The sequence below is a fragment of the Spirillospora sp. NPDC049024 genome, from assembly GCF_040649235.1.
Lineage (GTDB): Bacteria > Actinomycetota > Actinomycetes > Streptosporangiales > Streptosporangiaceae > Spirillospora.
Genome location: NZ_JBEZFD010000024.1, coordinates 1 through 56,454 on the forward strand (window position 1 = coordinate 1; position 56,454 = coordinate 56,454).

Sequence of the window (56,454 nt, forward strand, 5' to 3'; positions counted from 1 at the left end):
CACCGCCTGCGCACCCCCACCGGCCTGGACGGCGACCCCATCCCCGTCGACCTCGCCGCCAACGCCGCCAGCCTCGGCGCCGACGTCATCCGCGCCGACGACGCCGACGGTTTCAGGAAGGCGCTCCGCCAGGCGATCGCCTCACCCCGGACGACGGTCGTCCACGTGGAGACCGATCCCCTGGCCGCGGCGCCCGACAGCGAGGCCTGGTGGGACGTCCCGGTCGCCGAGGTCTCGGCGCTGGAGCAGACCCGGCAGGCGCGCGCCCGCTACGAAGACGACAAGAAGGCCCAGCGCCGTTACCTGTGAAAGGAACCCGATGCGTTCTATCCAGCACTGGATCGGTGGTGTCCCGGTGGGCGGGAGCACCACGGCGGCCGTGCACGACCCGGCGACGGGCAGGAAGTCCGGCGAGGTCGTCCTCGGGCGCCGCGCCGAGGTGGACGCGGCGGTGGGAGCCGCGGCGCGAGCGTTCGAGACGTGGTCCGAGGTGTCGCTCAGCCGGCGCGCGCGGATCATGTTCAAGCTGCGCGACCTGCTGGAGCGGCACGAGGACGAGCTGGCCCGCCTGGTCACCGCCGAGCACGGCAAGGTCCTGGACGACGCGCGCGGAGAGGTCGTGCGGGGGCGCGAGGTCGTCGAGTTCGCGTGCGGGATCGCGCAGGTGCTCAAGGGCGAGTTCTCCGACCAGGTGTCGTCCGGAGTGGACGCGTTCTCCTTCCGGCAGCCGCTCGGCGTGTGCGCGGGAGTCGTCCCGTTCAACTTCCCGGTGATGGTCCCGCTGTGGATGCACCCGATCGCCATCGCGTGCGGCAACACGTTCGTGCTGAAGCCGAGCGAGCGCGTGCCCTCCGCGTCCAACCTGGTCGCCGAGCTGTACGCGCAGGCGGGGCTGCCGGACGGGGTGTTCAACGTGCTGCACGGCGACCACGTCACCGCCGACGCCCTGATCACGCACCCCGGCGTGGCGGCGGTGTCGTTCGTCGGATCCACGCCCGTGGCGCGGCACGTCCACGAGGCGGCGAGCGCCGCGGGCAAGCGGGTGCAGGCCCTCGGCGGCGCGAAGAACCACGCGGTCGTCCTGCCCGACGCAGACCTCGACCTCGCCGCCGACCAGATCACGGCGGCGGCGTACGGATCGGCGGGGCAGCGCTGCATGGCCGTCTCCGTGGCGGTCGCCGTCGGCGCCGCCGGGGATCCGCTGGTCGAGCGGCTCGCCGAGCGGGCCCGCGCGATCAGGGTGGGGCCGGGCGCCGACCCGGCGAGCGAGATGGGCCCGCTGATCACCGAGGCGGCGCGGGAGCGCGTCACCGGGCACGTCGAGGAGGCGGAGCGGGCCGGTGCGAAGCTCGTCGTGGACGGGCGCGGCCTGGACGGCCCCGGGTACTTCGTCGGCCCGTGCCTGCTCGACGGCGCCGCCACCGGCATGGCGGCCTACCAGGAGGAGATCTTCGGGCCGGTCCTGCTGGTGCTGCGCGCCGAGACGCTCGACGGGGCGATCGCGCTGATCAACGCCAACCCCTACGGCAACGGGACGGCGGTCTTCACCTCGTCGGGGGAGGCGGCGCGGCGGTTCCAGCGCGCCGTGCACGTCGGGATGATCGGGGTGAACGTCCCCATCCCGGTGCCGATGGCGTTCTACTCCTTCGGCGGCTGGAAGGCGTCCCTGTTCGGGGACACCCACGTCCACGGGGCCGAAGGGGTGCGCTTCTACACGCGCGCCAAGGCCGTCACCTCCCGCTGGCCCGCCCCCGTCGCGACCGACGGGGCGTCCTCAATGGCCTTCCCCACCGCGCGGTGAGAAGCCGCGCACGGTGGTGAGCGCCTCGTCGAGGGACACGACGTCGGCGTACTTGGCGCCGAGGTCCAGCAGGTTGGCCTCGTGGAGGCGGCGGTCCCGGTCGCCGCAGGCCTCGTCCACCACCAGCGGCCGGAACCCGTGCTGCAACGCGTCGGTCGCGGTGGCGCGGATGCAGCCGCTGGTGGTGAGCCCGCAGACCAGCACGGTGTCGATGCCGGACGCGGTCAGGGTGGCCGCCAGCGACGTGCCGTGGAACGCGCTGGCGTACTGCTTGGTGACCACGGTCTCGCCGGGACGGGGGGCCGCCCCCTCGGCGAAGTCGCCGAGGGGGCTCCCTTCCTCGAACACGCGCAGCGCGGGCACCTTGAGCCGGAACAGCCCGCCGTCCGCGCCGCCCGGCCGGTACTCCACCCGGGTGAACAGCACCGGCAGCCCGGCCGCCCGCCCCGCGCCGATCAGGGTCACGGCGGCGGCCGCCGCGTCCTCGACCGGGGCGCGCAGCGGCGACCCGTCCACCAGGTAGGCGCGGACGAGGTCCACCACCAGCACCGCGGGCGACCGGCCGCAGCCGAGGCCGCGGCCGAAGCCCGAGGCGCGGTAGTCGGCGGCGAGGTCGCTCACCGGCGGTCGCCCAATGCGGCGGCGGACCGGACGTCGACCGGCGGGCGCGGGGCGGGAAGTCCCGTCTCCTCCTCGCAGCGGGCGAGGATCTGCTCCAGCGGCGGGCCCATGTCGAACACGGGGATCTCGGTCCGCTCGGCGGCCATCCTCGCCCGCAGCGCCTCGGTGGCCTCCTCGTCGAGGACGCCCTCGGCGGTGCAGACCACGCCGTAGCCGCCGCGGGCGCCGTCCGCGGTGACCAGGCCGCGCTTCACCTCCAGCGCGACGAGCTCGGCGGAGCGGGCCAGGGGGTCGCCCCATCCGCCGCCGCCCCAGGTCACGAAGTGCAGGACGTCGCCGGGCCGGACCGGAACGTCGTGGATCTTGCTGGGCAGCACCTCGCGGGTGCCGTCGGCCCGGTCGATCCACTTGCGGCCCCGCGCGCCCGGACGTCCCCCGTTCACGCCCCACGGGTAGGTGAGCCAGCGGTCGTCGTGGATCGCGATCGTGCCGGGCTCCTCGAAGCAGTACGCGACGTCGACCCCGTTGCCGCCCCGGTGCAGGCCCGCGCCGCCGGAGTCGGCGATCGTCTCCCACCGTTCGATGCGCAGCGGGTAGTACGACTCCAGGTACTCGCAGGGGATGTTGACGAACGAGGGCCACAGCGAGTGCCCGTCCGGGCCGTCCCCGACGGGGCGGCCCGGCACGCCGCCGAACCCGATCGAGTACAGCTGGAACCACTCGCCCTCACGCGGCCCCGAGGCGTAGTGCCCCGAGTACATGAAGTGCGGCGAGGACGAGAAGCCGGCCGCGTTGAGGATCTCCGGGTTGGTCTGGCCGAGCAGCCCGCCGAACAGGTCGAACACCCGGCCGATGCCGTGGTTGCGGGCGTTCAGCGCGGCGGGGTGGCGCGGCTTCCAGAACGAGTCCTCGGGGATCGTCACGTCGATCAGCGGGTAGAAGCCGTCGTTCCAGAGGATCTGCGGGTCCGCGACGGTGATCACGTAGATGCCGAAGAACATCCGGACGAGGTTCTCGTTGATGAAGTAGTTCACCGGCCCGACGGCCTGCGGGGCCGCGTGCGAGAAGTCCAGATGGATCTTCTCGCCGGTCCGGGTCAGCGAGATCTTCAGCTCGTACGGGCCGTACCCGCAGCCGTCGTCGCAGATGTAGTCGGCGAACTCCAGCGTCCGGCCCTCCTCGAAGAGGGTGGCCAGCAGCACCTTCATCGCCTGGTAGTTGCGGTCGAGCAGGGCGTCCAGCGCGGACAGGTAGGTCTCGACGCCGAACCGCGCGCACAGCTCGGAGACCCGCCGGGCCGCCGTGGTGCACGCGGCGACCAGGCCGTTCAGGTCGGCGCGGTTCCAGTCGGGCATGCGCACCTGGTTGAGGATGATGCGCAGCGCCGACTCGTTCAGCACGCCGCCCTCGTACAGCTTGAACGGCGGGACGACCACGCCCTCCTCGTAGATGGTGCGGGCGTCGGCGGGCATCGAGCTGGGCGTCTTGCCGCCCACGTCCGACATGTGGCCGAACATCGAGGACCAGCCGACCAGCCGGCCCTCGTGGAAGATCGGCACCACCAGCAGCCAGTCGTTGGCGTGGCTGATCGCCGCGCCGCACGCGTACGGGTCGGACGTCATCAGGATGTCGCCCTCGCCGATCGTCCCGTCGAAGTTCTCCAGGAAGTCGGGGACCGAGAGGCCGAACTGGCCGACGACCATCTTCCCCGCCGGATCGGCGATCAGCGGGAACTCGTCGTGCTGCTCGCGGATGCCCGGCGACAGCGCGGTGCGGAACAGCACCTCGTCCATCTCGTGCCGGGCGTTGCGCAGCGCGTTCTCGATGATGTCCAGGGTCACCGGGTCGACGTCGACCCGTCCGACCGGCGCGGTCTCGGTCTGCAGGATCTCGGCCATCAGCCCTCCTCGTTCAGCGGACGGATCAGCAGGCTGCCGCTGGGGTGCACGGTCGCGGCGTGCCCGGCCAGCACGAGCGTGGTGGAGTCCATCTCGACCACCACGGCCGGCCCGGCCACGACGTCACCGGAGAGCAGCTTGGAACGGTCGTAGATGCGGGCGGACGTCGTCGCGCCGTCCATCCACACCTCGGTCTCGCGGACCAGGGCGGCGGACGGGTCGCCCGTCCCCTCCGGCAGGACGCGCCAGGCGACCTCCGGGCGCGGCCCGCTCACCGTGACCCGCAGGTTGATCACCTCGCGCTCGTTGCCGAGCAGGAAGGAGAACAGCCGCTCGTGCTCGGCGTCGAAGGCGGCGCCGAGCTCGGCCAGCAGGTCGCCGTCGACGGTCGCGCGGTCCACCTCGACCGGGATCTCGAAGCCCTGCCCGTGGTAGCGCAGGTCGATCTGGTACGTCGCGGTCTGGCTCTCGCGCGGCACGCCCTCCGCCTCCAGCCGCGCGGCGGCGGCGTCGGCCAGCTCGGCGAGCGCGGTGCGCAGCTCGTCGTCGTCGAGGGTGGAGAAGCGGCGCACCATCGTGCGGGCGCTCTCGTCGCGCGGGCAGGTGGTCGCGTCCCCGTAGGCGCACAGGACGCCCGGCGACGGCGGCACGATCACCGGCCAGGAGCCGGTCAGCCGGCCGAGCGCGTTGGCGTGCAGCGGGCCGGCGCCGCCGAACGACATCAGCGCGAAGTCGCGGGGGTCGTAGCCCTGCCGGACGCTGATCAGGCGGAGCGCGCCGAGCATGTTCTCGTTGACGATGTCGATCACGCCGGCCGCCGCCGCCTCGACGCTCGGCAGCCCCATCGCGTCGGCGATGGAGCGCAGCGCCTTGCGGGCGGCCTCGGCGTCCAGCGCGATCTCCCCGCCGGCGAGCCGCGTCGGCAGGTAGCCGAGCACGACGTTGGCGTCGGTGACCGTCGGCTCGGTGCCGCCCGACCCGTAGGCCGCCGGGCCCGGGTCGGCGCCCGCGGACTGGGGGCCGACCCGCAGGGCCTTGGTCAGCTCGGGGACGTGCGCGATCGAGCCTCCTCCGGCGCCGACCGTGCGGACGTCCACGCTGGTGGCGCGGACGGTGAGGTCGCCGACGGTGGTCTCCCGGCCGATCCGGGGACGCCCGCCGAGCACCAGCGCCACGTCGGTGGACGTGCCGCCCATGTCGAAGGTGAGGAAGTCGGGGAACCCGGCCTGCTCGGCGAACCAGACCGCCCCCGTCACCCCGCCGGCCGGGCCGGACAGCAGCAGCGACACCGGGTCCTCGGCCGCCTTGGCGGCCTTGGTCAGCCCGCCGTCGCTGCGCAGCACCGACAGCGGCGCCTCGATCCCGCTCCCGCTCAGGGACCGGTCCAGGTTGCGTACATAGCGGGACACTTCGGGCTGGACGTAGCTGTTCGCCACGGTGGTGACGGTGCGCTCGTACTCCCGCATCTCCGGCAGGACGTGGCTGGACAGCGACACCGGCACTCCGGGCAGCTCCTCGGCGGCCAGCTCCGCCACCCGCCGCTCGTGCTCGTCGCTGGCGTAGGAGTTGATCAGCGAGACCGTCAGCGCCTCGATGCCGGCCCCGCGGAGCCGCCGCAGCTCCGCACGCGCGCGCTCCTCGTCCAGCGGGGCGACGACCGTGCCGTCCGCGGCGATCCGGCCCGGGATCTCCACGGTGTGCTCCAGCCGGGCCAGCGGCTCCGGCTTCGGCCAGATGATCCAGCCGGCGAGGCCGCCGGGGACGAACGACCGGCCGATCTGCAGGACCTGCCGGAACCCCTCGGTGGTCACCAGCCCGACCCGCGCGCCCCGGCCCTGGAGGATCGCGTTGGTCGCCACGGTGGTGCCGTGCAGGACGTGCGCCACCTCGCTCATCTCGATGCCGGCGTCGCGGCACACCTTGCGGATGCCGTTGAGCACGCCCTCCGACTGGTCCGCCGGAGTGGACGCCGTCTTGGCGCGGTGGCTGACGCCGGTCTGCTCGTCGACGAGCAGCACGTCGGTGAACGTGCCGCCCACGTCGACGCCCAGTCGATAACCCATCTGCTCTCCCGGTGCTGCTCAGATGACGCCGCGCTCGGACAGCGCGGCGATCTCGTCTTCTCGGAGGTCCAGGAGGTCGCCGTAGACCTCCCGGTTGTGCTCGCCGAGCTCGGGGCCGGGCCGCCGCACCGACCCCGGGGTCTCGCTGAGCCTGGGGAACGCGTTGTGCATCGGGAGCTCGCCGAAGTCCGGGTGGACCAGGCGCACGATCGCCTCGCGGGCGGCGAAGTGGGGATCGTCGAACATGTCCTTGGCGGTGTAGATCCGGCCGGCCGGGACGCCGCCGCCGTGCAGCCGCTTCAGCAGGTCCCCGGTCTCGATCCGGGCCGACCAGGCCGAGATGATCTCGTCCAGCTCGGCCATGTGCCGGCCCCGGTCGGCGTGCCCGGCGAACCGCGGGTCGGCGCTCAGCTCGGGCCGGCCCATCGTCTTGGCGAGCCGTCCGAACACGGTGTCCTGGTTGGCGGCGATGAGGATCATCTCGCCCGAAGCGGTCGGGTAGACGTTGCTGGGGGAGACGTTGGGCAGCACCGAACCGGTCCGCTCGCGCTGGTACCCGGCGACCGCCCACTCCGGCAGCAGCGACTCCATCATCGCCAGCACCGCCTCGTAGATCGCCGAGTCGACGACCTGGCCGCGTCCGGTGGCGGTCCGGTGGTGGACGGCGACGAGCGCGCCGATCGTGGCGAACACCGCGGCGAGGGAGTCGCCGAGCGAGATCCCGGCGCGGGCGGGCGCGCCGCCGGGATCGCCGGTCACGTAGCGGATGCCGCCCATCGCCTCGCCGATCGACCCGTACCCCGCCCGGGGCGCGTAGGGGCCGGTCTGCCCGAACCCGGACACGCGGACCAGGACCAGGCCGGGGTTCGTCTCGCGGAGCCGGTCGAAGTCCATCCCCCAGCGCTCCAGCGTGCCGGGCCGGAAGTTCTCGACCACGATGTCGGCGCGGTCGATGATCCGCCGGGCGAGGTCCTGGCCCTCGGGGGTGCGCAGGTCGCAGGTCACCGACTTCTTGTTGCGGGCGACCACGGGCCACCACAGGGACTTGCCGTGCGGCTTCTCGCGGCCCCACTGGCGCATCGGGTCGCCGGCGCCGGGCGACTCCAGCTTGATCACCTCGGCGCCGAAGTCGCCGAGCAGCTGGCCGCAGAACGGTCCGGCGAGCAGCTGCCCCATCTCCACGACGCGGAGGTCGGCGAGCGGGCCCCGGGCGTCCGGCGCGGCGCCGTCGTGCGTTGACATCTAGCCGGTCCTCGTTTCCGTGTGGTCGTTCGGGTCGTTCGGGTCGTTCGGGTCGTTCGGGTCGTTCGGGTCGTCGGGGGTGCGGGCGGCGCGCAGCAGCACCGCCTTCGCGGCGAGCACGTGCGCCCGCATCACCGACTCGGCCCACGTCCCGTCGTGGGCGCGCAGGGCCGCGGCCAGCTCGCGGTGGTGCGCGGAACTGCGGGCCAGGTCGGCGGGAGAGTAGCGGTGGAAGGTCCGCATGACGAGCGGGAGCTGCACCACCGCGTTGAGCATGGACACGAGCCGGCCGCTGGCGGCGGCGGCGCGGATGACGTCGTGGAACTCGGCGTTGAGCTCGGCGACGCGGTCCAGGTCCTGGCCGGCGCCCGGCTCGACGGCCTCGTCCATCAGCCGGCACAGCTCGTCCATCCGGTCCACGTCCGAGGCGGTGACGCGGGTGGCGGCGCGCCGTGCGGCGGCGCCCTCCAGCAGCATCCGCAGGTCGTAGATCTCCTCCAGGTCCTCGGGCGTCCAGTCCGGGACCCGCGCGCCGCGGTGCGGCAGCACCTCGACCAGGCCCTCGACCTCCAGCCGCCGCAGCGCCTCCCGGACGGGCGTCCGGCTGGAGCCGGTGGCCTCGGCCAGTTCGGCCTCGCCGAGCCGTGCCCCGGGCGGGTGGACGCCGTCCAGGATGTCGGCGCGCAGCCGTGCGTAGACACGGTCCACGGCACGGACCATCCCGACCCCCTCTGGTTGATTGCATGCAACATAGACACAATGTGTTCCTTGACACAAGAGACTCCGCAGGAGAATCCTGCAGGTGACGTCAGATTGCATACAAAGGATGCTCATGGTCGAACTCATCGAGGTGGCGCCCCGGGACGGGCTGCAGAACGAGTCCGCGATCCTCGCGACCGCCGACAAGGTGCGGCTCATCGAACGCAGCGTCGCGGCGGGGCTGAGGCGGATCGAGGCCGTCAGCTTCGTGAACCCGAAGCGGGTCCCGCAGATGGCCGACGCCGAGGCGGTGATGGAGCGGCTCCCCAGGCCGGACGGTGTCAGCTACGCGGGGCTGGTCCTCAACCGGCGCGGGCTCGACCGCGCGCTGGCCGCCGGCGTGGACGAGGTCAACGTCGTCGTGGTGGCCACCGACGAGTTCAGCCGCCGCAACCAGGGCTGCACCGTCGAGGATGGCGTCGCCGCCTGGGCCGCCGTCGCCGCGGACGCCCGCGCCGCCGGCCTCCGCCGGACCGTGACGATCGCCGCGGCCTTCGGCTGCCCCTTCGAGGGCGAGGTCCCCGCGGACCGCGTGCTCGACCTGGTCCGGCGGGTCGCCGAAAGCGAGCCCGACGAGATCGCCGTGGCCGACACGATCGGTGTCGGCGTCCCGGCCCAGGTCCGCACGCTGCTGGCGGGCGCCGCCGAGGCCGCCCCCGGAGTCCCGCTGCGCTGCCACTTCCACAACACCCGCAACACCGGCTACGCCAACGCCCTCACCGCGCTCGACTGCGGGGTGAGCGCCCTGGACGCCAGCGCCGGCGGCTTCGGCGGCTGCCCGTTCGCCCCCGCCGCCACCGGCAACATCGCGACCGAGGACCTGCTGTACGCGCTGGACCGGTCGGGCGTCGCCACCGGCGTCCGGATGGCCGCGGTCGCCGAGACGGCGGCCTGGCTCGGCGAACGCCTCGGCAAGCCGGTGCCGGCGCTGCTCGGCCGCGCCGGCCCGTTCCCCGCCCAGGGCTGAGTGCCGTTGGAGGCGGAACGTCCTCGAATAAAAAATCTACAATGTAAAGGGCCGGGGCCCTTCAGTCGCGCGACGCGGTCCTGAGGGGGACCGGGAGGCGGTCGCGGAGCTCGTCGACGGTGACCCCGAAGGTCTCGCGGACCGCCGCCCCGTCCGGGCCCACGTCGATGACGGCGACGTCGGTGTAGACCCTGCTGACGCAGCCGACCCCGGTCAGCGGGTAGGTGCAGGCGGGCACCAGCTTGGACCGGCCCTCCTTGTCGAAGAGCGTCATCATCACGAAGACCTGCTTGGCGCCGATGGCCAGGTCCATCGCGCCGCCGACGGCGGGGATGGCGTCGGGGGCGCCGGTGTGCCAGTTGGCGAGGTCGCCGGTGGCCGAGACCTGGAACGCGCCGAGCACGCACACGTCGAGGTGGCCGCCGCGCATCATGGCGAAGGAGTCGGCGTGGTGGAAGTACGACGCTCCGGGGAGCTCGGTCACCGGGACCTTGCCGGCGTTCGTGAGATCGGGGTCGACCTGCTCGCCGACGGCGGCGGGGCCCATGTTGAGCATGCCGTTCTCGGTGTGCAGCACGATGCCCGAGCCGTCGGGGAGATGGTCGGCGACCTTGGTCGGCCTGCCGATGCCGAGGTTGACGTAGGAGCCGGCCGGGATGTCGCGGGCGACGACCTCCGCGAGCTCGTCCGGGGTGAGGGGACCCGTGGTGCGGGGCATGTCAGCGCGCTCCTTGGACGGTGTAGTGCCGTTGCTCGACGCGCACCACGCGGTCGACGTAGATGCCGGGGGTGACGACCGCCTCCGGGTCGAGGGCGCCGACCGGGACCACGTCGGACACCTGCACGATCGTGGTGGTCGCGGCCGCGGCCATGACGGGGCCGAAGTTCCGCGCGGTCTTGCGGTAGACGAGGTTGCCCATCGGATCGGCGCGGTGGGCGCTGATCAGGGCCACGTCGCCCTTGATCGGGTACTCCAGGACGTGGACGCGCCCGTCGATGGTCCGGGTCTCCTTGCCCTCGGCCAGGGAGGTGCCCGCGCCGGTCGGGCAGTAGAAGGCGCCGATGCCCGCGCCCGCCGCGCGCATCCGCTCGGCGAGGTTGCCCTGCGGCACGACCTCCAGCTCGATCTCCCCGGCCCGGTAGAGCCCGTCGAAGACGTGGGAGTCGCGCTGCCGGGGGAAGGAGCAGAGCACCTTCCGCACGCGCCCGGCCTTCAGCAGCGCGGCCAGCCCGACGTCCCCGTTGCCGGCGTTGTTGGACACGATGGTGAGGTCCTTCGCGCCCTGCCGGATCAGCCCGTCGATGAGGTCGAACGGCATTCCCGCGAAGCCGAAGCCGCCGACCAGGACGGTGCTGCCGTCCTCGATCCCGCGGACGGCCTCGTCGACGCTTTCGAGGATCTCGGTCCGGCTCACGCTCCGGCCCCCGTGCTCCCCATGGCGGTGTTCTCCATATCCGTGTTCTCCAGCACGACGGCGAGGCCCTGCCCGACGCCGATGCAGATCGCGGCGACGCCCCAGCGCTCCCGGCGCTCGCGGAGCACCTTCGCGAGCGTGCCGAGGACGCGTGCGCCGCTCGCCCCCAGCGGGTGGCCGATCGCTATCGCGCCGCCCCGGGTGTTGACGATCTCCGGATCGATGCCCCAGGCGTCGACGCAGACGAGCGACTGCACGGCGAAGGCCTCGTTCAGCTCGACCGCGCCGACCCGGTCCCAGCCGATCCCGGCGCGGGCGAGGGCCCGTTCGGCCGCCTCGACCGGGGCGTAGCCGAAGTCCTGCGGATCGAGCGCGAACGCGCCCCGTCCGGCGATGCGGGCGAGGGGATCGAGGCCGATCCGGTCGGCCGCTTCGGCGGAGCCGAGCAGCAGGGCGGCGGCGCCGTCGTTCAGCGGGGAGGCGTTGCCGGCGGTGATGGTGCCGTCCGCGCGGAAGCTCGGCTTGAGGCCGGCCAGCTTCTCCAGCGAGGTGTCCGCGCGGATGCCCTCGTCGCGGCGCAGTTCCCCGGCGGGGACGACGAGGTCGTCGTAGAAGCCCTCGTCCCAGGCGGCCGCCGCCAGCCTGTGGGAGCGCAGGGCGAACGCGTCCTGGCGCTCGCGGCCGACGGCGTACTTCTCCCCGAGCCGCTCGTTGGCCTCGCCGAGCGAGACGGTCCACTCCTCCGGCATGCGCGGGTTCACCAGCCGCCAGCCGAGCGTGGTGGAGACCGCGGCGAGGTCCCCGGCCGGGAAGCCCCTGGCCGGCTTCGGCAGCACCCACGGCGCCCGGGTCATCGACTCGACTCCGCCGGCCACGACGATGTCGGCGTCCCCCGACTCGATCGTCCGGGAGGCGATCATCGCCGCGTCGAGGCTGGAGCCGCACAGCCGGTTCACCGTCGTGCCCGGCACGCTCGTCGGCAGCCCGGCCAGCAGCGCGGCCATCCTGCCGACGTTGCGGTTCTCCTCTCCCGCTCCGTTCGCGTTGCCCCAGACGACCTCGCCGATCGCGGCCGGGTCCAGCCGGGGCGCCCGGTCGAGCAGCGCGGTGATCACGCCCGCCGCGAGGTCGTCCGGCCGTACACCCGCCAGGGCGCCGTTGAACCGTCCGAACGGGGTGCGTACGGCGGAGTAGAGAAAGGAGGTCATGGGTCCGAGGCTAGGTGGCCTCCCTTGATACAGTGAAGTATCAATATTCGCGCTTATTGAAACTTTTTCGATATGGATCTACGCCATCTGCGGTACTTCGTCGCCGTCGCGGAGGAACTCCACTTCGGACGCGCCGCCGAGCGGCTCGCCATGGCCCAGCCGCCGCTGTCGCAGGCGATCCGCCAACTGGAGGCCGACCTCGGCGTGGAACTGCTGCACCGGACGACGCGCCGGGTGGAGCTGACCGACGCGGGCCGCGGCTACCTGGTACGGGCCCGGGGCATCCTCGGCGAGGTGGACGAGGCGGCCCGCGAGGCCCGCCGGGTGGCGGCCGGCGCGGTCGGCCATCTCGCGATCGGCTGCGTCGGCTCGGCGACCTACAGCCTGCTGCCCGCGCTGTCCCGCGGCCTCTCCCTGGAGCTGCCCGGGGTCGACTTCTCCTTCCGCGGCGAGATGCTGGTCCCGGACCAGGCCGCGGCCCTGCGGGCCGGCGCCATCGACCTGGCGCTGCTGCGGCCGCCGATCGGCGATCTCTCGCTCACGGTCCTGCCGCTGCGCCGGGACCGGCTGGTCGTCGCCGTCCCCGGCGACCATCGCCTGGCCGGGCTGCCGCAGCTGGGGGTCGCCGACATGGCGGGCGCCGACCTCATCGTGCATTCCGCGGACCGCCGCTCGGTGATGTACGACGTCGTGCTCGGGCTCTTCCGCGAGGCCGGCGTCGAGCCCAGGATCCGCCACGAGGTCGGCGAGACCTCCACCCTGGTCACCCTCGTCGCGGGCGGCCTCGGCATGGCCGTCGTCCCGGAACCGGTGACGGCACTGGCCCTCGAAGGGGTCGTGTTCCGGCCCCTGGTGCGCCCCGCCATGAGCGTCGACCTCGCGGTCGCCTACCGGACCGACCGCACGGAACCCCATTTGGTGCGCACCGTCTCGGTCATCCGGCGGATCGTGCAGGAGGCCCGGGACGGCGCCCCCGGGGAGGAAGGCAGCGATCCCCCCTCGGAGCCGTTCGGCTGACGCGAACGCCGGGCGGGCCCGAGGCGGGCCCGCCCGGCGTCACGGGCGGTCAGTTCACCGCGTGCCGAGCAGGACGGACGACGGCACCCGCGTCGCCACCGGCGGCAGCTTCGCGCCGTTCCCGGCGGCGCTCACCTGCGTCGCCATCGCGCTCGCGTCCGCCGGCCCTCTCGTGCCGAGCGCCTGTCCGGGGTTCCCCGCGAACGGCTGGACGTCCCCGACGCACACCTTGCCCGCGGGCGGCAGCGCCACGCGGACGAGGTAGCCCTCGACCGCCTTCGTCACGCAGTCCGAGGTTCCGTAGGCGGTGTGGCCCCAGCTGTTGCTGGACAGCAGCCGGCTGTTGGGCAGCATCTTGCTGGACGAGACCGCCTCCTTGTAGTTCGTGGCGGGGTCGTAGTAGTTCCCGACGAACAGGACGGGAGCGCTCGTCCGCCGGTTGAAGGGACCGGTGTAGGCGTCCTCGTCGCGGACCTTCCAGGCGTCGCCGGCGCACTGGACGCTGCCCCAGCCCCACGCGCGCCCGAAGTAGGGCGCCCGCTTGTCCGACGCGGCCGTCTGCGCGGGCCAGCTCCCCGCCTTCTTCGGGTGCAGGCCGTCGGTGCAGGTGACGCCGCTGAACGCCTCAAGGTCGTTGTAGTAGGGGAAGTCCTTGGCCGAGACTTTGGCCGCGGCCTCCTTCCTCCGCTCGACCTCGGCCCGGCGCTCCGCGATGCGCTTGGCGAGGGCCTTGCGCGCCTCGGCCTTCTGCGCCGCCGTCGAGGAGGGCGAGGTCGCCTTCCACAGGTCGGTGGCCATCGCGTCGATGATCTCGTAGCCGCTCGGGTCGTACAGCATGCCGAGCGCGGCGCCGACGAAGTCGGCGTAGGTGATCTTGTCGCCCTCGATGTCGGCCGGCTTGGCCTTCAGCCGCTTGGCGAGCACGTCGAAGTTCTTGACGGGATTCCCGTAGGCCGCGAACGTGCACTTGGCCTTGCCCGCCTTGCCGCAGCGGACGAGGATCTCCTTCAGCGCCTTGTAGGCGCCGTCGGCCGACCGCAGCCGGTCGTCCAGGATCTGGCCCCCGGTCTTGCGGGTGCCGACCCAGGAGACGGGGTCGATGACGCCGTCCACCGCGACGGCGCGCATCCGGTCGGGGAACATGTTCGCGTAGTACTGGCCCATCGCCGTCCCGTAGCTGAAGCCCAGGTAGGACAGCTTCTTGTCACCGACGGCGCGGCGCAGGACGTCCATGTCGCGGGCCGCCTCGGCGGTGGACATCGCGCCCGCCAGCTTCTTCCCGGTCGTGGAGCAGCCCTTGCCGAGCGCCTTCGCCGACTTGATGTAGGCCGCCTCCTGCTTCGCCCCGACGGGGAACGCCACGTCCATCCCGGCCAGGGCGAGCGTCTGGTCCTTGGTGGACCTGAAGCAGGCGACGTTGGAGCTGAACCCGATGCCGCGCGGGTCGAAGCCGACGACGTCGAAGCGGTCGAGGACGTCCTTGCCGAGGAAGTCGGGAGCCTGGTATGCCATGGCGGTGCCCTGGCCGCCGGGGCCGCCCGGGTTCACGAACAGGCTGCCGATCCGCTTCTTGGCGTTCCGCGCCTTCACCCTGAGGACGGCGACCTCGGTGGTCGCGCCCTTCGGGTCGTCGTAGTCCAGGGGCAGCCGGACGGTCGCGCATTCGGCGTAGCCGTAGCACTTGTACCAGGCGGGCTTCGGGGCGGGCACCCGGTCGACGCGCTTCTTCTCGACCGGGCTCGTCGTGTCGCCGGCCCGGACACCGGCGGTCCCCGGCTCGGCCAGAGCGGTGACGCTTAAGGCGGGCACGAGGGCCGCCCCGGCCACGCCGACCGCGAGGATCCTTCGTCTGAGGCGCATGCGCTTCCCTTCAGGGGGTCGGTGCATTCCCGCGCGGGGTGCGGATTGGTCCCCTGATTCTCGGCCGCGGCGCACGCCGCCGGGATCCACCATCGGGCCGGACATCCCCTCCGGAAGATCACTCGGCAGAACGATTGACGCGGTCCCGCCTGCGGACGGGCAGGGGTTCCCCGCAGGGGAGGCGGCCTGGTCCGGCCAGGGAAGGACGTGGTTTCCACGATGTCACCGACCGACTACGCAGCGCATTCTTCGGGGAGCCGAGTCTCGCACCGTCCATGGAGCGGCGGCTGGGAAGGCCGAGGAGGAACCTCGATGGCGAGTGAAGGCATATTCCGGTTCATGACCGTGCGACCGGCGCGCAGGCAGGCGACTCTGACCGGGATGCCGGTCATGGTCGAGACGACCGGGCTGTACCGGCGGCTCGCCGAGGCCGCGGCGGCCGGCGCCGACCGGGAGAGGCTCCGGGAGATGGCCGGCGGCCTTCCCCCGCGGAGCGCGGCCGAGCGCACCGCCGAGCTCGACGTCGCTCCGCTGCGGGCCTGGTTCTACGCCAACCAGGAGCGCTCGCTGGGGGAGGCCGACCTCGCCGGCTGCGTCTCGCGTGCCTACGGGCGGTCCCCGTCCGAGCTGGCCGGCGCGCCGGAGTTCGCCGCGGCCCGCGCCGAGCTGAGCGACCGGCTGCTGACGGCGGCGCTCCTCGGCGATCCCGAGGGGACCGCGGAGCGCGATGTCCTCGACGCCAAGCTGCTGGCGCTGGCCGCCTCGCCGCCGGCGGCGGGACATGAGCCGGCGCCGGAGGCGGAACGTGAATCGCTCGGAGACGTGATGAGCCGCCCGGCGTCCCTGCCGGGCTTCTTCGCGCGCCTCCCCGCGGCTCCGGCGCCCGCACCGGCTCCGCCCGAACCGGCGGCGCGCGACGACGAGGCGACGGCCTGGCTGGACGACCTGGAGCAGGCGCACCGGGAGCTGCTCAGGCTCGTCCGCGACGGCGGGCACCTGGTCTTCTCGTCGGTGACGGCGGCGGCGGCCCCCGGCGCCACCGCTGACGTGCCGGAGGCGGCCGGCGCCGAGCCGAGGCTCTCCGACCCCGCCGCGGCGGGGCTGAGCGAGCGGACGCGGGGCGTTCTGGACCGGCTGGGGCTGCCCGCCGGCGAGCTGCGGCCGTTCCGGGCGATCCCCCTCGTCGAGGCCGAACTGCGGGACGCGGCCGGGCGGGCCGCCGCCGACGTCCGCCCGTCCGGGACCCTGGCGTTCGACGGCGGCGAGATCGACCTGCACCGGTTCCACCGGGCCATGGCCGCCGGGAGCCGGGGGCTCGCCGCCGAGCCGCCCCCCGCGCCCCAGCACTCCGCCGCCGGCCTGGCCGACCTGCTCGTGGTGCGGCAGAAGATCAAGGCGTACGAGCTGGGGGAGTTCGCCCACATCGAGAACGTGATGGCGGGCGAGACCCGGGACCGCTCGACCCGCCGGCTCACCCAGGTGGAGGTGACCACGGAGGACGAGACGGAGACCGAGACCGAGAAGGAGCGGGACCTGCAGTCCACCGAGCGGAGCGAGCTGCAGACCGAGGCGGAGAAGCACGTCAAGAGCCAGCTCGACATCGAGGCCGGGCTGCAGGTGAGCGGCAGCTACGGCCCGGCCGCGTCGTTCTCCTCCAGCGTCAAGGCCGGCAGCTCGGCGTCCACCGAGGAGTCGCAGCGCAAGGCCTCCTCGTTCTCGCAGGAGGTCACCCAGCGGACGGCGGAGAAGGTGCGCGAGCGCGTCCGCAGCCTGGTCCGGCGGCGGACCCTGGAGGAGTTCGAGGAGACCAACCGGCACGCCTTCAGCAACGGCCTCGCCAAGCACGTCCGCGGCGTCTACCGCTGGCTGAACAAGGTCTACGACGCCCAGGTCTTCAACTACGGCCAGCGGTTCATGTTCGACTTCGTGGTGCCCGAGCCGGCGGCGTACTTCCTCTACGGGCTGGTGGAGAACCCGCCGCGGGACAGCGAGCTGGTGAAGCCGCAGGCGCCGACCATGCCCGACGGCCAGCCGCTGCGACCGTCGTTCCTGACCCGCGCCAACTACACCGAGTACGTGGCGAGGTACCGCGTCGTCAACGCGCCCGCTCCGCCGCCGTCGATCCGCACGGCGACCTTCTTCGACAAGCAGGACGGCACCACCACGACCAACTTCGGCCGCGCCGGGAAGATCGAGATCCCGGAGGGGTACGCGGCCAAGAGCGTGACCGTGCAGGCCACCCACCTGTTCGAGGCCGGCAGCCTGCACAACTTCCACATCGTGATCGGCGGCCAGCTCTACGTCTACACCGACATCTTCGGCGCCAAGACCGGGACCGCCGACGGCGAGAAGGAGATCTCCATCTCGATCGTCGTGTCGGCGCTGAGCTGGTCGGTCGGGGTGGACGTGGAGTGCGTCGTCACCCCCGAGGCCGAGTCCCGGTGGCAGCAGTCGGTCTACGACGCCGTCATCGCCGCCTACCAGCAGCAGCTCGCCGAGTACAACGAGCGGGCCGCGCAGCGCGAGCTGCAGCGCAGCACCGACCGGCAGTTCGGCCGCAACCCGCTCGTCAACCGGCGGGTGGAGCGCGACGAGCTGAAGAAGTGGGTCGTCATGATGCTGGCCAAGAAGCCCGACCTCGACCTCGACTCCTTCAAGGCGCCGGTACCCGGCGGTCCGACCGAACCGGTCCTGGACCTCGACAAGGCCAACGCCAACGGGAAGTTCATCCGGTTCCTGGAAAACGCCTTCGAGTGGCAGAACATGCTCTACGTCTGCTACCCCCACCTGTGGGGGCGGCGTGCCCGGTGGATCTCCGCGCTCAACATCACCGACCCGGACGCCGACTTCGCCGCCTTCCTGCGCGCCGGCGCCGCGCGGGTGCAGGTACCGGTCCGCCCCGGCTTCGAGAGGGCGGTCGCCTACTTCGTCTACACCGGGAACATCTGGGACGGCAACGACGTCCCCCGGATCGAGGACGACCTGTACGTGCCGATCATCGACGAGATCACCACCAACCTCGGCAAGCTCGACAACGGCGTGCCCTACCCGGCGGACTCCAAGCCCTGGGAAGTCATCATCCCCACCGACCTGGTGCTGGTCCAGGACGTCTCCGACGTGCCGCCGCTGCGGGACGCCCTGAAGCCCGGCACGCCGGTGTCCCTGGCGGCCGGGCCGGAAAGCGGCCACGCCGGCACGGCAGCCCCTTCCGCGGCCGCCCCGTCGACGGCCGCCCCGTCGACGGCCGCCCCGGCAGAGGCGGGCCGCGAGGCCGTGAGCGGCGGCCGATGACCGCCTACCGGCTGCACGCCGACTTCGACCGCGACGGCCGGCTCACCGCGCGGCAGGGCGAATGGGCCCGCCGGCTGGCGCCCCCGGGGGCGCTCGTCCGCGCCAATCTGGACAACGACTCCCGGCGGCTGCCCGCGGCGGTCACCCCCGGCGGCCCGGTCCCGCTGGACCGCGAGCTGCCCGTGAAGACCGCCGGGGACAACGAGCCGGCCGGCCTCCTCGTGGAGGAGGTCACCGCCGCCCCCGGCCCACTGTTCGTCGTGCTGGCGGGCGCGGACGCCCTCCGCTGCGCGGTGATCGACGCCACCGGCCGCCGGCTCGCCGGGGCGGGGGCGGGGAACCGGGTCCGCTTCCGGCTTCCGGTCGGCCCGTTCCCCCGCAGACTCGCGCTGGAGGCGGTGGACCTGCCGGCCGTCCCGCCGGCCGGCGCGGTGCTCAGCCAGCCGCCTCCCGGGCTTCCGGGCAGCCGGGTGACGGTGCGGCTGGAGCGCGACGACCCGGGCGGCACGGTGGTCGAGGACGAGGTGCTGTTCACCGTGTCCCCGTTCGTCCTGATCGGGAACGCGGGCGCGCTGGAACGCCTCTACATGTGCGAGGTGGCCTCGGACGACCCGGCCCTGCCACTGGACGACAACCGGCCCGCGGTCGCCGAGGTGCGGGCCGCCCTCCAGCAGCTCGGCGTGCCGCTGACGCTCATCCCGATGGAGGCGCACGGCGGCGACAGCTGGATCCAGGACCAGTACCAGCTCGGTTTCACCGAGACCCCGGACGGACCGCTGCGGGTCCTGCTGCACACGCCGCGCACCCGTTCCGACTCCGCCCGGGGGGTCGTCGCGCCCAACCTGAGCTCGATGGTGGTCGGGCACTTCCCGAGCCGGGGCCTAGGGCTCTGCCAGGCGTTCTGGGACCGGGAGCTGACCCTCACCGCCCCGGACGGCTCGACCGGGCGGCTCGGCTTCGTCGGCAGCGACCGCGCCCTGGTGATCATGATCCGGGTGAAGACGCTGCGCCGGCAGCTGTTCGAGTCCATCGCGCGGATCGGCACCGAGGTCGAGCTGAACACGACCGTGGCGCTGTTCGGGGACGCGACCGTCGAGTTCTTCCGCGCCCGCAACGAGCTGCCCGCGCTGGCCGGCCGGTTGAAGCAGGTCGCCAGGGCGGCGGTCGACCGGCCGGACTCGCCCTGGTACCAGCAGCACGAAAAGATCGGGCGACTCGTCCGGAACGCAGAGAAGCAGGTCGAGGAGGTGCGCAAGGAGATCCCGGTCCCGCAGGGCTCGCCGCGGCTCCGGCTGAGGCTGCCCGCCGTGGGCAAGCTGCCGCAGCAGGAGTTCCTGATGTCCGAGGCGGAGGTGGGACGCCTGGAGAAGCGCCTCCAGCAGTGGCACTCCAGCCACAACTTCGGCGGCAACATCGAGGTCGGCCCGCCGCATCCCAAGGCACCGGCCGGCGTGGTCGTCGTCGGGAACCAGACCACGCGGCAGCCGGACGGCTCCACCGCCACCGACATGGACCCCGAGCTGCTGGCGTTCCTGCGCGGCCAGTCGCAGAGCGGGCAGCGGGTGCTGGAGGTCGACACCAGCTGGCTCGACGTCGGGCACGTCGACGAGGTGCTGGCGTTCGTCCCCGACCTGCGCAAGCCGCAGAGCCGGCCCGGCGCGGTGCTGCGGTCCTCGCCGCTGGCCGCGCTGCGGCTGATCGCGGCCGCCCGGAAGGAGTTCATGGCGGGGCTGCCGCCGGGTGAGCTGACGCGGTACGAGAACTGGCTGCCCATCCGCGGCGCGCGGCTCACCTACGAGGGCGCGAACCCGGTCACCCACCTGCTGCGCGGCATGCAGTGGCTGCACCAGCACGAGAAGGGGCAGCTCCTGCCGATCGAGCCGCCGGAGATCTACCTGTCGATGGCGGCGCGGTACCGCGCCTTGACCGGCCCGATCCCGAACTCCCCGCTCCCGCTGCCCGACTCGCCCTGGCAGCCGACCACCCCGTCGATCCCGGCCGGCATCTCGATCTTCGAGCTCGACTACTTCCGCGACGACACCAACGAGGACCTGGAGGACCCCGAACCGGCCGGTCCGCGGACGGGCCCGGACGGCTCGTCCGTCCCGGCGAAGGGGCAGCTGACCGAGATCGAGGAGAAGCTCACCACCGAGTACGGCGCGATCCCCATCCTCAAGCTCCCGGTCGTCTTCGACGACCGGTCGGCCGCCGCCGAGCAGACCGCGGCCTTCACCCCCAACCTGGCGAACCTCCAGGTCGCCGCACCCTGGCTGCTGATCCCGCGGCCGCACGGCCCGCGGATGGACGTCGAGGCGGCCGTCCGGGTCCTGCGCACGGTGGCCGAGCAGCTCGGGGACGTGAAGGCGTCGCGGTTCACCCCGCAGTGGCTGCGCGCGCGCGGACTCGACCGCACGGTCTTCTGGGCCCGCTCCGGCTCCGTGGCGGGCGACCTCGCCGGGGACGACGCCGAGAAACTGACCGCGGCCTTCCTCGACGGCTGGCCCAAGGGAACGAACCGCGCGGAGATCAGGCAGCAGATCGTCCGGGCCAACCCCGGCGCGTTCGACTCGCGCGGCTTCCTCAGAGGGAGCGCCTGGCGGAAGCTGCAGATCCCCGAACGCAAGGTCGACCTGTTCGAAGCCTGGACCGAGGCGGTCGCCGACCGGATCGGGTACCGGGTGAGCTGGGTGGAGGCCTGGTACTACCACGTGCGCCTGGGGTCCATCCACTGCGGCACCAACACCCTGCGCGCCGCGCCCACCGGCCTCCAATGGTGGCGCTGACGGCGAACAGCGGCCTTCCGGCTTCCCCCGAAGCACGCGGGTCCGTTCCCGACGGAAAGTGACCGTTCCATCGGGATCCCTTGAGGAGGGGCGTAGGGTGCCCCCTCCCGTGGTGGGAACGAACGCGGCACAGGCACACCGGTGAACGGGACCGGCGCCGCCGTTCACGGCACCGCCGGCCGGTACGCATCGGGCCACGCGCGCTGCTGCGCATCGGGCTGCGGGGGAGAGACGTCATGGCTAAGGGCTTCAAGGGCAGGATCGCCCTGGACATCCGCGATTCGGAGCCGGACTGGGAGCCGTTCCTGTCGCCGTGGGCGTCCAAGGGCTCCCCGAACGTCCTGGTGATCGTATGGGACGACGTCGGGTACGGGACGATGGACTGCTACGGCGGCCCGGTGAAGACGCCGACGATGACCCGGATCGCGAACCTCGGCCTGCGCTACTCCAACTTCCACACCACCGCGCTGTGCTCGCCGAGCAGGGCCTCGCTGCTGAACGGCCGCAACGCGACCTCGAACGGGATGGCCACGGTCGCCGAGTTCAGCGCCGGGTTCCCCGGGATCTCCACCCGCATCCCGGTCGAGAACGGGTTCGTCTCCGAAGTCCTCGCCGAGCACGGCTACAACACCTACTGCGTCGGCAAATGGCACCTGACGCCCGGGTGGGAGACCAGCATGGCCGCCTACAAGGGCCGCTGGCCGCTCGGGTGCGGGTTCGAGCGGTTCTACGGCTTCCTCAACGGCGAGTCGAGCTCCTGGTATCCGAGCCTGGTCCACGACAACCACCAGATCGGCACGCCCGGGACGCCCGAGGAGGGCTACCACATCGCCAAGGACCTGTCCGACAAGGCCATCCAGTTCATCCGCGACGCCAAGGCGGTCCAGCCGGACAAGCCGTTCTTCATGTACCTGGCGCTCGACGCCGCCCACGCGCCGCATCACGTGTACAAGGAGTGGGCCGACCGGTACAAGGGCGTGTTCGACGAGGGGTACGAGGCGATCCGGCCGGAGATCCTGCGCCGCCAGAAGCAGATCGGCCTGCTGCCCGAGGACACCGAACTGTCCGCGATCAATCCGCACGGCGAGCCGGACGCCACCGGACCGGCCGGGCAGCCGTGGCCGCGACTCGACACCGTCCGGCCGTGGGACTCGCTGAGCGAGGGCGAGCGCCGGCTGTTCGTGCGGATGGCCGAGGTCTTCGCCGGCTACGTCTCCTACAGCGACGAGCAGCTCGGCCGGGTGATCGACTTCCTGGAGGCGGCCGGCGAGCTCGACAACACCATCATCGTGGCCGTCTCCGACAACGGCGGAAGCGGCGAGGGCGGACCGGACGGCACCTTCAACGAGTGGCGGTTCTTCAACGGCCTGCCGACCTCGGCGGAGGAGGCTCTCGAGCACATCGACGAACTCGGCACTCCTTCGGCCTACAACCACTACAACACCGGGTGGGCGTGGGCGTTCGACACCCCGTTCCCGTACTGGAAGCGCTGGGCCGGCTACGAGGGCGGCGTCGCGGACATGTGCCTGGTGGCCTGGCCTGCCAGGATCAAGGCCCGCGGGGAGGTGCGCCACCAGTACGTCCACGCCGTGGACGTGACCCCGACGCTCTACGACCTGCTGGGCATCGAGCCGCCGGAAGTGCTGAAGGGGCGCCCGCAGAGCCCGATCGAGGGGCAGAGCTTCGCGGCCTCGATCAACGACCCGTCCGCACCGGGCAAGCTCACGCAGTTCTACGCGATGCTGGGACAGCGGGCCATCTACCACGACGGGTGGCTGGCCTGCACCGTCCACCCGCCGCTGAGCGGCTGGGGCGGGTTCGAGGAGGACGTGTGGGAGATCTACGACCTCACCCGGGACCGCGCCCAGTCCAGGAACCTGGCCGACCGGGAGCCCGAGCGGCTCGAACGGCTCAAGGGCCTGTGGCACTACCACGCCGGCATCTACAACGGCCTTCCGCTGGACGACCGCACCGCGCTGGAACAGACCCTGGCCGAACGGCCGCAGGGCACCCCGGCCCGCGACCGCTACGTCTACTACCCCGACTGCGCGCCGGTGCCCGAGCAGTCCGCCGTCATGACCAACGGCCGGTCGTACACGATCGTCGCCGGGGTCGACGTCCACTCGGACGAGGTCGAGGGCGTCCTGTTCGTCCATGGCGGCGTCGCCGGCGGGCACAGCCTGTACATCAAGGACGGCCGCCTGACCTACGTCTACAACTGGGTGGGCAGCCGCCTGCAGGTCGTGACGGCCGACCTGGCCATCGAGCCGGGCAGGCACACGTTCACGGCCGAGTTCAGGGCCGAGGGCCGCAGCACCGACCCCGAGATGCCCGGCACCACAGGAGACCTCACCCTCTACGTGAACGAGCAGCGGATGGCCGGCGGCCGCCTCGTCACCCAGCCCAGCTACTTCTGCCCCGTCGGGGACGGGCTCTGCGTGGGCCGCGCCGAGGGCTCACCCGTCACCCCCGACTACCGGCCGCCGTTCCGGTTCACCGGAGGCACCATCGACCGCGTCGTCATCGACGTCTCCGGCGACCGCTTCATCGACCACGAAGCGGAAGTGCGCGGCTGGCTGATGGTCGACTGACCGCGGCCTTTCCAGCGACAATTTCCCCTGTTGCTGGGACAATGGGGCATGTCCACCGTCAGATTACGTCTGATCCTGGCCATGCCCCTGCTGGCCGCCGCCTGCGGACCGGCCGGGGGAGCCGACGGGGTCGAGCGCCCCGAGACCGTCGCGACGACCGGACCGGCCCCGGCCTCGCCCACGAAGTTGCCGCGCGCATACGACCGGAAGGCCGACCCCCGGGCCGAGATCGCGGCCGCGCTCGCGGAGGCCAAGGCGGACGGACGCCCCGTACTCCTCGATTTCGGTGCGGGCTGGTGCGGCGAATGCGCGACGCTGCAGTACTTCTTCCACCTCCAGACCGTGCGGCCTCTTCTCGACCGCTATCACCTGGTGAGTGTCGATGTCGGCCGGATCGACCGGCATCTGGACCTGGCCAGGAAGTACGGGGTGGACCTGAAGCGCACCGGGATCCCCGCCCTCGTCGTCCTCTCGCCCGAGGGTGGAGTGCGGACGGCCGGCAACAAGAGCCTCTATCCGGCCTCCGCCGGCGACCGGTTGCTGTCCGAGAACGTCGTCGCATTCCTCCGGCGCTGGAAGTGAGACGGGCCGTCCTGCTCGCCGCCGTACTCCTGACCGGGTGCGGACCGGCTCAGGAACCGGTGGCCGCCCGGTTCACGGAGGGGGAGGTGGACGTGACGATCGCCGCCTCGACGCGTGCGGTGGAGGTGACCTTCCGCCCGACCCGGCCCGGTTTCCACATCTACAGCCTCGATCTGCCGTCCGGCGGGCTCGGTGTCCCGACGCGGGTGGGCGTGCGGGCGGGCCTGGAGGCCACCGGCGCACCCCGCGCCGACGAGGCGGTGCGCTGGCTGGATCTACCGCCCCTGGACACCCGGCTCCCGGTCTACCCGGACGGACCGGTGACGATCTCGCTCCCGGTGCGCCGAACGGGTTCCGCAGCGGAGATCGTCGTCTCGTACGGCGCGTGCAGCCGCACCGTATGCCTCCCACCGGTGATCGACCGGGTGACGGCGGTGACGTTCGCGTAGGCCCGGGTGTTTTGATTCCGCAGCGGGGGCAGGTCCTATTCGCCACCACCGTCGACTCTGCGGGGGCGAGAGTGAGCGAGCGATCGGAAGCGGCGGCCCACGACGTCGTCGACCTGCTGCTGCGGCAGCACGCCGAGATCCGGCAGCTGTTCGACCAGGTGGAGGCCGCCGCCGGGCACGAGCGGACCGCCGCCTTCGAGCGGCTGCGCCGGCTGCTGGCCGTCCACGAGACGGCCGAGGAGGAGGTCGTGCACCCCTACGCCCGCCGCCATATCGAGGGCGGCCGAGAGGTGGTCGACGCTCGCCTGGCCGAGGAGAACCAGGCCAAGCAGCTCCTGTCGGACCTCGACTACTTCGGCCCGACCAGTCCCGACTTCCTCGAGCGGCTCGGCGACCTGCGCCTGTCCGTCATGGACCACGCCCGGCACGAGGAGGAAGCGGAGTTCCCGCAGATCCGCGAGCACGCGTCCGAGCACGATCTGCGCAGGATGGCGACCGCCGTCAAGGCCGCCGAGGCCGTGGCGCCCACCCATCCGCACGTCGGGTTCGAGTCCGCCACCGCCAACCTGGTGGCCGGACCGTTCGCCGCCGCCGCCGACCGCGCCCGCGACGCCATCCGCAAAGCCCTCGGCAGGCAGAAGGACTGACGCCCGACGTGCTCGCAACACGCCGTCTTCGACCGCGGCGTGGAGGAGTCAGGGGCAGCCGCAGCTGCGGCGAGTGACCAGCGTCGCGCTTAGGGGCCGTGTGGTGGCGCGGTCGTCGAGAAGCAGGCTCACGGCCTGGCGGGCCATCGCCTGGAGGGGCTGTTCGGTCACGGTGAGCGCCGGGGCGGTGTAGGCGGTGTCGGGGGTGCCGTCGAGGCTGGCGACGGCGAGATCGCCGGGGACGCGCCGTCCGGCGGCATGGGCGGCCGCGAGGACCCCGATGGCCTGCTCGTCGGTGGCGCAGACCAGCGCCGCGGGCAGGGCGCCGTCGTCAATCGCGTGCTGGACGAGGGCCGCCGCCGCGGCGCGGGTGTACTCCGACCGCAGAAGGGGGGCGGCGGTGCCCGCGACGGCGCGTTCCCAGGCCGCGCGGCGCTCGCCGACCGGCCCGGCGTCGTCCGGCCCGGCCAGGAAGGCGATCTCGGAGTGCCCGTGGGACCGGAGGTGCTCGACGGCCTCGTGCACGGCGGCGGTGTTGTCGGCGCGCACCATGGGGGCCTGCGGCTCCTGCGGCCCGTGGTGGACATAGACGGCGCGGACCCCCGCGCGCCGGGCATGGGCGGCGGCGTCGGGCCCGCCGTCGGCGGAGACGATGACGAGCCCGTCGACCTGGGCCGCGAGGAACCGGTCGACCAGATGCCCCTGCCGGTCCGGAGAGTAGCCCGCGTTCCCGGTCAGGGAGAGCTTCTCCCGCTGTCCTAGAAAGTGCTCGATGTGGCGTCCCAGCGCGGCGAAGTACGGGTTGGAGGCGTCGGCCAGCACCACGCCGACCACGCCGCTCGTGCGGGAGCGCAGGGCCCGGGCGATGCGGTTGGGCCGGTACTCCAGATCGGCGGCGGCGGCCAGCACCCGCTCCCGGGTGGCGGGCGCGACCGGCCGGGGCCCGTTGTTCAGCACGTAGCTGACGACCGCCGTCGAGGTTCCGGCCGCGCGGGCCACGTCCGCCAGCGTCGCCGGCCTGCCTGCTGCTCGCTTCGTCATGACGCCTTGCATTCTGCATGTCTAAACGTTTAGATACTCACTCCCGCCCCCTCCACCCGGTGATCTGGACCTCCGATGAGCACTCATGCCGCGCCGCTACCGCGCTACGAACTGCACTGCCACCTCGACGGCTCGGTGCGCCCGTCCACCGTCGCCGACCTCGCCCGCCGGCAGGGCGTCGAACTGGACCGGCCGGTCGACGACCTCGTCATCGCCCCCGCCCACTGCCGCACCCTGACCGCCTACCTCGCCTACATCGACACCCCGCTCCAGGTGCTCCAGACCCCCGAGGCCCTCACCCGCGCCGCCCGCGAACTGGTCGAGGACTGGCGCGACGACGGTGTCGTGTACGGCGAGGTCCGCTTCGCGCCGCAGCTGCACCACCGCCGCGGGATGACCCTCGACGACGCGGTCCGTGCGGTCGCCGATGGCCTTGCCCAAGGACGCGCCGCCACCGGCGTCGGGACGGGCCTGCTGCTGTGCTGCCTGCGCCATCAGACCCCCGACGAAAGCCTCGCCGTGGCCGAGACCGCCGTGCGCCATCGCGGCCTGGTCGCCGGTCTCGATCTCGCCGGAGACGAGACCCTCTACCCCGCCCGCTCCCACAAGGCCGCCTTCGAACTGGCCCACGCCGCCGGCCTGCCCTGCACCGTCCACGCCGGTGAGGCCGCAGGGCCGGAGAGCATGTGGGAGGCCATCGACGTCCTCGGCGCCCACCGCATCGGCCACGGGGTCCGATGCACCACCGACACCGCACTCCGCGACCGCCTGCGCACCGACGGGATCGCCCTGGAGATGTGCCCCACGAGCAACGTCCAGACAGGCGCCGTACCGAGTCTCCACGCCCACCCCGCAGCCCCCCTGCTGGCCGAAGGCGTGCCGGTCACCATCAGCACCGACTGCCGCACCACCTCGGCCACCACCCTCCAGCACGAGTTCGACGCCCTCCGCAGAACGGCCGGCTGGACCGCCACCGAAGAATCCCAAACCCAATCCACCGCCGCCCAAGCCGCATTCACCCGCACAGCCCCGGGCTCGCGGCCTTGAGGTGAAGTCGGTGGATGGACCGGGCGTAGCCGGACAGCACCGAAGACACGGTCGCAAGCAGGAACATCGCGGTGATTCAGGGGCCGCCGAAGCCCTGTCGGAGTTCTTGCAGGGCCTGGCGCGCCTCCTCGATTTGCGGATGGCCTATACGCAGGACGCGTTGCCTGGCGGCGAGCACCTTCCGAAGAATTGAGGCGGCTTCGTCCTGCCGTCCTTGTGTCGCCAGGACCTTGGCCAGCCAATAACGGGTCGTCAGCGTGTGGGGGTGGTCGGCTCCCAAGACGCGTTCGCGTTTTGTGAGGACCTGTCGCAGTAGGCGCTCAGCTTCGCGGTGGCGGTCTTGCGCGTGCGCCATCCGACCGATCCAATGGCGGGTCGTCAGGGTGTCGGGGTGGTCGGGCCCGAGCGTGGCCTCCTCGACCGCGTGGACCTCTCGGTAGGCCTGCTCCGCCTCGGCGTACCTGCCCTGCGCTGCGGCCATACGGGCGATCGCGTACCGGATGGTGAGCGCGTCGGGCTGGTCAGGACCGAGAATCCGCTCTTCTACGGCCAGGACCTCCCGATAGACCGCTTTGGCCGCCAGCTGTCCCGGCTCCTCCGATCCGGAGGGCTGAACAAATGACGAGGGCTGTGTACGGACCTCCCGCCCGGCCAGCATGGAGCGGTAGATCGCTTCGGCGTCGCCATAGCGTCCTTGCTCTCCCGCCATCCGTGCTATCCCGAAGCGGGCGCGAAGAGTCTCGGGGTGATCCTCGCCGAACGTGCGTTCGCTGGCCCGTAGAATCTCCTGGTAGACGGTTTCGGCCGCCCGGTAGCGCCCTTGTGCGGCGGCCATTCGCGCGATGCCGTAACGCGTGTTCAGCGTGTCAGGGTGATCCGTTCCAAGTACCTTCTCCCTGGCGGAGAGTATGTGCTTATAGGCTTGTGCGGCCTCCCTGAATCTTCCTTGGGCGGCCATCATTCGGGCGATGCCGTACCGTGCGTCCAATGTGTCGGGGTGCTCGGGGCCGAGAAGTCGTTCCCGGACCGCCAGGGTGGCTTGGTAGGCATGTCGTGCCTGGGTGTAGGCGCCGGTGGCGCCGAGATGACGTCCGCTCATGTAGGCGGCCTTCGCGGCGTCCAGTCCGGCCTTGTCGCTCATGCCGGGCAGATCGTTCAAGGCGTTGAGAAGGTGCAGGGCATGCGGCACCAGGGTCTGCCAGAGCGGCCATTTCCTTGGATCTTCCGGGAAACCGCTCGTGTCTCCGTGCGCTGCGGCCACCAGAAGTGCGGCGGCCGTCGCAAGGTGGCGGTCCCTGTCGTGGCCGGGTTTGCTGGCATCTCTGACCAGCGGATGCAGTCGCAGGACCAGAACTTCTCCCTGATGCCCGCGTGAGGCGGGGTCAGGAGCCGACAGATCGATCAACCCGGTATTGGTGAGTGCCTCCAGCGTCTCCCAGAGTTCGCGGCCCGATATCTTCGTGGAGAACACTGCCGATTCACCGAGCAAGCGCGGAACGAGGAGCAGTTCATAGGGAATCGGCGCATCCGCGAAACATGACAGCAGGCGCAGCAGCTTTCGTGCGGACGTGACTCCTCGGCGCTCCAGCAGTTCCAGGGAGAGTTCCCATGTGCGGCCCAGCATCTGGCGTGCTTCCCGAGCAGAAACCTGGATTTGCTGTTGAACAGGGAAACTTGCTTCAAGCGGGTTCTTGTCGATGACGGTGAGATATTCTGCAAAGTCTCGTGCCCGGTCGGAATCGGCGAAAACGCTCGGCATGCGCCGCGACTGCGTCAGGTACGAGCCAGCGAGCCGCAAGGCCAGGGGGAGTCCACCGAGCCGTTCGGACAGCGCCTCGGCCTCCGCTCGGGTTCCGAGTCCGGGCCCGGTCTGATCGATGAGGACCTGGGCGCCCTCGGCAGGCGACAGCATCTCCACCGCGTGGAGACGGCACCAACCGCCCCAGTCGTGGTGGTGGCCGTGCCGGGTGGTCACCAAAGCCATGCCGACCGGGCTCTCGATCGGCCGCAGCCACCCGGTGCCGTCTCGGACGGGCGTGCCGTCGACCGACAGGACGTCGATGTCGTCGGCGTTGTCGAATACCAGCAGCCAGGGCGTTTCCTGCTCCGCCAGCCGCTGCCACACGAGGTCCGCGACGTCGGAGTGCCCGATCTCGGCATCGCTCAGCCCCAGCCGGCGGGCCAGGATGAGCATGCCCATCGTGACCCGGTCCGTATCGGTCGCCGGCATCCACCAGACTGTGCCCTGGGACTTATGGACCTCCCAGGCGACCTCCAGCGCGACGCTTGACTTTCCTACGCCGCCCAGGCCATGCAGGACATGGACGCGCTCGCCCGAGGCCGAGCGGGAGACGGTGCTCAACGTCTCGACGAGAGCGCCGCGTCCGCGTAACGGCGCGTCCTCGCCTCGTCGACCTGCCGGCAGGGCAATGGTTCCGCTGGTGTCGAGGTCAGGGGAGCGCTCGGAGAACTGGTTGATCTGAAGACCGGAACCCAGTACGGCCTGTGGCTGAACGAAGCCGCCCGATCGGCCTGCCAGGCCGTGGACCAGACTTATCCAACCTTGCAGCCCCTCTTCCACACCGGGATGCCGCTCCAGCAGACCGGCCAAATGCGCCTGCCACACCGCGGCCTGTAGCCGCTGTGCCTCCTCCAACTCCTCTGCCGGCAACCCGGAGAGTTGAGCGCGGGTCATCTCCAGGCGCGTCTCCACCTCCGCGGAATCCTCGGACGCTCCGCGCCGGAGCAGCCGGATCAGGCGCCCCTTCGTCGAGTCCCAACTCTCGCTCACCAGCACCTGGACGATGGCCGACCCTCCGGCCGAGGCCAGTGCGGCTGTGGCATCGGACAGCATGGGCATCCCCCAACAACCGGCTCGAATACCTGTATTCGGTTGAGATGCTCTTGTGGTCCCGCAGCTCGCGAATACCGTCGGGACGAGGGAGGAGTCGGCGCCGTTGCCGGTCTGCACCCGATATCGTCAAGCGGCCCCCGCGCTGGCGAATGGTCCGGCGTCTCACCCCGCAGTGTGAATTACGTCCGTCGGGTGAACTGTGATCCATGACTCAAATCCGCGGCCGCCTCACCAGCGGTGGTGCACTGACGTGGTCCCCCGCCTCTGAGTCCCTGGTCCAGGGGCGGAGTTTGTTGGGGTTTCTTATTGCCCAGATGCGGGTGATGCGGTCGTCGGTGATGTCGAAGGCGTAGACCGTCACGGTGCGGCCGTGCTGCTGGGCGATCAGGCCGGGCTGGCCGTTGACGGTGTGCTCCAGGAGCGTCACGCCGGGCACCCGGCGGGCGATCTCGACGCACCGGTGCGCGATCAGCTCGCCGCCCTCGAGCGGGCGGAGCGCGGTCTTGACCACGCCGCCGCCGTCGGCGGTGAGGACGGCGGCTGGGTCGAGAAGGCCGATGAGGGCGTCGACGTCGCCGGCCTCCATCGCCTGTCGGAAGCCCCGCACGACGGCGGCGCGGCGGGCCGCCGGGGGCGCGGGCGGCCCGGAGGCGCGGATGCGGCGGCGGGCCGAGGAGGCCAGTTCGCGGCACGCGGCCGGGGTGCGGCCGGTGATCTCGGCGATCTCGGCGAAGGGGTAGCGGAAGACGTCGTGCAGGACGAGCGCGACGCGCTCGGCCGGGGTCATCGATTCGAGCACGACGAGGAAGGCCATGCTGACCGACTCGTCCAGGGTGACCCGGTCGGCCGGGTCGGGCGGGGCCGCGCCCGGCCGACCGCTGATCCAGTGCCCCGCCTCGGGCACCGGCTCGGGGATCCACTCGCCCACGTAGCGCTCCCGCCTCGCGCGCGCCGAGCCGAGCACGTCCAGGCAGATGCGGCTCGCGACCTTCGACAGCCAGGCGCCGGGAGAGGCGATGGCCTCCTGCTGGGCGGGGGAGAGGGCGTACCAGCGGGCGTAGGTCTCCTGCACGACGTCCTCGGCGTCGGCCAGGGAGCCGAGGAGCCGGTAGGCCAGACCGGTCAACTGGCGCCGCTCGCTGATGATCGCGCTCAGGCCCGCGTCGGGGTGGTCGTGTCGTGCTTCCGCGTGCTCGGTCATGGTCCGGTGGCTCCCTGGGTCGGATGTGCCCTCACCACTCCGACGAGATATCGCCCCGAATCATCAGGCCGCCTGACATTTCGGGAGGTCGTGTCGTCGGGCTTCTGAGACGGACCCGCCGTCGCGGCGGCGGGAAGCCCGGCGACGTCGTCACCCGGCGTGGCGACCCTCGAGCCGGTCGACGTGACAAGGAGATGATTGTGGCAACACGCAGTGCGGCCCCGGCGGCCGGGGCCGCGGACGAGACGGCGTCCCGGGATCCGAGGCGGTGGCTGGTCCTCGCCGTCATCGCCGTGGCGCAGCTCATGGTCGTCCTCGACCTGACCGTGATGAACCTCGCGCTGCCGTCGGCGCAGCGCGCGCTGGACTTCTCGGCCGCCGACAGGCAGTGGGTGGTGACGGCGTACGCGCTGTCGTTCGGGAGCCTGCTGCTGTTCTGCGGGCGGCTGGCCGACCTGGTCGGCCGCAAGGCGACCTTCCTCACCGGGCTCGTCGGCTTCGCGGCCGCCTCCGCCGCGGGCGGCGCGGCCACGGACTTCTCGATGCTGGTGGCGGCGCGGGCCTGCCAGGGGGTCTTCGGCGCCCTGCTGGCCCCGTCCGCCCTGTCGCTGCTGGCCACGACGTTCCGGGACCCGAAGGAGCGGGCGCGGGCGTTCGGCGTCTACGGCGCGGTCGCGGCCGCGGGCGGGGGCCTCGGGCTGCTGCTCGGCGGCGCGCTGACCTCCTACCTGTCCTGGCGGTGGTGCATGTACGTCAACCTGGTGTTCGCCGCGGTCGCGATCATCGGGGGCGTGCTGCTGGTGGGCAGGCAGCAGCGGACGCCGGGCGGCCGGCTGGACGTCCCGGGCGTGGCGGCGGTGTCCGGCGGGATGCTCTGCCTGGTCTACGGACTCTCCAACGCGGCGTCGCACGGCTGGCGCACGCCCTCGACCTGGGGTTTCCTCGTGGCCGGTGCGGCGCTGCTGGGCGTGTTCGCCGGCTGGCAGGGGCGCGCCGCGCACCCCCTGCTGCCGCCCCGCATCGTGCTCGACCGCGTCCGCGCGGGCGCCTACCTCACCATCCTGATCAGCGGGGCGGCGACGTTCGGCGTCTTCCTGTTCCTGGTCTACTACATGCAGGTCTCCTTGGGGTTCTCGGCCGTCAGGTCGGGCCTGGCCATGCTGCCCATGGTGCTCCTCAGCGGCACCTCGGCCGCCCTGGGGAACACCAGGCTGATGCCGAGGTTCGGGCCCAGGCCGATGGTCGTCGCCGGCATGCTGCTCAGCGCGGCCGGAATGGTCTGGCTGACGAGGATCGGCGCGGACTCGGGCTAGGCGTCCGCGCTGCTCGGCCCGCTCATGGTGATCGGCGCCGGGATGGGCCTGATCTTCGGCATGGCGGCCGCCAGCGGGACCTTCGGCGTGGCGCCGCACGACGCGGGGGTGGCCTCGGCGAGCATCAACACCGGGCAGCAGCTCGGCGGCTCCATCGGCACCGCGCTGCTCAACTCCGTCGCGGCGAGCGCCACCTCCGGCTACCTGGCCGACCACCTGCACGGACGGCCGACGCCGCAGGTGCTCCAGCTCGCGGCGGTCCACGGCTACACCACGGTGTTCTGGTGGTGCGCCGGCATCTTCGCGGTCGGCGCCGTCGTCTGCGGCACGCTCCTTCCGCGCGGCCCTCTGGCCCGTCCGGAGGAGACCGTTGTCCGTGCGCCTTCCCCTGAGGCCGCGCCGGCGCGGCGGTGAGGCGTGTCGCCGGTCCGGCGCCGCACCGTCGGCGCCGGGCCGGGGCTCCGGCCGCAGGGCCCCTGAACTGGGACGGTCGGAGTGTCGGCGGCATGGAGCGACATCGGCTGGTTAAGAGTGATCAGGTGACGCCCTTGACCAGTGGACCTCGTGATCGCGCAGCGGGCCGACGGCCAGGCCGGTGGCGCGACAGGTCGCCACCACGTCCGGGAGGGCGCCGAGGGACGCTCTCCAGGCGCCCGGCGCCGAGGTGGCGTCGCTGTCGTGCAGCAGGAGCGTCGCGCCGCCGACCAGCCCCGGCGAGAGGGCGGCGAGCACGGAACGCGGCGTTGCGGAGGCCGTCCAGTCCTTGCCCCAAGCAGTCCACAGGACGGGCCGGAGGCCGGCGCGGCGTGCCGCGACGAGAGCCTCGGCACTGAGGACGCCGTACGGGGGGCGGTACCAGGCGGGGGAGACGCCGCAGACGTCCTCGATGAGGCGGACGGTGCGGCGCATCTCGGCGGCGACCCGGCCGGGGCGGGTCCTGAGGGGGTTGTCGTGGTGCCATCCGTGGACGGCGATCTCGTGCCCGTCGGCGACGATGCGCCGCCCGAGGGCCGGGCTGCGCTGGAGCATCGTGCCGAGGACGAAGAAGGTCGCGTCGCAGCCGAGACGGGCCAGCTCGTCCAGGAAGAGGGGCGTGGAGCGGGCGTCGGGCCCGTCGTCGAGGGTGAGCGCGACATGGCGGGCGCCGCCGCGGCCGGCGAGGCGGGGCGTCAGGCGGCGGAGCGGAGGAAGCCAGGTCGCGGCGGGCAGGGCGTGCGCCAGGAGGGCCACGGCGAGTCCCCTGGTCAGGTGCGACATGGGGCCAGTCTCACAGGGGGATCGAATCGGATGGGCAAACGACTCCTCATTCTCACGGCGGCCATGGGGGCGGGCCACGACGCCGTCGCGGGGGAGCTGGCGCGCCGGGTCGCGCAGCGGGGCGTGGAGGTGTGCGTCCTCGACGTGCTGGAGCTCGTTCCCCTCCGGCTCGGGCACGGGCTGCGGAGAATGTACGAGGCGATGCTCCGCGGGGCGCCGTGGCTGTACGAGGGGGTCTACCAGGCGTTCTTCGTGTCGCCGCGCCCACCGCCCGCGTCGCCGCTGACGGCGCTGATCGCCGGGGGGCTCGAGCGGCGGCTGCCGGGACCGCCCCCGGACGCGGTGGTGTCGACCTTCCATGTCGCGGCGCAGGTCGCGGGGCTGATGCGCCTGCGGGGGCGGCTGGACGCGCCGTCGCTGGTCCTGGTGACCGACTTCGCCGCCCACCGGATGTGGCTGCACCCGGGCAACGACCGCTACCTGTGCCCGGACGAGGCCTCGGCGCGCTCGGTGGCGGAGCGGACGGGACGTCCGGCCGAGCGGGTCGCGCCCGTGGTGCGGCCGGGGTTCCTGCGCGCGCACGACGGAGGACGGCTCCGGGCCGAGGCCGGCGCGCGGCCCGGGGAACGGGTCGTGCTGGTCTCGGCGGGGGCCTGGGGCGTCGGCCGGGTGACCGAGACGGCCCGCGGGCTCGCGGCGTCCGGCCGGTACCTGCCGGTCGTGCTGTGCGGACGGAACGGGCGGCTGCGCGCCCGGATCCGGGAGGGCGGGATCGGGTACGCCCTCGGCTGGCGGGACGACATGCCCGGGCTGATGGCGGGCGCGTACGCGCTGGTCGACAACGCGGCGGGCCAGACGTGCCGGGAGGCGTTCGCGTGCGGGCTGCCGGTGGTCTCCTACCGGCCCATCCCCGGCCACGGCCGCGACGGCGCCGAGGCGATGGCGCGGGCGGGGCTGAGCGCGTTCGCGCGGTCGCCCGCCGAACTCGTCGAGACGCTGGACCTGCTGGGGAGCGAGCAGGCGCGCAAGTCCTGGGCGCAGCGGGTGGGGACGCTGTTCGACGCCGCACGGGCCGAGCACGTCATCCGCGCCGCGCTGGGGTGACGGCGCGCTCTCCGTGCAGCAGGGGGGAGCGGGTGATGAGCACGCTGCCGAGCGCGACCAGCACGATGCCCACGGCCTCCATGGCGATCCACCCGCCGGTCCGGAGGTGCTCGCCGAAGAGGCCGACGCCCAGCAGGATGCTGGCGACGGGGTCGGTGACCGTCAGGGCGGGCTGCACGGCCACCAGGGTGCCGCTCTGCAGCGCGTTCTGGAGCAGGAACAGGCTGGTGACCCCCGCCGCGGCCATCGCGTAGAGCTCCCAGGAGGTCACGACGGCGGCGACGCCGTCGGAGAAGGCGCGGGTGGCCGTCCTCATGAACGCGGCGGTCAGCGCGAAGCCCAGGGACGTCGTCACGCCCAGCAGCACCCCGCGGAACGGTCCGCGCATGGGCCACGCCACCGTCACCAGGACGGCGGCGCAGCCGACCGTGGCGGCCGTCGCGACGATCCACTCGCCGGTGCCCGGAACGCCCTTGCCTCCGCTGGGGGCCGCCGCGACGAGGAACCCGGCCAGGCCCGCGGTGAGGGCAGCGACGCCCGCCCACGGCACCCGGCGCAGCCCGCGGGGCGGCAGCCAGGCGATGATGATCATGGTGAACGGCAGCTCGGCGGCCAGCAGCGGCTGGACCAGCGCCAGCCCCGCCATCGACAGCGCGGCGGCCTGGAGGAGGAACGCGGCGATGAGCGCGCCGACCCCGCCGAGCCAGAGCGGCTGCCGCAGCAGGTCGAGGATGAGGGACGGTTTGAAGGCGTCGGCCTCCGGCGCGGCCACGGTGGCCCGGCGCTGGAGCACCGACGCCAGGGCGTTGGACGCGGCGGCCAGCAGGCTCAGAATGATGGCGATCACGAGCGTCCACCCCCGTCCCGCGATGCCAGCTCCTCCGGCTTCCCGAGGTACGGCGACCGGCCGAGGACGACGATGCCCGCGACCATGCCCGCCAGCCCCAGCGACCCCAGAGCCAGGTCAATCGTTGACAGCCGGACCTTCTCGCCGAAGACCACGATTCCCAGCGCTATCCCGGTCAGCGGCTCGGCCGCCGTGCTGGCCGGCAGCGAGATGCGCAGCGGCGCGGCATCGAAGGCGCTCTGCGCGAAGAGCAGGGCGAGCGCGCCGATTCCCACCAGGCCGTAGGGCTGCCACGTCGTGAAGGCGCCGCCGACCCCCTTGTCGAACAGCAGCACGACGCTGCGGGTCAGCGTGTCCTGGAGGCCGTAGAGAAGTCCGGCGGCCGAGGCGAGCAGCATCGCGCGCACGCGCAGGTCCTTGTGGCTTCCGCCCAGCGCGACCACCATGGCGAGGCCCAGCACGACCGCTCCGCCCACCCAGCGGAAGGACAGCTCGCCGGGCGGCGCGCCCCCGTGCGGCCGCCCGATGAACAGGAACAGCGCGACCCCGCCGGTCAGCGACAGCGACCCCAGCAGCGTCCTGGCGCCGAGCGGCTCCCGGTAGATCACATGCGCGGCGATCAGTGCGAAGACGAGGTTCAGGGTGAGCACCGGCGTGGCCTGCGCGACGCCGACGAGGTTCAGCGCGAACGCGAAGACGAGCTGGCCCGCGATCATCAGGCCGATCCCGCCCAACCACAGCCGGCTGTGCAGCAGGTCCAGCAGCAGGCTCGGATGCAGGATCCGCCCCAGCGGCTCCTGGAACGCCGCGTGCTGCTGCGCCACGAACCCCAGGCCGATGAGGCAGGCCGCAACGACCGCGACGGCCATCCCGAGAAGGCTCATGCTGTTTCACGATTTCCCCCGCCGTGACTCTCGCGAGGTCCCTACCCGGCTCCGGCTGTCCGAATCTGCCCACCAAATCGGCCCGAAATGCGCCGGACCAGCTGAAACGGCCCACGGAAAACCCTGTGGTGATCCCCACACGGCCTAAATCAGACTCTGGAATTCCGATTAAACTACGATCAAGCCGTGCACCTGACTCAGTCGACCGATCTGGGCCTGCGCGTGCTGATGCTGCTGGCCGCGCGGAACGAGCGGCGGTCCGCCGCCGAGCTGGCCGAGCGGCTGCGCGTCCCGCCGCAGCACATGGCGAAGATCGTGCAGCGGCTCCGGCGCGCCGGGTTCGTCAGGACGACCCGCGGCCGGGGCGGCGGCGTCGTCCTCGCCGACGGGGTGACCGAAACCCCGGTCGGCGAGATCGTCCGTGTGCTGGAAGGTCCCGGAGAGGCGGTCGAATGCGACAGTCCGCCCTGCCCCCTGCGCGACGGATGCCGCCTGCGCGGGGCGCTGCGGACGGCGCAGGAGGCCTTTCTGGCGTCGCTGAACCAGGTGCGACTGGGCGAGCTGGCGACCGATCCCCTCGAACCGGTCCTGCTCTCCCTGACGCGGCCGGCGCCCGCCGCCGCGTCCCCCGCAGAGGAAGGTCTCTGATGCTCTCTTCCGACCACGCCGAGACCGTGCGGGCCACGCTGCCCGCCGTCGCCGCCAACGGCACCGCGATCACCGGCGAGTTCTACTCCGCCATGTTCGCCGCGCACCCCGAGCTGCGGCACCTGTTCAACCAGGGCAACCAGGCCAACGGCGAGCAGCGCCGGGCGCTGGCGGGCTCGGTGGCCGCGTTCGCCCAGCACCTGGTGGCCGAGGAGTCGGCCATCCCGTTCCAGCAGATCCTGTCCCGCATCGCGCACAAGCACGCCTCGCTCGGCATCCGCCCCGAGCAGTACACGATCGTGGGACGCCACCTGATGGACGCGGTCGCCAAGGTGCTCGGCGACGCGGTGACGCCGCAGGTGCACGCGGCCTGGTCCGAGGTGTACTGGCTGTTCGCGACGCTGCTCATCGCGGAGGAGGCCCGGCTGTACCAGGAGGCCGCATGCGATCCGGCCGCGCCGTACCGGCCGTGGCGGGTCACGGAGCGGCTGGACGAGGCGGAGGACGCGGTCTCGCTCGTCCTCGCCCCCGCGGACGGCGGCGCGGTGCCCGCGCACCGGCCCGGCCAGTACGTCTCCGTCGCGGTCACGCTCCCGGACGGGTTGCGCCAGCCCCGCCAGTACACGCTGTCGCGGACGGCGGGGGACACGGTCCAGATCACGCTGCGGCGGGTCCGCGGCGACGGGGCCGCGCCCGACGGCGCCGTTTCGACGTTCCTGTTCGAGAACGTCGAGGTCGGGGACGTGCTGGAGGTGTCCCCGCCGTTCGGGGACGTGGTGATGGAGGACGACGGCGATCCGCTGGTCCTGGTCAGCGCCGGCATCGGCATCACCCCCGTCGCCGCGATGGTCGACCATCTGGCCGCCGTGGAGCCGGGCCGCCGCGTCCTCGCCGTGCACGCCGACCGGAGCCCGCGCACGCACGCGCTGCGGCGGCAGATCGCCGACGCGGGCGCGCGGATGGCCGACTTCCAGCAGCTGACCTGGTACGAGGACACCGACGGGGCCGAGGGCGAGGACGTCCGGCCCGGCCGGATCGACGTCGCCGTGCTCCCGCTTCCGCGCAAGGCGCGCGTCTTCATGTGCGGACCGATCCCGTTCATGCGCGAGATCCGGCGCGGTCTGGCCGCCGCCGGGGTCTCGGACGAGCGCATCCACTACGAGGTGTTCGGCCCGGACCTCTGGAACGCGGCCGGCTGAGGCCCCGGCGGCCTCGCGGAGGACCGGTCCGGGCGCCGAACACGCCGGCGCCCGGAGTCCGCCCGGCCCCGGGGGAGCGGGGGCCGGGATCGGGCGGGGCCGCGCGTGTCCGTCGCGCGGGCGCCTTGACTCCGGAAGCTAATTAATAGGAAACTTAACTATCAATACCCCCCGCCCCAAGGACCTCTCCCATGTCCGTTGACATCCCTGTGCGGCCCCCTTCGGCCGTGACCGCCGAGCATCCCGCCCGCTACGCCCTCGCCGCCGGACGGCTCTTCCTGGGCTGGATCTTCATCTGGGCCTTCGCCGACAAGCTCTTCGGCCTCGGCAAGCCCGCCGAGAAGGGCTGGCTGGACGGCGTCTCGCCGTCCAAGGGCTTCCTCAGTCACGCCGACGGCCCGTTCAAGGAGGTCTTCCACGCGATGGCCGGGAAGGTCTGGGTCGACGCCCTCTTCATGTTCGGGCTCGGCGGCCTCGGCGTCGCGCTCCTGCTCGGGATCTGCCTCCGGCTCGCCGCGATCGGCGGCACCGTGCTGCTCGCCATGCTGTGGGCGGCCTCCCTGTGGCCGGACGCCAACCCCTTCATGGACATGCACTGGATCTACGCCTCGACGCTGGTCGCCGCCGCGCTCGCCGACGCCGGCGCCACGCTCGGGTTCGGGCGGGTCTGGGGACGGCTCCCCGTGATCCGCCGCCACCCCCTCCTGCGCTGACGGCGCGGACCTGAAAAGCGCCTTCCGGGGAACGCCTCGTCGCTCGGAAGGCGCTTACGGCTCCCAGGGGATAACGCTTTGTAATGGATCAAGTGCACACTGTCCATGTCGTCCGAAGAGAAAGGGGCATATGGATCTGCAAACGATCGACTCGAGCATGGAGGCACCCTCCGAGCGCTCCGTCGCGGCCGTTTTCTCCGCCACCGTCATCTTCGTCGCGCACGGCCAGGTGATCTTCAACGCCACCTCGCACTTGTTCACCCCCGACACGCGCGTCACCGCTTCCATCGTGGAGGTCGACAACGCCGACGCCCCGTTCATCGGAGCGGCCCGCATGACCGTCCACAACGTCCGGCCGTACCAGGGGGGCGTCCAGGTCTGGGCGAACATCGAATGGAACGCCGACCTGCGCGTCCGGGTCAGCTACGTCTGGGAGCAGTGACCCGGCTCTGACCGGGGGGAACGGTGACCGCTCGGGGGAGCGGGAGCCGCATCGGTACGCCGCGTCCGCACCCGTCCGCGCAATCCCCGGGTGAAGGGGTTCCGCCATTGCCGGAACCCCTTTCCCGTGCTGCCGAAGGCGGAACGCCGCAAGCCGTCACTCCAGAGCGCAGCCGGCGCACCACGCGGGATCTCCCTTCGAGGTGTCACAGACCGCGATGCCGCTCTGTCTTAGTTGCGAAGGCAAACGAAACGCATCGTAGGACGCCGGGTAATTGCGAAGCCGGTGCCGGTCTCAATGCGCCACCGTCGTATCGCGAATAGAGGGTGGCGAGCGACGGAATCGGTGCCTGATGGGAGACGGTGAGAAAAGTGGAAACGGCAAAGCGACACCGGGCATGACCATGGAGACGACAATGACCGGCCAGACCATTGAGCGCTCGCCGGACCGGATGAGCGGCCACGGGGATCGCCCGCCGACGTGGAGCGGCCCGGGCTTCGCGAGCGCGGGGGTGCGGGTGCGCAGCGCGCTGCTGCGCCTGGACGGCACCTTCGAGCCGCCGCGCCTGGTCGTCGACGGAGAGGTCGACCTGGCCACGCTCGACGCTTTCACCGCCGCGCTTTCCAGCGTCCTGGCAAGCGGGTCCGGCGACGTCTGGGTGGACGTGGAGAAGCTCGACTTCATCGACGTCGCCGGGCTCAGGGCCCTGGCCGCCGCCGCGTGCCGGCTGGGACTCCAGGACCGGCGGCTGGTCCTGCGATCGGTCGCCCCCCATCTGGCCAAGCTCATGGACCTGGTGGGCTGGAGCCAGATCCCCGGCCTGCTCATGCTCGTTCGCGACGGGGCCCGATCGGGTGGCGGTGCCGGACGCGGCCGGCGGGGCGACCGGTCGACGTCCCCCTCCGGATGAGGACCAGGGTGGTGCCGGTCATCAGGACGCAGACGGCGGCGATCGCCGCGACGACCGCGACGGTTCCGGTCCGCGGCGCCGCCGGCGGCAGGAGCAGGACGGCGGCGGTCCCGCACAGCACCACGGCGGGACGCAGGACCGGCTCCGCCAGAAGGGGCCGGTGGACGATCCAGAGCATCAGGACGAACAGCGCGGTCGGGATCGCCACGGCGTAGCAGATCGCTAGCGGCGACGCCTCGATCTCGGGTCCGGTCTGCTCGACGGCCACCTCGAGTCCGGCGCCGAGGGCCGCCAGGCCGGCGAAGATCCCGTAGTGGCCGTAGCCCCAGAGGTAGGACAGGTGCCGGCGGTCGTCGAGCGCGTCGCCGGCCGGGGCGAGGAAGTAGAGCCACCAGAGGGAGAACAGCAGGACGAGGCCCGACCCCGCGATGACGACGAGCGGCCCGCCGATCTCGGCCTCTTCGAGCGCCCCGCCGAGCCCGTTGGACGCGGCGAGGACGCTCTCTCCGAAGAGGATGATCGTGAACAGCCCGTAGCGCTCGGCGATGTGGTGCGGGTGCCAGGCGGTGGGGGCGGTCCGCTCCGCCCACCGCGGCACAGCGAGTTCCAGGAGGGCCAGGCCGGCGAAGCACGGCACCTGGGCCGCCGAGGGGACGGCGCCCGCCGCCGAGGCGGCGAGCCAGAGCAGCCAGCCCGCCTGCGCGACGCTGATGCCGAGGGCGTAGCGCAGCGCGGTGCGGCGGCCCGCCGGGTCCTCGGCCCCGGCCCGCAGCCACTGCCCGACGAGGGCGGCCCGCATGACCAGGTAGCCGGCCGCGACGGCGCGGTAGTCGGCGTGGTCGGCGGCGGCCGGCACGGCCGCGGCGATGACCAGGACGCCGGCCATCTGAACCATGGTCAGCAGGCGGTAGGGGACGTCGTCGGTGTCGTACGACGAGGCGAACCAGGTGAAGTTCATCCACGCCCACCACACCGCGAAGAAGACCTGGAGGAACGGCACGAGCCCGGCCAGGGCGCGCCCCCCGGCGATGTCGTGCGCGAACTCGGCGGTGACGGCCGCCACCGCCACCACGAACGTGAGGTCGAACAGCAGCTCGAGCTGGCTCGAGGCGCGGTGCGGCTCGTCGATGGCGCGCGCGGTCATCCGGACCCGGATCCGGCATCCGGCACCTTCTGGCGGCACAGGTTCGCTCCCGTCTTCCCGTGGGTCCGTCCTGGTGGCACAGACCCGTCCTGCGGCTAAGACAGGCCGGTGCATCCGGTTGTGACAGCGAACGCCGCGCACGGCCGCTTTCGCCGGTTTCTCCCGCGAGCTGTCACAGGGCGGGCGGGTGCCCTGTCTTAGCTGCCGACCGGGCGGAACCGGGGTCCCGAGCACCAGGAGGCGGCATGAAGATCGTGATCATCGGTGGTACCGGCCTGATCGGGTCGAAGGTCGCGGCGAGGCTGGGCGAGCACGGCCACGAGGCGGTGCCGGCCGCGCCCGACACCGGTGTCGACACGCTCACCGGCAAGGGGCTCGCCGAGGTGCTGACCGGCGCCTCGGTGGTGGTCGACGTGTCCAACTCCCCGTCCTTCGAGGACGCCGCGGTGCTGTCGTTCTTCAGGACCTCCACCGGCAACCTGCTGGCCGCGGAGAAGGAGGCGGGGGTCGGGCACCACGTCGCGCTGTCGGTCGTGGGCACCGAGCGGCGGCCCGACGTCGGCTACTTCCGGGCGAAGCTCGCCCAGGAGAGGCAGATCGAGGACTCCGGGATCCCGTTCTCGATCGTGCACGCGACGCAGTTCTTCGAGTTCGCCCGCAGGATCGCCGACGGGGCCGCCGACGCCGACGGCGGCACCGTCCGGATGCCCCCGGTGCTGTTCCAGCCCATCGCGGGCGACGAGGTCGCCCAGGCGGTCGGCAGGGCCGCGGCCGGCGCGCCGCTGAACGGGCGGACCGAGGTCGCCGGCCCCGAGCGGTTCCGCATGGACGAGTTCTTCCGCAGCGCCCTCGCGGCCTGGGGCGACCCGCGCGAGGTGGTCACCGACCCGCACGCGCACTACTTCGGGGCCGAGATGCGCGAGCACGACCTCGTGCCGGTAGGCCCCGCGACCCTCGGCGAGATCAAGTACGCCGACTGGCTGGCGGGCAACGCCGCCGCGTGACAACTGCCCCGGCCGCACACCCACGAGTCAAGGAGACACCTCATGTCAGGCACCGAGCAGGCCGCCAGGGAGCCGAAGGCGCGCTCCAACGCGTGGCAGACGGCGCTCACGATGGTCCAGGAGGCCGCGCCGCCCTTCGTCCCCGCCGGCGCGCACGCGATGACCGTGATCGTCGAGTACCCGCCCGGGGACCCCGGCGCGCCGCCCCACCGGCACTCCGGTCCCGCCTTCGGGTACGTACTCGAGGGGGAGATGCTTCTGGAGATCGAGGGGGAGCCGGAGCGGCCCGTACCCGCGGGCGAGGCGTTCTGGGAGCCGGGCGGCGACGTCGTCCACTACCAGGACGGCAACAACCGCGACGACCTGCCGCTCCGATTCGTCGTCACGATGCTCTGCGCACCGGGGGATCCGATGCTGACCCTGGTCGACGAGGCGGAACTCGCCCGGCGCGTGCACCTGCGAGCGCCCAGGCGTTCCTGACGACCGCACGGCTGACAACCGCACGGCAGACAACCGCACGGCAGACAACCGCACGAAGACCCGGTGGGCCCGGCGCGAACGCCGGTGCGGGCGACCGGACGGGGGGAGTTCACGATGATCGCATCGGCCATGGCCGCGGAGTTCGGCGACGTCGCCGGATGGACCGCCGACGCCGTCGAGCACCTCGGCGAGGGGTACGCGATCCCGGCGGCCTGCCGCGGCAGCGCGGACCCGGCCGGGCTGGCCTGGCTGGCGGAGGCGTGCGAGCTGGGGGCCGGGACCAGGCTGCTGGACGTGGGCGCGGGCGCCGGCGGTCCGGCGGCCTGGGCGGCCGAGAGGTTCGGGGTCCGGCCGATCCTGCTGGATCCGATGCCGGCCGCCTGCCGGGCCGCCGCCCGGCTGTTCGGACTGCCGGTCGTCACGGCGGACGGCGGCCGGATCCCGCTCCGCGGCGGGTCCGTCGACGCCGCCTGGTGCCTGGGGGTGCTGGACACCGTCCAGGACAAGGCCGCCGTGCTCCGGGAGATCCACAGGGTTTTGCGGCCCGGGGCGCCTCTGGGGCTCCTGGCCGTCGTGGCCCGGGATCCGCTGGACGCCTGGGACTCGCAGGACTTCCCGGCCCCGGAGGGCAACCTGTTCCCCACCTGCCGGGAGCTCGACGAACTGCTCGCCGGCGCCGGCTTCGACGTGATCGAGCGGATCGACCGGCCCGGCGGCGCGCCGCTGTCGTGGACGCGCCGCGCCGAACGGGCCGCCGCGCTGGTCGCCGCCGAGCACGGGGCCGACCGCGCGCACGCGCTGGCGGTCCGCCAGAGCCGGAGCCTCACCCGTCTGTTCGCCACCGGACAGATCTCGATGCAACTGATCCATGCGGACGGACGTCCGCTCGGGGCGCCGTCCGCCCCGGCCACGCGTGGAGGAGCCATGAACGGTCCGACCGGTGACAACGAGTTCGAGATCGAGTTCGAGGCGGAGGTCCGCGCCGAGCTGGACCTGGTGGCGTCGAGCGACGCCGAGCAGGTCGCGGCCCTGCCGGTCTCGGAGTGGCTGTTCGACCCGGCCGACGCGGGCCGCGAACAACTCGGGCTCCGCAACCTGCTCGGCGCGGCCGAGGAGCTGGAGACCGACGACCTCCGGGACGAGACGCCATGAACCGAGACACCATGAACCGTCCCCCGCAGGGGCGGCATCGCGCGGCGCCCGCCGGGTCCGCGAGGATCGCCACGCTCGACGAGCTGCGTGAGCATCTGCAGTGGGCGATCGAGCTGGAGCACGCGACCCTTCCGCCGTACCTGTGCGCGCTCTATTCGCTCGACGCCGAGCGCAACCCCGAGGCCGCCGAGGTGGTGGCCGGCGTCTTCGTCGAGGAGATGCTCCACCTGGCGCTGGCCGCGAACCTGCTCAACGCCGTCGGCGGCCGCCCGCGGCTGGACATGCCGCGGATGCTGCCGCCGCACCCCCGGCGGCTGCCCCACGCGGACCCCTCGCTGGAGCTGTCGCTGCTTCCGTTCGGTCCAGAGGCGCTCGACATGTTCCTGAGGCTCGAACGGCCGGCGCCGCCCGGGGCCCCGCCGGAGGGCGACGCCTACGAGACGATCGGGCAGTTCTACGACGCGGTCGAGGACGGGCTGCGCCACCTGTGCGACCGGCTCGGCGAGCGGGAGGTCTTCACCGGGGACCCGGCCCGCCAGGTCCACGCCGGGCATTTCCGGCACACCGCCGGCCGGCTGGTCGCGGTCGGCGACCTGGCCTCGGCGCTGACCGCGCTGCGGGAGATCGTCGAGGAGGGGGAGGGGTCGTCCCGCGGCGAGGTCTGGGACGGCGACCGGGACGTCCACCACCCCGAGCGGGACGAGGTCGCCCACTACTACCGCTTCCAGGAGCTCAGAGCCGGGCGGCGCTACCGGCGGGGCGACACCCCGCGGTCCGGGCCCACCGGCGAGGCGATCGCCGTGGACCCCGCGGGCGTCCTGCCGATGAGGCGCGACCCGCGACTCGCCGACCACGCTCCGGGCAGCGCGATCCGCACGGCCCAGGAGGAGTTCGACCACACCTACTGCGCCGTCCTGCACCTGCTGGAGCAGGCGTTCAACGGCAGCCCGAGGCTGCTCGCGGTGGCCACCGGCACCATGTACGGGCTCAGGGCGCAGGCGCAGGCCCTCATGCGGATGCCCGACGTGGAGGGCATGAGGGCCGGCCCCACGTTCACCTACGTCCCGCCCGAGCGCCGGCGCTGGAGCACCGACGACCGGCAGCGGATCGTCGTGCTCCCGGACGGCCCCTACCTCGTCTACGGCGGGGTGCCGCTCAGGCGCAAGCGCAAGATCGTCTCCGCCGAGGACGACGCGCTGACCTGGCAGACCGATGAGACCCTCGCCACCGAGGACACCTACGCGCTGTGCCGCTGCGGCCGGTCGGGCGCGAAGCCCTTCTGCGACGGGACCCACGCCCTGATCGGGTTCGACGGCACCGAGACGGCCGACGTCCGCCCGTACAAGGAGCTGCAGCACGTGCACGACGGGGTCGGCATCTCGGCCCAGCGCGTCGGCGAGCTGTGCATCCACGCCGCGTTCTGCATCGGACGCACCAGGCCGATCGCCGCGATGCTCGCCGACACCGAGGACAGCGACGTGCGCGCCGACATCATGGGGCGGATCGACCACTGCCCCTCCGGGTCCTACAGCTACGCCCTGCGGCGCGGCGGCGAGTCCATCGAGCCGGACCTCCCGCGGGCCGTCTCGGTCCTGGAGGAGGAGCACGGCCTGGCCAGCGCGCTGTGGGTCACCGGCGGCGTCCCGGTCGAGCGCGCGGACGGGCTCCCGCTGGAGACCCGCAACCGGATGACGCTGTGCCGCTGCGGCCATTCCGCGAACAAGCCGCTGTGCGACGGAACCCACCGAGAGATCGACTTCCGTGAGGACGGGACGGGCCCGGAGCCCCGACCGGCCGATGACGGGAGCACCACTGAGAAGGGGAGGCAAGGATGAGCGAGCACATCTTGGAACCGGCCGCGCAGGAGTTCGGCGAGGCGGCCGCCAAGCCGCCGCTGCTGTACGAGCGGGGTGTGGAGGGCGCCCGGAGGCTCCTGGACGAGGTCCAGGCCGGGCCGGTGGAGATGCCCGAGGTGGACGAGGAGTGGATCATGGCGCCGGCCGCGGCGGGCGACGTGCGGGTCCGTCTGGTGCGGCCGATCGGGGCGGCCGGTGCGCTGCCGGTCGTGCTGTACGTCCACGGCGGCGGATGGGTGCTGGGCAACGCCGGCACCCATGACCGCCTGGTGCGCGAACTGGCCGTCGGGGCGGGCGCCGCGGTGGCGTTCGTGGAGTACGACCGCTCGCCCGAGGCCCGCTACCCGGTCGCGATCGAGCAGGCGTACGCCGCCGCGCAGTGGATCGGCGCCAACGGCGCGGCCGAGGGCCTGGACCCCTCCCGCATGGCGGTGGCGGGGGACTCGGTCGGGGGGAACATGGCGGCCGCGCTGGCCATCCTGGCCAAGCGCCGCGGCGACGTGTCCTTCGTGCACCAGTCGCTGTACTACCCGGTCACCGACGCCGCGCAGGACACCGGCAGCTACCGCGAGTTCGCCGACGGCCCGCACCTGACCGCCAAGGCGATGGCGTGGTTCTGGGACGCCTACACCACCAGCCCGGAGGAGCGCGCCGAGATCACCGCCTCGCCGCTGCGCGCCACCCTGGAGGACCTGGCCGGGCTCCCGCCCGCCTTCGTGATCGTGGACGAGAACGACGTGCTGCGCGACGAGGGCGAGGCCTACGCCCGCCGCCTCACCCAGGCCGGCGTGCCCACCACCAGCGTCCGCTACAACGGCACGCTCCACGACTTCATGATGCTCAACCCCGTCCGCGACACCAACGCCGCACGGGCAGCGACCGCACAGGCCATCGCGACCCTCAAGGCCGCGCTGCAGCCCCGAAAGGAAGACTCATGAGCACCACTGAGAATCCCGTCGTCGTCCTCGTCCACGGGGCCTTCGCCGAGTCGGCCAGCTGGAACCGGGTGATCGAACGCCTGCACGGCCGCGGGCTGCGCGCCGTCGCCGCGGCGAACCCGCTGCGCGACCTGGCGGGCGACGCCGCCTACGTCCGGGACGTGATCCTGGGCCTCGACCGGCCGGTCGTCCTGGTCGGCCACTCCTACGCCGGCATGGTGATCAGCCAGGCGGCGGCCGGCGTCCCGGCCGTCCGCTCCCTGGTCTACGTAGGCGCCTTCACGCCCGACACCGGTGAGAGCGCCCTGCAGCTGTCGGGCAAGTTCGCGGGCAGCACCCTGGGCGACGCGCTGGTGGCCTATCCGGTCGCGTCCGGGGGCAACGAGTTCCGGATCGACGAGGAGAAGTACCACGGCCAGTTCTGCGCCGACCTGGACGCGGGGGAGGCCGCGCTGATGGCGGCGACCCAGCGCCCGGTGACCGAGCGTGCCCTGACCGACGGGCTGGGCGCGGCGGAGCCGGCCTGGCGCACCAAGCCGTCCTGGTTCGTCTTCGGCGGGAGCGACCGCAACATCCCCGCCGAGGCGATCCGGTTCATGGCCGACCGCGCCTCCTCCCGGGGGACCCGGGAGATCGCCGGCGCCTCGCACGCCGTCGCCGCCTCCCAGCCCGACGCCGTCGCCGCCTCCATCATCGAGGCCGTCGACGCCGGAGAGTGAGCGGAGCCGCGGACGCGCCGCGCGGTGCCGGACGGTCCACGGCACCGCGCGACGCCTCCACGGGCAGGAACCTGAGGGACGACGGCCGATCCGGACCACCGACGGCGTGATCGCGACCTGATCGAGGCGTCTTCCGCCCGGACCGGCCGCACCCGCGAGTGACATGCGTGCCCCGGTACCGGGAGCGGCCCGACCAGGCACGGGCCCGGGGGATGGATCCCCACCAGGGACCCGCACCAGGGCATGTCCCCGATGCGAGCGCGACACGGGCCCGACCACAGTTCTCTTGTCGGCAGCCTCTCCTGCCGGCAGCGGGGTGCCGGCGAGGCGCATTCGCGGCAGTGCGAACGGAGGAGTCATGACGGTCGAGGGGACGATGCCGAAGCGGGGCGACCTTCCGTTGCGCGGCCGCGAGGCCGAGGCGGGGCTGCTGGGGGAGCGGCTCGCCGCGCTGGCCGCAGGAGAGGGCGGGGTGGTCGTGGTCGAGGGGCCCGCGGGTTCGGGGAGGTCGCGGCTGCTCGCGGAGACCCGTGCCCTGGCCGTCGCCGCGGGCCTGCCCTGCCTGCACGGGGCCGGCGTGGCCGGCGGCCTCCCGGTCCCCTTCGGTCCGCTGCTGGAGGCCCTGTCCGCCGGTCCGGAGCCGCTGCCGGACCCTCTCGCGCTCTCCGCCGTCGGCGCGGCCGACCTGCGGTCATGGACGCTGCGGGAGGTCCGGGACAGGCTGGCGCGGAGCGCGGCTGAAGGGCCGCTGGCGGTCTGCCTCGACGACGTGCAGTGGTGCGATCCGGTGACCCTGGAGGCGCTGGCGGCGTTGCGGGTGAGCTTGGCGGGCCTCCCTCTCCTCTGGGTGCTCGCAGTGAGTCCGGGGGCGGGCGGCGCGGACGAGGCGTTCTCACTGCCGAGGCGTCCCGGAGAGGACTACCGGATCGTCCTCGGGCCGCTGGCCGACCACGATGTGAGGGCACTGGCGGCCGATCTGCTCCAAGCCGAGCCGGGCGACGACGTGATGCGCGTGGCGCGGCGTGCGCACGGCATACCGCAACTGGTCGCCGAACTGCTCCTCGGCATGCGGGAGGAGGGGCTCATCACGGTTCGGGCGGGTGTGGCCTCGACGGCCGCCGAGACGATCCCGCGCCGGTTCCTCGACCTCGTCCGGCGCCGGCTCGACCAGCTGTCGCCGCCCGCCCGGCACGGCCTGCAAGCGGCCTCGGTACTCGGCCGGGCCTTCACCGCGGACGAACTGGCCGGGCTCACGGGGGCCTCGACCGGCGAGACCGCAGCGGTGGCGGACGAGACGGTCGGCGCGGGACTCCTCACCCGAACGGGCACTCTCCTGGACTTCCGGCACGACCTGGTCCGGGAGGCGCTCTGCGAGGCCCTCCCTTCGGCGCTGCGCCGCTCCCTGAGGCGCCAGGCGGCGGAGGTTCGTCTCGCCCAGGGCGCCGGGGCGGCGGACACCGCCGCCCCGGCGCGGGCCGAACTCGTGCCCGGGACCCCGGAGGCCTGCGGGCGCGCGCTGCTCCTCGCCGCGTCGGGACAGGTCGGGGCGGCATTGCGGGAGGCCGATGAGGGCGTGCGCGCGGCCCGGCGGTTCGGGCACGCGGCCGCGGCCCTTCCGTGGTCGATGACCCGCGCGAGGGTCCTGCTCGACGCGGGCCGGCTCGCCGCCGCCCGCGCCGAGGCCGCCGCCGCCCTCGACTCCGCGGGAGACCCGGGGGTGGGCGACTTCGCCGACGCCACGGCCCGGTACGCGCTCGGCCGGGCGGCGGTGCACCTGGGGGACCGGGACGGCCTCCGCCGCTGCGCGGCCGACGGCGCGCGGATGATGGCCGCCGAGGTGCCGGCGGTGCGGTGCACCGGTGCCTGGCTGGCCGCGCTGGCAGCCGACGCCCTCGGTGACACCGCCCGCGTCGCCGAGCTGGTCGTGCTCGCCTGGCCGGGGGCGGACGCGGCGGGCCCGGCGCCCGGAGCTCCACCCGACCCGGCCGACCATGTCGTGCTCGCGCGCCTCGCGCTGGCCGCCGGGCTGCCCGGCCTCGCGGCCGCCGCCGCGGACCGCGCCGCCGGCCTCGACGCGGCAGGGCTCGACGCGGCAGGGCCCCTCCTGCGCGGCCTCGCCCTCCAGGCGCGCGGAATCGTCGACGACGACCCCGACCTGCTTCAGCACGCCGTCAAACTGCTCAAGGACGCCGAACGCCCGCTGGTCCACGCTTCGGCGGCCGAGGACGCGGGACGCGCCCTCGCCGCGGACGGCGACCCCGCCGCGCCGGACTACCTGGACGCCGCACTCGACCTGTACGAGGAGTCGGGCGCCGCCCGCGACGCGGCCCGCGTGCGGAGGCGGCTGCGCCTGCTCGGCGTGCGCCGTCCGCCGCGCCTCCGAGAGGTCGAGGACGAGGCCCGATGGGGCCTGACCGCGGCGGAGGCGCGCGTGGCCCGGCTGGTGGCGCAGGGCGCGACCAACCGCCAGGTCGCCGAGCAGCTGTTCCTGTCGCGTCACACGGTGAACACCCACCTGCGGAGCATCTTCGCCAAATGGGACATCCGCTCCCGTGTCGACCTCACCCGCCTCGTCCTGTCGCACGAGGCGGCCGGCCCCGCCCCCGCAAGGCCGCCCCAAAGGACCTCGTCGACCTGATCGCACGAGGTACTTGCACAGCCGCTGCCCGACGACGCTCGCGTACAGGCACGCGGTGCTCCCCCTGCTCGCCGGTCGCCGGTCGCAACTACCGGGTCGACCCGCTCGAGACCTTGCGTCGGCATGATGCAGCCGCAACGCACTCCCGCCGCGCCGCAGCGGTAGACGGCGCGGACGCGCAACCCGGGCGATGAGCGCCTTGGCGACCTCTATGTCCGCCACGCCTAGGGCCGCGTTCGCCGCAACCCCCGGGGTCACCGGTTGGGGCCGTGGCCCCGGTAGCAGGAGGCCGCGCGCCGACTCGGGGAGTGGGGCAGTCGTGCGAACAGGCTTTGTTCGAGGCGGCTCCCCGAGGCGTTCGCGCTGGTCAGCGCTAGTTCTTTGGTGATCGCCCTGTCTGGGCGCTTCTTGGTGCTGGGTGGCGGCCCGGGCTCCGGGGTCATGGCTCCCGGGTGTGGTCCGCGCGCACTCCCTGGGGCACCCCCGGGTGCCCCGGGGGTGCCCCAGGGGTTCGGGCAGGGGACTCTCCCCGATGCGACCGCGGGGCGCTCCCGGCCACAGTTGATCGTGCCGGTGGTGGGGTGCCGCCGGGATGGTCGAACGGAGGAGCCATGGCGGTCGAGCACGAGACGGGGCCGCTGCGGGGTCGCGAAGCCGAGGCCGCCGAACTGGCCGGATGGATCTCGCGGTCGCGCGACGGACGCGGAGGAGTCCTGCTGGTCGAGGGACACCCGGGAGCCGGTAAGAGCCGGCTCGCGGAGGAGGCCCGGACCTTTGCGGAGCACCTCGCGATCCGCGTTCTCAGGGGGACGGGGGAGCGGGGCCGGCAGAGCGTCCCGTTCAGCGCGCTGCTGGGGGCGCTGGCCTCCGATGGTCCCGCCCTTCCCGGCGCGGCCGACCTCCGGACGCTGGCCGAGTCGCCCGAGCACCGCTTCTGGCTGGTCCGGACGCTTCAGGACCGGTTGCGGCAGGCGGCGCTGGACGGGCCGCTCCTCGTCGTGATCGACGACCTTCAGTGGTGCGACGCCGGGACGCTCCTGGCGCTGCGCATCCTGCCGGCCCGGCTCCGCTCCCTCCCGATCCGCTGGCTGCTCGCCGTCCGCACCGGTTCCCCCGGCGCCGACGTGCGGGCGACGCTCGCAAGGCTCGCCGACGCGGGCGCCCGCACGATGCGTCTCGACCGGCTGCCGGAGGACGCGGTCGCCGAGATCGCCCGGGACCTGCTCCGCGCCGAACCGGGCCGCGATGTCCTCGACCTGCTCCGGCAGGCCGAGGGTTTGCCGGAGCTGGTGACCGGGACCGTCCGCGGACTCCTCCGCGAGGGCGCCGTGACCCGGACGGGCGCGGTCGCGCACCTGACCGGCCGGCGTTCCCCGGTCCCCGCCTACGGCTCCGCGGAACGCCTGCTGGGCCACCTGTCCCCGCCCGCCCAGGCCCTGATCCGGCTCGCGTCGTCGCTCGGCCGCGACCTGGAGGCCCGCCGGCTCGCCGACCTCGCCGGGCGCACCCTCGCCGAGGTCGTGGCGGCCCTCCAGGAAGCCGTCGACGCCGGTCTCGTCCGTCCTACGGACCCCCTCACGTTCCGGCACGACCTCGTCCTGGGCGCTCTCGGCGGGACGGCGCCGGAGGCGGTGCCCGCGGCGGCATCCGAGGCGGGCCGAGTGCAGGGATGGGACGCGCTCACGCCCGCCGAGCGCCGGGTCGCCGCGCTCGTGGCGACGGGGGCGACCAACCGCCAGGCCGCCGAACGGCTCTTCCTGTCGCCCGCCACGGTCGGCACTCACGTCATGCACACGTTCCGCAAACTCGGCGTGAACTCCCGCGTGGAATTGGCGCGCGCCTACCTGGAGCGCGACGCGGGCTGACCATTCTTGAAAGGAAGGCTGGAACCGCATCAGCGGTGCGGTTCCAGCCTTTCGGTGCTGCCTTGAAATTCTGCTGTGACAACTCCTGCTCATGCTCTTACCTGCGTCTACGCGATCTCATGCATTTGTGTCATGCCCCATTGGACCCCCAGACGAGATGGTGAGTGCATGAGGAGCGCAACCCACGGATACGGCCACTCGGAGAACGGCTTGACAGGCGGAATCGGACACCATCGTCGTGAGGTTGGAATGAGCATTGCTCTTGAGGAACGAGGCCGGGCGGACTCCCTCGACCAGGCCGCCGAGACGTTCACCGAGGTGCGTCCGCGCCTCTTCGGCATCGCCTACCGGGTGCTCGCCGACCCGGCTGAGGCCGAGGACATCGTCCAGGAGACCTGGCTGCGCTGGCAGGGCTCCGACCGCGCGGCGATCGTCAACCCGCCGGCGTTCCTGGCCTTGATCACGACCCGGCTGTCCATCAACACCGCGCGGTCCGCGCGGGTCCGCAGCGTGACCTCCCTGGGCTCCCTGCTGCCCGAGCCGGTCGACCCCGGCAACGATCCCGCCGTCGGGGCCGAGCGCGGCGAGGCGCTCGAACGCGCCCTGCTGGTGCTGCTGGAGAGGCTCACCCCGGCCCAGCGGGCGGCCTACGTCCTGCGCGAGGCCTTCGTCTACCCCTACGAGCGGATCGCGGAGATCATCCAGGTCAGCCCGGTCAACGTCCGCCAGTTGGTGAGCCGAGCGCGCAGGCACCTGAGCAGCGCCCGGCGGGAGCCGATCGACGTCGACGACTACCGGCGCTTCCTGGCGGTCTTCCTCGACGCCGCCCAGAGGGGCCGCATGGCGGCACTGGAGAACCTCCTCGCCGAGGACGTCGTCGGCTCCCCGGCGGACGACCGCGTCGGCGGCCGGGCGGCGTGATCGCCAGGGGACGCCCAGGCGTCGATCGCCGAGTGTGATCCTCTGGTTGCTGTTTGTGTCGCCGCCGGACGGGGATCTTCGTGCTGCGGAGCGAGTCCTCCGGCCGCGGCGGCGTGCGGCGCGTTCGAGGCCGGCGGGGAGACCGAGCAGACGAGTCCAGGGGGAGGCGCGGGTGCCGGCACTCCAGGACCTTCTGCAGCGGTTCCGTCCGGCGGGAGCGCCGGGCCCGGCGGCGGCCGCCCCGGCGGAGCGCCGGCCCGTGGAGGACGAGCTGGAACCGGTCTTCGCCCGGTTGGCGGAAGCCGAGGAGGACCGGAGGCGCGTCGTCGCGGCGGCGCACGACCGGGCGCGGGGCCTCACCGAGGCGGCCCGCGAGGAGGCGGCCGGCCTGGTGGAGCGGGCGCGCGCCGCGGCCGCCGGCGTCCGGGCGTCGGCCGCGGCCGAGGCGCTGCGGGCCGCCGAGGAGGAGGGAGAGGCGCTGCGGGCCGCCGCGGAGGACGAGGCCCGACGGGTCCGGGAGGCCGCGGCGACCCGGCTGGACGGCCTGGTGGCCCGCGCCATGGGGTTCGTCGGCGGCCTCCTGGACGAGACGAGGGCGGCGCCATGACCGCGGGCTTCGTCGCCGGCCAGGTCCGCGCCCGGGCGCTCGCGCGGAACGTGCTCGGCCCGGGCCGGGGCAGAGCGCTCGCGCAGGCGGGCTCTCTGGCCGAGGCGCTGGCGGGCCTGGCCGCGACGCCCTACGGGAGGCGGCTTCCGGCGGCGCCGGGGCTCGGCGCGGCGCAGCACGCGGTCGCCGGCTCGCTGCTCTGGCAACTGCGCGTCCTGGCGGGCTGGCTGCCGCCCCGGGCCGTGACCGCCATGCGGGCCATGGCCGGATGGTTCGAGGTCGCGAACGTCGACGGCCTGCTCCAGCGCCTGGAGGACCGGCCCGCCGAGGAGCCGTACGCGCTCGGGGCGCTCGCCACCGCGTGGCCGCTCCTGGCGGACGCGCCGGACGCGGGGGCGGTGCGCGAACGCCTCGCCGCCTCGCCGTGGGGCGATCCCGGGTCGGCCGACCCGTACGACGTCCGGCTGTTCCTCAGGCTGTCGTGGGCCTCGCGCGTCTCCGGCCTCGGGGCGCGCGCCGGCGCCTGGGCGGCGGGGGCGGCGGCCGTGCTCGTCGCCGGCGAGCGGTTCGGCGACGGCCGGGAACTCCCCGAGAACGCCTCCGGACGGGCGGCGCGGCTGCTCGGCCGGGCGGCGCTGGAGGCGCCCACCCTGCCCGCCATGGCCGACCGCCTGGGCCGGAACGCCCGCTGGCCTCTTGAGGGCGTCGACGACGCGGCGGACCTCTGGCGGGCCGAGACCCGATGCTGGCGGCGGCTGGAGCGGGACGGCGAGGCGATGCTGCGCGGCTCCGCGTTCGGCATGGAGCCCGTGGTCGGGGCGGTGGCCGTGCTGGCCGCCGACGTCCGTCGGGTCCGCGCCGCGCTGGAGGCGGCGGCGCTCGGCGGGGGATCGGTGGAGGCCTACGATGAGGTGGCCTGAGAGCCTGTGGCCGGTGCGGATGGCGCGCGTCGCGGTCGTGGCCCCCGCCGGGTCGCTGCGCGACGCCTTGGCGCGGGTGGCGGACGCCGGGGTGGTCGAGCCCGAGCCCGGTCCGCGCCCCCACGGCCGACCGGGCGGCGCCGCGCGGCCCCTGCCAGGGGCGGGAGGTCTGGAACCGGCGGTCCTCCCGTTCGCGCCCGATCCGCGCCGGCTGGCCGAGCGCAACCGCCCGGACCTGGTCGAAGGCGAGGCGCAGGTGCGGGAGCGCGCCGACGCCGCGGTCCGGAAGGGGCAGGTGGCCGCGGTCGTCGGATGGATGCCCCGCGCGGCCCACGCGGCGCTGGCCGCCCGGCTCGCCGAGGTCGGCGCCGCCCTGGTGCGGCTGCCGCACCCGCGCGGCGTGGAGGCGCCGACCCTGCTGGCGGGGGAGGACCGCCGGGACAGCCTGCGCGGGTCCCTCGTGCCGCTGGTGGCGACCTACGGCCCCGTCCCGTACGCCGACCTCGATCCGACCCCGCTCGCGTCGGCGGCCTACGTCCTGATGTTCGGGATCATGTTCGGCGACGCGGGCCACGGGCTGATGCTGGTGGCGGCCGCCGCGGCCCTGGCGGCCGGGTGGCCGCGCCCGCCGGCGCGTTGGCGGCGGGCGTGGCCGTTCGTGCTGGGCGCCGGTGCCGCCGCCACGGCGTTCGGGGTCCTGTACGGGGAGTTCTTCGGGCCGACCGGCGTCGTCCCCCGGCTGTGGCTCTCGCCGCTCGACAGCCCGGTCGAGCTGATGGTGTTCGCGGTCGGCCTCGGGACGGCGCTGCTGGCCGGCGCCTACGCGCTGGGCATCGTCAACCGGTGGAGGGAGGGCGGCTGGTCCGCGGCGCTGTACGAGCCCTCCGGCATATCCGGCGCTTCAGTGCTCCTCGGGCTGGGCGCTCTCGCGGCGGGCTTCTATTTCCACCGCCCCATCGTGACGGTCGCCGGTGGCGGCCTCGCGGTCCTCGGCCTGGTGCTGGCCTTCACCGGCTTCCTCGCGCGGGCGGGCGGCGGCGGCACGGGCGCGGTCGAAGCCGTCGTGGAGCTGTTCGACCTGGTCGTGCGGCTGGGCGCCAACGTGGTGTCGTTCGCGCGGCTGGCCGCGTTCGGGCTGACGCACGCGGCGCTGGCCGCGGTCGTCTGGACGCGTACCGCCGCGCTGTGGCGCCATGGCGGCGTCATGCCGGTCCTCGCCGTGGTCCTCTTCGTTCTGGGGACGGCGGTGACGTTCGCCCTGGAGGCGCTCGTCGCGGGCGTGCAGGCGCTCCGGCTGGAGTACTACGAGCTGTTCTCCCGGCTCTTCAACGCGCAGGGCCGGCCGTTCCGGCCCTGGCACATCCGCATGACGGCAGAGGAGGTGGACGCCGCATGTCCACAGGCGTGATGGCGGCCGGGCAGGTGGCGGCCGCGAACTGGGCCCCGTACGTGGGCGCCGGGATAGCGGTCGCCGGGGCCTCGATCGCCGCCGGCGTCGCGGTCGCCTACACCGGCGCCGCGGCGCTCGCCGCGCTGAGCGAGCGCCCCGAGCTGTT

At 73.1% G+C, this 56,454-nt stretch carries 48 protein-coding genes (1 of these 48 only partly in view); 32 read left to right on the plus strand and 16 right to left on the minus strand.

What is annotated here, in order from left to right; genetic code table 11:
• The coding region (locus tag AB0C21_RS34370; protein ID WP_500209930.1) for a thiamine pyrophosphate-dependent enzyme at positions 1-309 on the plus strand (309 nt) is incomplete at its 5' end.
• A 10-nt stretch (positions 310-319) separates the two neighbouring features.
• Entirely contained in the window at positions 320-1,801 is a 1,482-nt protein-coding gene (locus AB0C21_RS34375; protein WP_500209932.1) for a CoA-acylating methylmalonate-semialdehyde dehydrogenase, read from the plus strand.
• Here AB0C21_RS34375 and AB0C21_RS34380 read toward each other — a convergent pair.
• Genes AB0C21_RS34380 through AB0C21_RS34400 form a run of 5 tightly spaced genes read right to left on the minus strand, consistent with a single transcriptional unit; the run spans position 1,775 to position 8,333 of the window.
• A complete protein-coding gene (locus AB0C21_RS34380) occupies positions 1,775-2,422 on the minus strand; it encodes an isochorismatase family protein (RefSeq protein WP_500209934.1) in 648 nt (215 codons plus the stop codon). The two genes, AB0C21_RS34375 and AB0C21_RS34380, sit on opposite strands and share 27 nt — an antisense overlap.
• Positions 2,419-4,320: a hydantoinase B/oxoprolinase family protein gene (locus AB0C21_RS34385; RefSeq protein ID WP_500209936.1), complete on the minus strand. Its 1,902-nt coding sequence runs from the start codon at positions 4,318-4,320 to the stop codon at positions 2,419-2,421. Before AB0C21_RS34385 ends, AB0C21_RS34380 begins: the two co-directional genes overlap by 4 nt.
• Positions 4,320-6,383: a hydantoinase/oxoprolinase family protein gene (locus tag AB0C21_RS34390; RefSeq protein ID WP_500209938.1), complete on the minus strand. Its 2,064-nt coding sequence runs from the start codon at positions 6,381-6,383 to the stop codon at positions 4,320-4,322. Before AB0C21_RS34390 ends, AB0C21_RS34385 begins: the two co-directional genes overlap by 1 nt.
• Positions 6,384-6,401: 18 nt before the next feature.
• Positions 6,402-7,625: a CaiB/BaiF CoA transferase family protein gene (locus tag AB0C21_RS34395; protein WP_500209940.1), complete on the minus strand. Its 1,224-nt coding sequence runs from the start codon at positions 7,623-7,625 to the stop codon at positions 6,402-6,404.
• Positions 7,626-8,333 (minus strand): GntR family transcriptional regulator, encoded by a 708-nt coding sequence (locus AB0C21_RS34400; protein WP_500209942.1) that lies wholly within the window; start codon positions 8,331-8,333, stop codon positions 7,626-7,628.
• Positions 8,334-8,457: 124 nt separating this feature from the next.
• On the opposite strand from AB0C21_RS34400, the gene AB0C21_RS34405 reads away from it, so the two are divergent.
• Complete coding sequence (locus tag AB0C21_RS34405; RefSeq protein ID WP_500209944.1) at positions 8,458-9,351, plus strand: hydroxymethylglutaryl-CoA lyase; 894 nt, start codon at positions 8,458-8,460, stop codon at positions 9,349-9,351.
• A 61-nt stretch (positions 9,352-9,412) separates the two neighbouring features.
• Here the strand turns inward: AB0C21_RS34405 and AB0C21_RS34410 are convergent, their stop codons facing one another.
• The 3 genes from AB0C21_RS34410 to AB0C21_RS34420 are packed head-to-tail and all read right to left on the minus strand — an operon-like array spanning position 9,413 to position 11,974.
• Positions 9,413-10,069: a 3-oxoacid CoA-transferase subunit B gene (locus AB0C21_RS34410; protein ID WP_500209946.1), complete on the minus strand. Its 657-nt coding sequence runs from the start codon at positions 10,067-10,069 to the stop codon at positions 9,413-9,415.
• 1 nt (position 10,070) lies between these two features.
• Positions 10,071-10,766: a 3-oxoacid CoA-transferase subunit A gene (locus tag AB0C21_RS34415; protein ID WP_500209947.1), complete on the minus strand. Its 696-nt coding sequence runs from the start codon at positions 10,764-10,766 to the stop codon at positions 10,071-10,073.
• The gene (locus AB0C21_RS34420; protein WP_500209948.1) at positions 10,763-11,974 is read right to left on the minus strand and encodes a thiolase family protein; all 1,212 of its coding nucleotides are present in this window, start codon (positions 11,972-11,974) and stop codon (positions 10,763-10,765) included. Before AB0C21_RS34420 ends, AB0C21_RS34415 begins: the two co-directional genes overlap by 4 nt.
• 72 nt (positions 11,975-12,046) lie before the next feature.
• Here AB0C21_RS34420 and AB0C21_RS34425 point away from each other — a divergent pair, with 72 nt between their 5' ends.
• A complete protein-coding gene (locus AB0C21_RS34425; RefSeq protein ID WP_500209950.1) occupies positions 12,047-12,991 on the plus strand; it encodes a LysR substrate-binding domain-containing protein in 945 nt (314 codons plus the stop codon).
• Between the two features lie 54 nt (positions 12,992-13,045).
• Here AB0C21_RS34425 and AB0C21_RS34430 read toward each other — a convergent pair whose 3' ends face one another.
• Positions 13,046-14,851 carry an alpha/beta hydrolase gene (locus AB0C21_RS34430; protein WP_500209951.1) on the minus strand — a complete coding sequence of 602 codons (1,806 nt, stop codon included), beginning with the start codon at positions 14,849-14,851 and terminating at the stop codon, positions 13,046-13,048.
• A 339-nt stretch (positions 14,852-15,190) separates the two neighbouring features.
• Between AB0C21_RS34430 and AB0C21_RS34435 the strand changes: the two genes are divergently transcribed.
• The 6 genes from AB0C21_RS34435 to AB0C21_RS34460 all read left to right on the plus strand — a co-directional run bounded on the left by AB0C21_RS34435 (position 15,191) and on the right by AB0C21_RS34460 (position 25,194).
• Complete coding sequence (locus AB0C21_RS34435; protein ID WP_500209952.1) at positions 15,191-18,142, plus strand: hypothetical protein; 2,952 nt, start codon at positions 15,191-15,193, stop codon at positions 18,140-18,142.
• Entirely contained in the window at positions 18,139-20,925 is a 2,787-nt protein-coding gene (locus AB0C21_RS34440) for a protein-arginine deiminase family protein (protein WP_500209954.1), read from the plus strand. Before AB0C21_RS34435 ends, AB0C21_RS34440 begins: the two co-directional genes overlap by 4 nt.
• 236 nt (positions 20,926-21,161) lie before the next feature.
• Positions 21,162-23,516, plus strand: a complete 2,355-nt coding sequence (locus AB0C21_RS34445; RefSeq protein ID WP_500209955.1) for an arylsulfatase — start codon at positions 21,162-21,164, stop codon at positions 23,514-23,516.
• A 48-nt stretch (positions 23,517-23,564) separates the two neighbouring features.
• Entirely contained in the window at positions 23,565-24,098 is a 534-nt protein-coding gene (locus AB0C21_RS34450) for a thioredoxin family protein (protein ID WP_500209956.1), read from the plus strand.
• Positions 24,099-24,184: 86 nt separating this feature from the next.
• Entirely contained in the window at positions 24,185-24,547 is a 363-nt protein-coding gene (locus AB0C21_RS34455; protein WP_500209957.1) for a hypothetical protein, read from the plus strand.
• A 71-nt stretch (positions 24,548-24,618) separates the two neighbouring features.
• Positions 24,619-25,194 (plus strand): hemerythrin domain-containing protein, encoded by a 576-nt coding sequence (locus tag AB0C21_RS34460; protein WP_500209959.1) that lies wholly within the window; start codon positions 24,619-24,621, stop codon positions 25,192-25,194.
• Positions 25,195-25,242: 48 nt separating this feature from the next.
• On the opposite strand, the gene AB0C21_RS34465 is transcribed toward AB0C21_RS34460, so the two are convergent.
• Positions 25,243-26,235 carry a LacI family DNA-binding transcriptional regulator gene (locus AB0C21_RS34465; protein WP_500209960.1) on the minus strand — a complete coding sequence of 331 codons (993 nt, stop codon included), beginning with the start codon at positions 26,233-26,235 and terminating at the stop codon, positions 25,243-25,245.
• Positions 26,236-26,310: 75 nt separating this feature from the next.
• Here AB0C21_RS34465 and add point away from each other — a divergent pair, with 75 nt between their 5' ends.
• Entirely contained in the window at positions 26,311-27,282 is a 972-nt protein-coding gene (gene add / locus AB0C21_RS34470; protein ID WP_500209961.1) for an adenosine deaminase, read from the plus strand.
• Between the two features lie 76 nt (positions 27,283-27,358).
• On the opposite strand, the gene AB0C21_RS34475 is transcribed toward add, so the two are convergent.
• On the minus strand, positions 27,359-30,136 hold the full coding sequence (locus AB0C21_RS34475) for a tetratricopeptide repeat protein (protein WP_500209962.1): 2,778 nt from the start codon (positions 30,134-30,136) through the stop codon (positions 27,359-27,361).
• 211 nt (positions 30,137-30,347) lie between these two features.
• Positions 30,348-31,337 (minus strand): RNA polymerase sigma factor SigJ, encoded by a 990-nt coding sequence (gene sigJ, locus AB0C21_RS34480; protein ID WP_500209964.1) that lies wholly within the window; start codon positions 31,335-31,337, stop codon positions 30,348-30,350.
• A 200-nt stretch (positions 31,338-31,537) separates the two neighbouring features.
• Between sigJ and AB0C21_RS34485 the strand changes: the two genes are divergently transcribed.
• Both AB0C21_RS34485 and AB0C21_RS34490 read left to right on the plus strand, forming a co-directional pair.
• Entirely contained in the window at positions 31,538-32,650 is a 1,113-nt protein-coding gene (locus tag AB0C21_RS34485) for an MFS transporter (protein WP_500209965.1), read from the plus strand.
• Positions 32,651-32,674: 24 nt separating this feature from the next.
• On the plus strand, positions 32,675-33,064 hold the full coding sequence (locus tag AB0C21_RS34490) for a hypothetical protein (RefSeq protein WP_500209966.1): 390 nt from the start codon (positions 32,675-32,677) through the stop codon (positions 33,062-33,064).
• Between the two features lie 111 nt (positions 33,065-33,175).
• Here the strand turns inward: AB0C21_RS34490 and AB0C21_RS34495 are convergent, their stop codons facing one another.
• Positions 33,176-33,907: a polysaccharide deacetylase family protein gene (locus AB0C21_RS34495; RefSeq protein WP_500209968.1), complete on the minus strand. Its 732-nt coding sequence runs from the start codon at positions 33,905-33,907 to the stop codon at positions 33,176-33,178.
• A gap of 30 nt (positions 33,908-33,937) precedes the next feature.
• Between AB0C21_RS34495 and AB0C21_RS34500 the strand changes: the two genes are divergently transcribed.
• Positions 33,938-35,011, plus strand: coding sequence for an MGDG synthase family glycosyltransferase (locus AB0C21_RS34500; protein ID WP_500209969.1), 1,074 nt, complete (start codon positions 33,938-33,940; stop codon positions 35,009-35,011).
• Here the strand turns inward: AB0C21_RS34500 and AB0C21_RS34505 are convergent.
• Both AB0C21_RS34505 and AB0C21_RS34510 read right to left on the minus strand, forming a co-directional pair.
• Positions 34,989-35,858, minus strand: coding sequence for a DMT family transporter (locus tag AB0C21_RS34505; protein ID WP_500209971.1), 870 nt, complete (start codon positions 35,856-35,858; stop codon positions 34,989-34,991). The two genes, AB0C21_RS34500 and AB0C21_RS34505, sit on opposite strands and share 23 nt — an antisense overlap.
• Positions 35,855-36,742 carry a DMT family transporter gene (locus AB0C21_RS34510; protein WP_500209972.1) on the minus strand — a complete coding sequence of 296 codons (888 nt, stop codon included), beginning with the start codon at positions 36,740-36,742 and terminating at the stop codon, positions 35,855-35,857. The genes AB0C21_RS34505 and AB0C21_RS34510 overlap by 4 nt, the downstream gene beginning before the upstream one ends.
• Positions 36,743-36,928: 186 nt before the next feature.
• Between AB0C21_RS34510 and AB0C21_RS34515 the strand changes: the two genes are divergently transcribed.
• The 5 genes from AB0C21_RS34515 to AB0C21_RS34535 all read left to right on the plus strand — a co-directional run bounded on the left by AB0C21_RS34515 (position 36,929) and on the right by AB0C21_RS34535 (position 40,654).
• Entirely contained in the window at positions 36,929-37,390 is a 462-nt protein-coding gene (locus tag AB0C21_RS34515) for an RrF2 family transcriptional regulator (RefSeq protein ID WP_500209973.1), read from the plus strand.
• Positions 37,390-38,589 carry a globin domain-containing protein gene (locus AB0C21_RS34520; protein ID WP_500209975.1) on the plus strand — a complete coding sequence of 400 codons (1,200 nt, stop codon included), beginning with the start codon at positions 37,390-37,392 and terminating at the stop codon, positions 38,587-38,589. The genes AB0C21_RS34515 and AB0C21_RS34520 overlap by 1 nt, the downstream gene beginning before the upstream one ends.
• Positions 38,590-38,780: 191 nt before the next feature.
• Complete coding sequence (locus tag AB0C21_RS34525; protein ID WP_500209977.1) at positions 38,781-39,302, plus strand: hypothetical protein; 522 nt, start codon at positions 38,781-38,783, stop codon at positions 39,300-39,302.
• Positions 39,303-39,459: 157 nt separating this feature from the next.
• Positions 39,460-39,744, plus strand: coding sequence for a hypothetical protein (locus tag AB0C21_RS34530; protein ID WP_500209979.1), 285 nt, complete (start codon positions 39,460-39,462; stop codon positions 39,742-39,744).
• Positions 39,745-40,159: 415 nt separating this feature from the next.
• Positions 40,160-40,654: an STAS domain-containing protein gene (locus AB0C21_RS34535; protein WP_500209981.1), complete on the plus strand. Its 495-nt coding sequence runs from the start codon at positions 40,160-40,162 to the stop codon at positions 40,652-40,654.
• Here AB0C21_RS34535 and AB0C21_RS34540 read toward each other — a convergent pair.
• Positions 40,569-41,798, minus strand: coding sequence for a low temperature requirement protein A (locus AB0C21_RS34540; RefSeq protein ID WP_500209983.1), 1,230 nt, complete (start codon positions 41,796-41,798; stop codon positions 40,569-40,571). The two genes, AB0C21_RS34535 and AB0C21_RS34540, sit on opposite strands and share 86 nt — an antisense overlap.
• 245 nt (positions 41,799-42,043) lie before the next feature.
• Between AB0C21_RS34540 and AB0C21_RS34545 the strand changes: the two genes are divergently transcribed.
• From AB0C21_RS34545 to AB0C21_RS34605, 13 genes are all read left to right on the plus strand, one after another.
• A complete protein-coding gene (locus AB0C21_RS34545) occupies positions 42,044-42,802 on the plus strand; it encodes an SDR family oxidoreductase (RefSeq protein ID WP_500209984.1) in 759 nt (252 codons plus the stop codon).
• Between the two features lie 42 nt (positions 42,803-42,844).
• Positions 42,845-43,282, plus strand: coding sequence for a cupin domain-containing protein (locus AB0C21_RS34550; protein ID WP_500209986.1), 438 nt, complete (start codon positions 42,845-42,847; stop codon positions 43,280-43,282).
• Between the two features lie 114 nt (positions 43,283-43,396).
• Positions 43,397-44,434 (plus strand): class I SAM-dependent methyltransferase, encoded by a 1,038-nt coding sequence (locus AB0C21_RS34555; protein WP_500209988.1) that lies wholly within the window; start codon positions 43,397-43,399, stop codon positions 44,432-44,434.
• On the plus strand, positions 44,431-46,269 hold the full coding sequence (locus tag AB0C21_RS34560; RefSeq protein ID WP_500209990.1) for a ferritin-like domain-containing protein: 1,839 nt from the start codon (positions 44,431-44,433) through the stop codon (positions 46,267-46,269). Before AB0C21_RS34555 ends, AB0C21_RS34560 begins: the two co-directional genes overlap by 4 nt.
• The gene (locus tag AB0C21_RS34565; protein ID WP_500209992.1) at positions 46,266-47,228 is read left to right on the plus strand and encodes an alpha/beta hydrolase; all 963 of its coding nucleotides are present in this window, start codon (positions 46,266-46,268) and stop codon (positions 47,226-47,228) included. Before AB0C21_RS34560 ends, AB0C21_RS34565 begins: the two co-directional genes overlap by 4 nt.
• A complete protein-coding gene (locus tag AB0C21_RS34570) occupies positions 47,225-47,947 on the plus strand; it encodes an alpha/beta fold hydrolase (RefSeq protein WP_500209993.1) in 723 nt (240 codons plus the stop codon). The genes AB0C21_RS34565 and AB0C21_RS34570 overlap by 4 nt, the downstream gene beginning before the upstream one ends.
• A 358-nt stretch (positions 47,948-48,305) precedes the next feature.
• A complete protein-coding gene (locus AB0C21_RS34575; RefSeq protein ID WP_500209995.1) occupies positions 48,306-50,585 on the plus strand; it encodes a LuxR C-terminal-related transcriptional regulator in 2,280 nt (759 codons plus the stop codon).
• A 611-nt stretch (positions 50,586-51,196) separates the two neighbouring features.
• On the plus strand, positions 51,197-52,450 hold the full coding sequence (locus AB0C21_RS34580) for a helix-turn-helix domain-containing protein (protein ID WP_500209997.1): 1,254 nt from the start codon (positions 51,197-51,199) through the stop codon (positions 52,448-52,450).
• Positions 52,451-52,699: 249 nt separating this feature from the next.
• Positions 52,700-53,371, plus strand: coding sequence for a sigma-70 family RNA polymerase sigma factor (locus AB0C21_RS34585; RefSeq protein WP_500209999.1), 672 nt, complete (start codon positions 52,700-52,702; stop codon positions 53,369-53,371).
• 172 nt (positions 53,372-53,543) lie between these two features.
• Positions 53,544-53,978: a hypothetical protein gene (locus AB0C21_RS34590; protein ID WP_500210001.1), complete on the plus strand. Its 435-nt coding sequence runs from the start codon at positions 53,544-53,546 to the stop codon at positions 53,976-53,978.
• Complete coding sequence (locus AB0C21_RS34595; RefSeq protein ID WP_500210003.1) at positions 53,975-54,898, plus strand: hypothetical protein; 924 nt, start codon at positions 53,975-53,977, stop codon at positions 54,896-54,898. Before AB0C21_RS34590 ends, AB0C21_RS34595 begins: the two co-directional genes overlap by 4 nt.
• Positions 54,885-56,306 carry a V-type ATPase 116kDa subunit family protein gene (locus AB0C21_RS34600; protein WP_500210005.1) on the plus strand — a complete coding sequence of 474 codons (1,422 nt, stop codon included), beginning with the start codon at positions 54,885-54,887 and terminating at the stop codon, positions 56,304-56,306. Before AB0C21_RS34595 ends, AB0C21_RS34600 begins: the two co-directional genes overlap by 14 nt.
• A protein-coding gene (locus AB0C21_RS34605) for an ATP synthase subunit C (protein ID WP_149264590.1) crosses the window boundary here: on the plus strand, positions 56,291-56,454 show its 5' portion. The gene runs 88 nt beyond the window's last position; the window shows 164 of its 252 coding nt (coding positions 1-164); the start codon lies at positions 56,291-56,293; its stop codon lies off the right edge, out of view. The genes AB0C21_RS34600 and AB0C21_RS34605 overlap by 16 nt, the downstream gene beginning before the upstream one ends.

Excerpts from the sequence above, each read along its gene's own strand:
- AB0C21_RS34375 (WP_500209932.1), top strand. The coding sequence starts at position 320 with ATGCGTTCTATCCAGCACTGGATCGGTGGTGTCCCGGTGGGCGGGAGC.
- AB0C21_RS34555 (WP_500209988.1), top strand. The coding sequence starts at position 43,397 with ATGATCGCATCGGCCATGGCCGCGGAGTTCGGCGACGTCGCCGGATGG.
- AB0C21_RS34495 (WP_500209968.1), bottom strand. The coding sequence starts at position 33,907 with ATGTCGCACCTGACCAGGGGACTCGCCGTGGCCCTCCTGGCGCACGCC.
- AB0C21_RS34395 (WP_500209940.1), bottom strand. The coding sequence starts at position 7,625 with ATGTCAACGCACGACGGCGCCGCGCCGGACGCCCGGGGCCCGCTCGCC.
- AB0C21_RS34565 (WP_500209992.1), top strand. The coding sequence starts at position 46,266 with ATGAGCGAGCACATCTTGGAACCGGCCGCGCAGGAGTTCGGCGAGGCG.
- AB0C21_RS34535 (WP_500209981.1), top strand. The coding sequence starts at position 40,160 with ATGACCGGCCAGACCATTGAGCGCTCGCCGGACCGGATGAGCGGCCAC.
- AB0C21_RS34440 (WP_500209954.1), top strand. The coding sequence starts at position 18,139 with ATGACCGCCTACCGGCTGCACGCCGACTTCGACCGCGACGGCCGGCTC.
- AB0C21_RS34545 (WP_500209984.1), top strand. The coding sequence starts at position 42,044 with ATGAAGATCGTGATCATCGGTGGTACCGGCCTGATCGGGTCGAAGGTC.
- AB0C21_RS34420 (WP_500209948.1), bottom strand. The coding sequence starts at position 11,974 with ATGACCTCCTTTCTCTACTCCGCCGTACGCACCCCGTTCGGACGGTTC.
- AB0C21_RS34490 (WP_500209966.1), top strand. The coding sequence starts at position 32,675 with ATGGTGATCGGCGCCGGGATGGGCCTGATCTTCGGCATGGCGGCCGCC.
- sigJ (WP_500209964.1), bottom strand. The coding sequence starts at position 31,337 with ATGACCGAGCACGCGGAAGCACGACACGACCACCCCGACGCGGGCCTG.
- AB0C21_RS34500 (WP_500209969.1), top strand. The coding sequence starts at position 33,938 with ATGGGCAAACGACTCCTCATTCTCACGGCGGCCATGGGGGCGGGCCAC.
- AB0C21_RS34540 (WP_500209983.1), bottom strand. The coding sequence starts at position 41,798 with ATGACCGCGCGCGCCATCGACGAGCCGCACCGCGCCTCGAGCCAGCTC.
- AB0C21_RS34390 (WP_500209938.1), bottom strand. The coding sequence starts at position 6,383 with ATGGGTTATCGACTGGGCGTCGACGTGGGCGGCACGTTCACCGACGTG.
- AB0C21_RS34405 (WP_500209944.1), top strand. The coding sequence starts at position 8,458 with ATGGTCGAACTCATCGAGGTGGCGCCCCGGGACGGGCTGCAGAACGAG.
- AB0C21_RS34435 (WP_500209952.1), top strand. The coding sequence starts at position 15,191 with ATGACCGTGCGACCGGCGCGCAGGCAGGCGACTCTGACCGGGATGCCG.
- AB0C21_RS34430 (WP_500209951.1), bottom strand. The coding sequence starts at position 14,851 with ATGCGCCTCAGACGAAGGATCCTCGCGGTCGGCGTGGCCGGGGCGGCC.
- AB0C21_RS34550 (WP_500209986.1), top strand. The coding sequence starts at position 42,845 with ATGTCAGGCACCGAGCAGGCCGCCAGGGAGCCGAAGGCGCGCTCCAAC.
- AB0C21_RS34475 (WP_500209962.1), bottom strand. The coding sequence starts at position 30,136 with ATGCTGTCCGATGCCACAGCCGCACTGGCCTCGGCCGGAGGGTCGGCC.
- AB0C21_RS34575 (WP_500209995.1), top strand. The coding sequence starts at position 48,306 with ATGACGGTCGAGGGGACGATGCCGAAGCGGGGCGACCTTCCGTTGCGC.
- AB0C21_RS34530 (WP_500209979.1), top strand. The coding sequence starts at position 39,460 with ATGGAGGCACCCTCCGAGCGCTCCGTCGCGGCCGTTTTCTCCGCCACC.
- AB0C21_RS34445 (WP_500209955.1), top strand. The coding sequence starts at position 21,162 with ATGGCTAAGGGCTTCAAGGGCAGGATCGCCCTGGACATCCGCGATTCG.
- AB0C21_RS34510 (WP_500209972.1), bottom strand. The coding sequence starts at position 36,742 with ATGAGCCTTCTCGGGATGGCCGTCGCGGTCGTTGCGGCCTGCCTCATC.
- AB0C21_RS34410 (WP_500209946.1), bottom strand. The coding sequence starts at position 10,069 with ATGCCCCGCACCACGGGTCCCCTCACCCCGGACGAGCTCGCGGAGGTC.
- AB0C21_RS34450 (WP_500209956.1), top strand. The coding sequence starts at position 23,565 with ATGTCCACCGTCAGATTACGTCTGATCCTGGCCATGCCCCTGCTGGCC.
- AB0C21_RS34570 (WP_500209993.1), top strand. The coding sequence starts at position 47,225 with ATGAGCACCACTGAGAATCCCGTCGTCGTCCTCGTCCACGGGGCCTTC.
- add (WP_500209961.1), top strand. The coding sequence starts at position 26,311 with ATGAGCACTCATGCCGCGCCGCTACCGCGCTACGAACTGCACTGCCAC.
- AB0C21_RS34600 (WP_500210005.1), top strand. The coding sequence starts at position 54,885 with ATGAGGTGGCCTGAGAGCCTGTGGCCGGTGCGGATGGCGCGCGTCGCG.
- AB0C21_RS34465 (WP_500209960.1), bottom strand. The coding sequence starts at position 26,235 with ATGACGAAGCGAGCAGCAGGCAGGCCGGCGACGCTGGCGGACGTGGCC.
- AB0C21_RS34595 (WP_500210003.1), top strand. The coding sequence starts at position 53,975 with ATGACCGCGGGCTTCGTCGCCGGCCAGGTCCGCGCCCGGGCGCTCGCG.
- AB0C21_RS34585 (WP_500209999.1), top strand. The coding sequence starts at position 52,700 with ATGAGCATTGCTCTTGAGGAACGAGGCCGGGCGGACTCCCTCGACCAG.
- AB0C21_RS34560 (WP_500209990.1), top strand. The coding sequence starts at position 44,431 with ATGAACCGAGACACCATGAACCGTCCCCCGCAGGGGCGGCATCGCGCG.
- AB0C21_RS34525 (WP_500209977.1), top strand. The coding sequence starts at position 38,781 with ATGTCCGTTGACATCCCTGTGCGGCCCCCTTCGGCCGTGACCGCCGAG.
- AB0C21_RS34385 (WP_500209936.1), bottom strand. The coding sequence starts at position 4,320 with ATGGCCGAGATCCTGCAGACCGAGACCGCGCCGGTCGGACGGGTCGAC.
- AB0C21_RS34580 (WP_500209997.1), top strand. The coding sequence starts at position 51,197 with ATGGCGGTCGAGCACGAGACGGGGCCGCTGCGGGGTCGCGAAGCCGAG.
- AB0C21_RS34425 (WP_500209950.1), top strand. The coding sequence starts at position 12,047 with ATGGATCTACGCCATCTGCGGTACTTCGTCGCCGTCGCGGAGGAACTC.
- AB0C21_RS34520 (WP_500209975.1), top strand. The coding sequence starts at position 37,390 with ATGCTCTCTTCCGACCACGCCGAGACCGTGCGGGCCACGCTGCCCGCC.